The organism is Actinobaculum suis, assembly GCF_900618115.1.
Lineage (GTDB): Bacteria > Actinomycetota > Actinomycetes > Actinomycetales > Actinomycetaceae > Actinobaculum > Actinobaculum suis.
In genome coordinates, this window is sequence record NZ_UYIO01000001.1 from 115344 (window position 1) to 173014 (window position 57671).

Consider the following 57671-nt stretch of genomic DNA (forward strand, 5'->3'; position numbering starts at 1 on the left):
TTGGTGGCCGCGCTCGGCTTGGGCCTGCTTGCCTTCTGGCTAGTGTGGGACGGGCTAGGCAATGACGGTACACCCCCGAAATTTACTTTGCTCGCAGCCGGAGGCGGCCTGTTCGTGCTCATAGTCCATCTGCTTATCCGGTGGATGGTCCCCTATGCAGACCCGGTGTTGTTCCCGATCGCACTGTGCCTGAATGTGCTCGGCTTGGCCATGATTTATCGGGTGGACGCCGCTGCCGAAACTCTCGGTTCGCGTTCGCAACTGATTTTGACCGGCGCGGGCCTAGTGCTCTTCGTGCTCACGGTAATGCTCACCCGTAACTATCGGGTTTTGCGTAATTACAAGTGGACCTCCCTGGCCTGCGGTATTGGCCTATTACTTTTGCCCATGCTTCCCGGCATCGGCAGAACTATTAATGGCGCGCGCCTGTGGATCCACATCGCCGGGTTTTCTTTCCAACCGGCCGAACTTGCCAAAATTTGTTTCGCGATTTTCTTCGCCTCCTACCTGGTAGCCGAACGCGACAATCTTTCCTTGGCCGGCCCGAAATTTTTAGGGATCCGCTTACCTAAACTTCGCCATATTGTGCCAATTTTGGTGGCCTGGGCGATGTGCATGGGCATCCTGGTGTTCCAGCGCGATTTCGGGACTACGCTGCTGTTCTTTGGGCTCTTTGTGGCCATGCTCTGGGTAGCTACGGAACGAGTGAGCTGGTTGGCTATCGGGGCGGTGCTTACGGTAGGCGGCGTCGCCTTCGTGGCTACCACGGTGCCGCACGTACGAGCACGTTTCGCGGTGTGGCTCGACGCCTTCAACCCGGAGATTTACGAAGGCCGGGGCGGTTCCTACCAGCTGGTCCAAGCCTGGTTCGGAATGTCTTCCGGAGGTTTGGTAGGTACCGGTTTAGGGCAAGGCCACCCGAATTTGGTATATGCCGCCCAATCTGATTTCATTTTCGCTTCCTTTGCGGAAGAAATCGGCCTGATAGGCGTAATGGCAATCCTCTCCCTCTACCTGCTTTTTGTAGGGCGGGGTATGCGTACCGCCATCCAATTGCGCGATGGGTTTGGCAAACTTTTGGCCTCCGGGCTTTCCTTCGTGATCGCCATCCAATGTTTCATTGTGATCGGCGGAGTCACGCGGCTCATTCCACTTACCGGCCTGGCCCTCCCCTTCCTCGCGCAAGGCGGATCCGCCCTAATCTCCAATTGGATCGTCGTCGGCCTGTTGCTCCGCCTCTCCGATTCTTCGCGCCGCCCCGCCGAAACCACCAGCCAACCTTCCACGGAAGAACTCGAGGCCATCATCAAAGCCAACGGCCCCGAAACCGGGACGAACAGCGTCGCCTCCGGGTTGGGCTGGGGAAGCTACAGCAATGGTGGGCAAACGGGCCCGCGCGGTAGCGGGTACGACGACGCACAACCCACTGCGCCGCACGCCCAGGGCGAGCAGGAAACCGCGCCGAGCGCCTTGGGTGAGCAGGAAACCGTGCCGAGCGCCCAGGGCGAGCAGGAAACCGCGCCGCGTGGTGGCGGGTACTTGGCGGAGCAGCGTGGCGAGCAGTCAACTATGCCGCGCGGCGACTACCCAACGAAACCGGCCGGGGGCCACCAAGCAGAACCGTGGCGAGGAGTGGTGCAACCGTGAATCGACCGATTCGGCAACTCGTGGCCGTCATTTGCGTTATGTTCCTGGCCTTGGCGGCGTCTACTACGTATATTCAGTTCTTCCAAGCGAAGTCTTTGAATGCGAACCCGTGGAATGTGCGGGCACTGTACAACCAGTACGGCACTAAACGCGGGCCGATTATTGTGGGCGGGGAAGCTATTGCCAGTTCCGAACCGGTGAACGATACGTATTCGTTCCAGCGGGTTTACCACCAAGGTCCGCTCTATTCGAACCTCACCGGATATTTCTCCACCGCTTTTAATTCCATGACGGGCACGGAAGCGGCCATGGATGGAGTACTGGCCGGTTCCGACGATTCCTTGGCGATTCAACGCCTGCAGGAATTGTTTACGGGCGCAGAACCGCAGGGCGGCGGCGTCGAACTTACTATTGACCCGCAGTTGCAGGAAGCCGCGGAAAAGGCGATGGATGGGCAACGCGGCGCCGTGGTGATCGCGGACGCGCATACCGGGGAAATCCTCACCCAATATTCGAGCCCCGGCTACGACCCGAACGTGATGGCCGACCATTCGCGCAGTAATGCCGAAAAGGCTTTCGACCAGCTTTCTAAGGATCCGGAAAAGCCCTTGGTGGACCGCGCAACGGGCGGCGATCAGTACGCGCCGGGCTCCTCTTTCAAACTGCTTACCGCGGTGGCGATGATCGAAAATTTGGGTTTGACCCCGGATTCTTTGGTGGAAGCTCCGCGCGAGTATTCCCCGCCAGGCACCTCGCACGTGATCTACAACCCCGGCCAGTTGGCGTGCGGGGACGGTTCCGGGCAGGTAACTCTCAACCAGGCTTTCGCGCAGTCTTGTAACACGCCTTTCGCCATTGGCGGCGTGCAAGTAGGTGCGGACGCCATGATCAAGCAGGCGGAAAAGTTCGGGTTCAATGCCCCGCTTACCACGCCCCTGCCAGTTTCAGCTTCCCGGTTCCCGCAACCGGAAGACGCCGCCGCGTTGGCCATGGATTCTTTCGGCCAGCGGGACATCCGCGTCACCCCGATGCAGATGACGATGATCGCCATGGCGATCGCGAACGACGGCGAACTTATGCGGCCCCATCTGGTGAAAAGAACCTTGACGGCTGATCTCGAACCGATCTCGGAAACCAAACCGGAATCGATGGGAAGGGCCATGAGTAAAGACACCGCGCATTACATGCAGGTGATGATGTCGGATGAGGTCAAGAACGGTACCGGGCATCGCGCCGCCATCGAAGGGGTGGATGTGCAAGGCAAAACCGGAACCGCGGAGATTGATGCGAACACTCCGCCGCATACGTGGTTCGTGGCTAATGCCAGCATTAATGGTCGCACTTATTCGATCACCGTTTTGGTGGAGAATTCCGGGCATGCTGGATGGTATGGGGATGGGGGTTCGGTAAGTGCACCCATCGCGAAGAAGATTCTGGAAACTAAGCTGAGCTAGGCTCAAGGAAAACGATGCACAGGCAAGGAACAACGGCAACAAGGAAGGTGACGCGACGTGACTGAAATCCCCCGCGTACTCGGAAGCCGATACGAAGTCGGCGACCTTATCGGGCGCGGTGGCATGGCCGAAGTACACCGCGGTTATGACACCCGGCTCTCTCGCACCGTCGCGATTAAAATCTTGCGCGCGGATTTGGCACAAGATGCCACATTCTTGGCGCGGTTCCGGCGCGAAGCGCAATCGGCGGCGGCGCTCAACCATCCCTCGATTGTGTCCGTGTATGACACCGGTGAAGAATCCGTAGTTTCCGCTACCGGCCAGCGCGTTCCTCTGCCATATATCGTTATGGAACTGGTGAAGGGACGCACGGTTGCCTCCCTGCTGGAGGGCGGGGATCCGGTACCGATCGGGGAAGCCGTGCAGATTGTGGTAGGCGTGCTTGCCGCCCTCGAATATTCGCACCGGGAAGGGATCATCCACCGCGATATTAAACCGGGCAATATCATGCTCACCACGGACGGCAAGGTAAAGGTGATGGACTTCGGGATCGCCCGGGCTATTGCCGATTCTGCCGCCACCATGACGCAAACTAACTCGGTGGTAGGTACCGCCCAATATCTTTCCCCAGAGCAAGCCCGCGGCGAAGTGGTGGATGCGCGATCTGACCTGTACTCCACCGGCTGCGTGCTTTATGAACTCTTGACGGGCCGGCCGCCTTTCGTGGGTGATTCCGCAGTGGCCGTGGCCTACCAGCACGTTTCGGAAACCCCGCAACCGGCCTCGCAAATCGCTCCCGATATTCCGGATGCGATTGACCGCGTAATCATGAAGGCTTTGGCCAAGAACCGCGAAGAGCGTTACCAAACGGCCGCCGAATTCCGCAACGATCTGCTCGCGGCGGCACGCGGCGAGGGCGTTTCCGCCCCCGCCGTCGGTTCGTGGGCGGCCGGGGCCGCGGGTGCTGCCGCCGGGCTCGCCGCCGGTGCGGCCACGCAAGCTTATGGTGCCCAGGCCGGGGCTCCTACCCAGGCTTATGGCGCACCCACCCAGGCGTACGGGGCACAAACCGCCCAACAGTACGCGGGCGCCGGCCCCTACGGGGCCGCCGGATACCCCACCAACCAGCAGCTTACGCAAAACACGGCCACCCAGGCCGCGGTGGGAGGTAAAGAGGAAGAAGAATCGCCGGCCAAGAAGAGCCGTTGGGCCATCTGGTTGGCTGTGGTACTTCTCGTGGTTGCTGCCGCGGTGGGTGCCTGGTTGATTTGGGGTAATAAGAGCCCCGAACCCGAGCCGACCCCAACTGCCACCCAAGCCCAGTTGGTATCCGTACCGGATCTGGCAGGCATGACGGAATCTCAAGCCAAGCGAGAAGTGGAAAACGCTGGTCTAGTGTTCAAGCGCGGCACCGATCAGGCTTCCGATTCGATAGCCAAGGGTGAATTTGTTTCCGCCGATCCGGCAGTGGGTGCCCGCGTGGAGGCCGGTTCTACGGTGACGGTGCGTTTCTCCTCCGGGCCTTCGGCAGTGACCGTCCCGGACGTAACGGGCATGACTTTCGAACAGGCACGTTCGGCCTTGGAGAACGCGAATCTTTCTATTGGCGACCAGCAGCAGGTGAATGATCCGAGTACCGCGAAGGATCGGATTGTAGCTACCGTGCCGGCATCCGGAGAACGCGTTTCGCCCAATACGCAGGTCACCGTACATATTTCCACGGGCCTGACCACCGTGCCGGATGTGACGGGAATGAGCCCCGCTTCGGCGCAGCAAGAGCTTTCTGCGGCCGGATTGACGGTTATCAACCAGATCGAACAGCCGGTGCAAGACGAGTCTTTGCATAACGTGGTGGTCGATACTTCGATTGAAGCAGGCCGCGCGGTATCCCAGGGCACGCAGGTGACGATCTACGTGGGTAACTACCGGCAACCCGCGCCAGAGCCCACCCGCGAGCCCGGCGTGCCGCAACAGCCGGGTGAAAACGGCCGGCCCACCGAGCAACCGGAGCCCAGCCCCACCCCCACCCAGGGGCAAAACTAGCGCAGAGCTAGTGCGGAGCTAGCACGGTACTAGCTGGTACGGAACGGGTTAGCACTGAACTAGCTGGTATAGGACCAGCTGGTACGGAACTAGCTAGCACCGAACTGAGTACTAGTAGGTACCGAACTAGCTGGCGCGAAACTAGCTGGCACAGCGAAAAGAAACGGGTCCCCCGCGGCGAAAAAGCACGCGGGGGACCCGTTGTTATTGGTCGCTATTTTGAGTAGCTGGTCTGGGTTGGACCTGACCCCCTGTTGGTGGACATAGGCTAGCCCCGGCGTTCAGCCGGAGAAAGGTAGTCTTCTACCATGTCCCGTAAAACATATTCCGCGCAGTTCAAGAAAGACGCGGTAGCCGCGTACGAGTCCAGCGAGGCTTCAATGGCGCAGGTTGCTTCTGATCTGGGAATTAATCGTAATTCGCTGCAAAACTGGGTAAACCAGTTTGGCACCGGGGTGCGGGCCAGGCGGCGCAAAGAAGCAGAGGCGGCGCGGGTCTTTGTGTATGGTCAAATGTTTTTGAGCCGATTGTGCAGTTGTTTTTGAGCCAGTGGGTGGCTCACTTTTCGTGGGTATGAAAAGGACACTGGCAGGTTCGTGTTCTAGATTCCTGAATGTTGTTTGTTGCGATGTTCAGGAAGGAAAGGAATTTGACCGTACCAGTGTCTGTTCAAAAAGATATCAAAACTCGTCTTGCGCAGGGGCAGAGCCAACGCCGGGTGGCTCGTGAGTTGAATCTGTCGCGTAACACGGTTGCTAAGTATGCGGCAAAGGAAGATTTCTCGCCCAGGCCGAAGATTACAAAGCCACGCTCGAAGATGGAGCCCTATGCCCAGCTCGTGACTAGCTGGTTGGTTCAGGATGAGAAGATGCCACCCAAACAGCGCCACACAATCCAGCGTGTGTGGGAACGTTTGGTGGAAGAAGAAGGATTTACTGGCTCGTATCACAGCGTGATGCGTTGGATACACCGCTATCGGGTAGAGCGTCGCCATTTAGGGCAAGGTTTTAGCGAGTTGGTATGGCAAGCCGGGCAGATGCAGGTTGATTACGGGCAAGCCCGCGCCCTTATTGACGGCACGGAGCAACTTGTTCACGTGTTAGTGGCAACCCTTCCCTATTCCAATGCCAGATTCGCTGTTGCCAGCCCGGCCCAGAACGCTGAATGTGTCTGTGCGGGGCTACGCATGATTTTCGAGCATATCGGCCAGGTCCCAACCCGGTGCGTGTTTGATAACGCGAGTGGGATTGGTGCCAAACACCGTGATGGAACAGTGACGATGACACGTTTATTCGAAGCCTTCGCCACTCATTACGGTATCAAGGTCGCGTTCACTAACCCGTATTCGGGACACGAGAAAGGACACGTGGAAAACGCGGTTGGTTTCCTGCGGCGTAACCTGATGGTTCCCTTGCCACGCGCTCAAAGCCTTGGACAGCTTTCTGCACTGCTCCTCAGCCGGTGCGATAAGCTCTTAGAACGCAATCATTACCGTAAAAACATTCCTATTGGGGAACTGTTTGAAGATGATAAAGCTGCTTGTAGTCACCTTCCCCGGATCGGGTTTGATGCTTGTAGCTGGCAACGCCGCACGGTTGATAAAGTCGGTAATATTCAGGTTGATAACCACATGTATTTGGTAGGATCACAACACGCATTAACTCAGGTTCATGTCGGAATACGTGCTCAAAGCATCGAGATCCTCAACCAAAGCGGACAACGTATTATCGAACACTCGCGCTCTTATAGCACTGATCATGGCACAGTCTTTGACCCGGTCAGCGTGCTACCGAACTTGATCCGCCGGCCGGGAAGTTACCCGCAATCATTACTACGCCCTTTACTCCCGCAAGCCTTAGCCCGCTATCTCGACCATGCCGATAATCCTCGGCGTGCGGCTGTTTTACGGATGATGTACCGAGCATGCCAGATGGCGGACTTCGCTTCCATTGCCTCAAGCGCGGCCGATCTACTTACCCACGAGATAGAGCTAAACCCCGATAATCTCTTCCTCGCTGTCCGTGCCACACTCCAACCACCAACCACGTCAACAAACACGGTCGATCTGACCGCCTATGATGCTTTACTCCCAAGGACTGCCTCATGACAAACGAACTAACTCTTGACCAGATTATGGACCTCACACGGGGCATTCCCCTCACCCGCAACGTCCTGAAAACCGCGCTTGCAACCGCTAGCCCCGAACAGCGCGCGTTTATCGCTGATCTACTCACCGCTGAACACGAGTCCAGAAAACGGGCTAAACAAGACCGGCTCTTACGCCAAGCCAAGTTCCCCGTCCGTAAAACCCTCAACAACTACGACTACTCCATGATCACTTGGCCAACCGGCTGGCAACAAAGCGATCTACTAAGCCTGGACTTCATCACCAATCACCACGACCTCGTCTTCTACGGCGATGTGGGAACCGGGAAAACACACCTTGCAATCGGGCTCGGACACGCTGCCTGCCAGGCCGGGTACACCACCCGGTTCTTCACCGCAGCCTCACTCATCGCTTTCCTCCGCCAAGCCCAGGACAAAGGAACACTCGATGCAGCCATCACCACGATCGGGAAAGCCAAACTAATCATCATCGACGAGTTCGGCTACCTCCCCATCGACATCACCGGAGCCCGCCTCCTATACCAGATCATCGCTAACGCCTACGAAACCCAGTCCATCATCTACACCTCGAACCTTGAGTTTTCCCGCTGGGGAGCAATACTCGGGGACACAAACATGGCCGCCGCTATCATCGACCGCACCGTCCACCACGGACACATCCTCAACTTCGCCGGAACCTCCTGGCGACTAACCCACTCAACCATGAAATAACCCAAAACCACACAAACCAGCCAGTGCACAAACAGCACAAAACACATGCCGAAATGGCTCAAAAACAAGTGCACAAACGGCTCACTTAAACTTGACGAAACACAGGGTCTTATCTGAAGCAGAGAGAATCCGACAACTCGAAAAGGAAAACGCGCTTTTGAAAGAAGAACGCGATATTTTGCGCAAGGCGGCGCAGTATTTCGCGAAGGAGATGGGCTTGTGATCCGCTTCAAGTTCATCGAGGACCACCGTACTGAGTTCTCAGTCAAGCGGATGTGTACCGTACTGAAAGTAAGGCGTTCTTCCTATTACAAGTGGGCCGCAAATGCGACTCGGCGCGAGCAACAGGTATACGCTGACGGGCTGCTAGGGGAGCGAATTCGGATCGCTTTCGAGGCGGAAGGTGGCTTGTATGGTGCTAAACGTATAGCCGCGTTGCTTACTGCGCAGACCCCGGACCAGCCGGTAAATCACAAACGCGTAGCACGGGTGATGAAAGCTCTCGGGTTGGCAGGTTTTACGAAAAAACGTCGTGTTCGCACTACTGTCAGTGATCCACATAAGCGGGTCTTTGATGATCTTCTCGAGCGTGATTTCACCGCGGCCAGGCCTAACGACAAGCTTGTCGGGGACATTACATATCTTCCCCTTGCCGGGCAAAAGAATATGTATCTGGCTACTGTGATTGACTGTTTCTCCCGGAAACTGGTCGGTTTTGCGATTGCAGATCACATGCGTGTTGAACTCGCCCGAGAGGCATTACTGATGGCCGCAGACCAGCGAGGATCCTTGCGTGGAACGATTTTCCATTCTGATCACGGCAGTGTATACACCTCCTCTGTATTTCAAGAAACATGCCGCCAGTTGGGAGTACAACAATCCATGGGAGCTGTAGGCAGTAGTGCCGATAACGCGCTGGCAGAGTCATTTAATGCAACGCTCAAACGAGAAGTTCTCAAAAATGCGAAGGTTTTCCCCAACATGCTCTCCTGCCGCCGGCAGGTCTTTGCGTGGTGTACTCGGTATAACACGAAACGATTGCACACCTGGTGCAATTACCAGGCCCCAGACACCTTCGAAAAACACGCGTCAGCTACACTTGACCTTGCAGCATAAACACCACCCCCATGTCCACTTTCCGGGGGTCGGGCCCGTTGCTATTTATTGCATATCCGGGCTGATCGTGGTGTCGATCGGCCGGATGAGTTCGTTGAGATACGGGAAAAGGTGCTCAAACAGGCCGTAGATGATAGCCGCCAAAATAATGATGACCTCGATGACCTTGAACCAAGTTGGGCCAGGTAGGTGCCGCCAAATCCATCCGTACACGTTCTTACTTTCCCTTCACGAGTTCTTCCGGTTTGCCGTCATGCGGATCTACCCAGTGATCAAACTGCGCGTACACAATCCAGCGCTCATTAGAAACATAGGGCGGGTGGCAAGTGGTGATAGTCATCATCCGTTTCTCGGCCGGCAGTTCCGGATGCCCCGGATTCGGGGATAGAACTTCCGTAGCCGTGGGTTGGACGATATCCGAGCCCACCATCTTGTACACGTAGTAGGCGTCTTCAGTTTGCACGATGATGGAATCACCTTCGCGCATCTTGTCTACATCACGCATTGCCGCCCCGTAGGTTTGCCGGTGCGCGGTGATCGCGTAATTGCCTACTTCGCCCACATACTGGGTTTCCGGGTAATGGCCAAAACTCCCGGTATCAATAATGTTTTCCAGATCCACGCCATATTTGATCGTGTAGGCCCAATCTTTCCCAAATTCTGGGATGTAGATGATGCCTTCAATATCGCCTTCGGTGGTGTAGTGCCGGGCGGGCGGTGGATCGTCGTAGCGCGGGGTACCGATTCGCTCTTGGGCATTCGGATCTCCCCACGCGTGCTGGGCTTGCTCGACCTGTTTCGCTTGGTCTTTATTAGCCCCCAAATCGGTGTAGTAGAGCTGCCAAAAAATAAAGAGTCCCACTAGCACGCCCAGGGTAATAAGAATCTCCCCGATAACGCCCAGAAGCCTACTGAAGAAACTTCCCCGCCGGCGCGGTGTGGTGGGAGCCGGGCCAGCTACTGCTGCCGAGTGAGCGGGGGCACCATAATCGAAACTCGTGTCTTGCTCCCAATCTGCAAAAGCTACCGACGCCGGTTGTGTTTGCGGAGCTGGAGCCCCACGATATTCGCTTCCGCTTTGTGAGGTGTATGCGGGAGCATATTGCGTGGCATACGGATCCGGTTGGCCGGCGTATCCGGTGCCGTAACCACCAGCGTACGGATCGTTTTGGTACGGGTAATTTTGGTACGGATCGTTTTGGTACGGGTTGTTGGTGCCACTTTGGTACGGGCTACCAGCACCGTTTTGGTAGGGACTGCCGGCTGTGCCCTCATACGGGTTGCCGGTTCCGTAAGAATTACCGGTACCGTAAGGGTCACCGGCGTCGTAAGGATTAGCGGAACCTGATTGCGAACCCGTGCCGTACGGATTACCGGCGTCGTAGGGACTACCGGCACCGTAGGGGCCACCGGCGCCTTGCGGGGAGCTAGCGTTGGCTTGCCACGCGTGTCGGCCGCCCAGGGGATCCCCGGAAGCGTTATTTCTTCCCGACATGAGACTCCAATCTGAGATAACTTTGCTCAGGATAGACCTTGTAAATTAGCGGGTGCAGTAATGACGCGCGCATTTCGCCTAAAGCAGCCCATGTAACGCAAAATAACGGCAAAACGGGACTTTGCGGCAGATAACGCCAAAGCGGCGTTTTCCGGCTTAACACGGTGGCGGGGTGCGGTGGTGACGTGCGATAGCGAGGAAGCGGGGTGCGCTTCCGCGGTGGCGGGGCGGTGAGCTCGCGGCATAGCGGTGTGGTGACATGGCGGTGTGGTGACATGGCGTTATGGTGAGGCGGCGGCGTGGTTCTGCGCCGGCGAGGCGGGGTGATGGCGAGGCAGCCGGATAGTTGGCACCATAGCTTGCACCAGAGTATCTCGCGGCTGTGCGCAAAGCCACGAAGGTGGAAGTCTGCATAGAAAGTGTGGAAAACCGCCACTTTAGCTAAGCTAGTCCGAGTAGCTCTAAGGCCAGGATGGGAAAGGGATACGATGGCAAGAACTGACGATCTCGATAGCGAGCTCTCCACACCTGCTACAGAGGCTGTTGATGAGCAAGGTGAGGTGACGGAAACTCGCCGTCGTTCGAAGACTCGCCATCGTCGTACTGTGCGTGCTTCCGAAAAGCGCCGCCCGGGTACCAAAGCGGATCAAGAAAAGCGGGCGCAAGCTGAAAAAGAAGCTGCGAGCGAGCCAAAGGTACCGCGCGGAAAGCGCCGTTCGCCCAGCTGGTGGGCGCCGGTAATGTGCACACTAATGATCGTAGGCCTGATCTTTATTGTGGTGGCCTACGTTTCCGGCCTGGCATTCCCCATTCCCGGGATCGGGCAAGGAAATCTCTTCATTGGTTTCGGTGTGCTCATCGTTGGCTTCCTCATGACCATGGGGTGGCGGTAGTAGATTTTCGCCACCTGCCTTGCGGTAGCGGTTTTCTGTACCGGCCAGGTTCTGAAGCGTCAAGTATTGATCGGTGCCGTGGCACATGCCATAACCTGTACCACTGCACGCCTGCTATCTAAGCGGAGCTGAGCGCATACAAACTCGCTAAACACCCAGGGCCCGGAACAAATATCTGCGTGGCTCACGCGTACTTTCTCGGATAATAAGCAGGTAACCAAAGCACGATCGGTACTCTCATAGAGCGCGACACCAGATTCACGATCCTTCTACTCCGAGTACTACCTCGACGCCGTAGTCGAAGAACTCAACGACCGGCCACGCAAAACACGAAACTGGGAAATCGTCAGAAAAATATTTGAAATCATCAACACTTAACCAGCGTAACCACCACTACGATTTCCCTACCCACGACTTCAATAACCTGATGGCGCTGTATAAACCCTGCCCGCTCATCGCATCTCCGCGTTGGACGTAAATCGCCGGCGGAATGGCAGGTCGGCTAAGCATGATTCGCTCGGGTAGGGTGATTGAATTTCTAGCGGCGTGTCGACTGGACAGAGGGCTCGGTCTGCCTCCTGTAAAAAGCTTGAATCAAACGAGGAATTTAACATGCACGTTATCCATTGACGCTAGGAATCAGGAAGGACTAGGCATGCACCATCGCTTTAGTGTGATTTAGGAGACAGTCACGTTGTTGTCGAAGAAGACATGCTCCGGCGTGGTAGCTGTCATTCTTTTCTTTCTGTTTTCAACGGGAGTACCTGCCTACGCGGCAACTAACGGGAATCCTATAGATCCGAGCATCGAAACAGGGCAGGACTCGTATGTTGGGAATTTAGATGATAGTCCGGTACGGTCTCATGCCCTAGCTGGCAGTAGCCTTCTTGGTGCTGATAGAAAAAGCGCTTTTGCACTGCGGGCAAACACATTTGTTGGAAAAGTTACGGCTCACTGGCCACATAAATCTGGTAGCCAGGCTTCGGGGCATGCGACATGGGAGTTGAAATGGGGTTCGGCTCCAAAGCTGAGAACAACATCAGAACTGTGGAGCCATAGCAACGGAAGTTGGGTCAAACGCGCAACAGCGACCGCAACGGTGTGGCATGTTTGTGACAGCAGAACGGTTAGACATGCCTGATATTCGGGAATTTTTTCGATCGCTTTCTGCCGACCTTGGATATGATCCACAGTTAGATCCAAGTAACGAGTTTTCGTGGGCTTTTCATGATGCTACTTTCGATCACGTACACGGAGATTCCCTAGAAACTACTGTCACACTGTCGGCAACTATCGCACATAAGCATCCTCGGGCCCTTGTCCCGCTTGTTTACTGGGCATGTCAGTCACTGGTTTTTCTTGGGGAGTTTGATCTCCATACCGTATCTCTACGTTTTCCGGAGGGGCAGGGGAAGGTACAACCGAGGCAAGTCTTTCGGCATTTACCATCTCCTCCTGCTTCTAGGCAGTCTCCGTTTACCCTTGAAGTCAATCTACCAACAGTGTATGACGCTCAATTGCTCAGTGAGCGTATCGAACGAATCTCAAAAATGCCGTTTCCAGCATTTAGGATCGAGTCTGTATCGCCCCTACAATGCTCAGCCACTACGTCCAATGAACCAACGGGAAACTGGTGGCAACTCAGCGGGTATATGAATTCGTGGAACTACCTCGAGATCGGTTACCTCTTGTATATTATTCAGATGACGATGCTTGGCGTCACGGAAATTCGGACCTGACCCCCTGTTGGTGGACATAGGCTAGCCCCGGCGTTCAGCCGGAGAAAGGTAGTCTTCTACCATGTCCCGTAAAACATATTCCGCGCAGTTCAAGAAAGACGCGGTAGCCGCGTACGAGTCCAGCGAGGCTTCAATGGCGCAGGTTGCTTCTGATCTGGGAATTAATCGTAATTCGCTGCAAAACTGGGTAAACCAGTTTGGCACCGGGGTGCGGGCCAGGCGGCGCAAAGAAGCAGAGGCGGCGCGGGTCTTATCTGAAGCAGAGAGAATCCGACAACTCGAAAAGGAAAACGCGCTTTTGAAAGAAGAACGCGATATTTTGCGCAAGGCGGCGCAGTATTTCGCGAAGGAGATGGGCTTGTGATCCGCTTCAAGTTCATCGAGGACCACCGTACTGAGTTCTCAGTCAAGCGGATGTGTACCGTACTGAAAGTAAGGCGTTCTTCCTATTACAAGTGGGCCGCAAATGCGGCCCGGCGCGAGCAACAGGTATACGCTGACGGGCTGCTAGGGGAGCGAATTCGGATCGCTTTCGAGGCGGAAGGTGGCTTGTATGGTGCTAAACGTATAGCCGCGTTGCTTACTGCGCAGACCCCGGACCAGCCGGTAAATCACAAACGCGTAGCACGGGTGATGAAAGCTCTCGGGTTGGCAGGTTTTACGAAAAAACGTCGTGTTCGCACTACTGTCAGTGATCCACATAAGCGGGTCTTTGATGATCTTCTCGAGCGTGATTTCACCGCGGCCAGGCCTAACGACAAGCTTGTCGGGGACATTACATATCTTCCCCTTGCCGGGCAAAAGAATATGTATCTGGCTACTGTGATTGACTGTTTCTCCCGGAAACTGGTCGGTTTTGCGATTGCAGATCACATGCGTGTTGAACTCGCCCGAGAGGCATTACTGATGGCCGCAGACCAGCGAGGATCCTTGCGTGGAACGATTTTCCATTCTGATCACGGCAGTGTATACACCTCCTCTGTATTTCAAGAAACATGCCGCCAGTTGGGAGTACAACAATCCATGGGAGCTGTAGGCAGTAGTGCCGATAACGCGCTGGCAGAGTCATTTAATGCAACGCTCAAACGAGAAGTTCTCAAAAATGCGAAGGTTTTCCCCAACATGCTCTCCTGCCGCCGGCAGGTCTTTGCGTGGTGTACTCGGTATAACACGAAACGATTGCACACCTGGTGCAATTACCAGGCCCCAGACACCTTCGAAAAACACGCGTCAGCTACACTTGACCTTGCAGCATAAACACCACCCCCATGTCCACTTTCCGGGGGTCGGGCCCTTCGTCTTATACGCCAGTGAATATTCAGTAAATATATGGAACTACTGGCGCAGTGAGCGCTATCAATTAAACAGACCACAGAGGTGTCAAACTGAGATAACGCCAAAACCGCGTGCATTGATGTTTTTGAATCTGCCAAAAGAAAGCCTATACAGGGAAGTGAGTGAGGTATATGGCGGAAGACGTGCGGCTTGCGGGGAGAACAGTTTTTCATCGGCCCGGCACGGGCCTCGTGAGTAGACCGCGTGGAGTAGGCTGGTCATATCCGCAATCCCCACCATGAGGAGAAGTGATATGTCGAAGAAGAAGCGCGTCGGTATTCTCACTGCCGGTGGTGATTCTCCCGGGCTGAATGCAGCTATCCGCGGCTTCGGGAAAACGGCAATTGGCCGTTACGGTATGGAACTAATCGGGTTCCGTAACGGCATCACGGGCCTGGTACGCAATAATTTCCAAGGCCTAGGTAGCGAAGACCTCGCCGGAATTTTGACCATGGGTGGCACCATGCTTGGCACTTCGCGGGATAAAGTGCACAAGTTTCCCGACGGCGAAGGTGGTACCTTCAACGCAATCCCGCAAATCAAAGAGAACTTTGAAAAAGATGAGCTCGATGCGCTCGTCATGATTGGTGGGGGTGGCACCGCCAAAAACGCGAAGCGTTTAGTTGATGCCGGGCTACCGGTAATTCACCTCCCCAAGACGATCGATAACGACATCATGCATACCGATACCAGCTTCGGGTTTTCCACAGCCCTAGGTATTGCTACGGAAGCGATTGATCGCCTGCATTCCACCGCCCACTCCCACCACCGCATTATCGTGGTGGAAATAATGGGCCACCGCGCCGGCTGGCTAACTCTGGGGGCCGGCATTGCCGGGGGTGCAGATATTATTCTCATCCCGGAAATCCCGTACACGATCGAAAAGTGCGCGGAGTATATCCAACGCCGGGCCGATCACGGCCGGCCTTTCTCCGTTGTTGCCGTGGCGGAAGGCGCCCACAATGTGGAAGTGGCCCGCCGGCTTGCCGCCGCAAACGAACTGGTTACCCACGCGAAGAATGCGGAAGCAAAGCAAGCGGCGAAGGAACATCGGCGCACGATCGAGGCCAATGAACGCGATTCGAGCTTCCGGGTAGCCGAACAGTTGGAAGCCGCTACCGGTTTGGAAGCCCGCGTGACGGTGCTCGGCTACGTGCAGCGCGGCGGTATACCCGATCAGCAAGACCGGCTTTTGGGTACCCTCCTGGGCGGAGCTGGAGCCAATGCAGTGGCGGAAGGTAATTTCGGAGTAATGATTGCTTCCCGCAATGGAGAGGCCGTGCCGGTACCTCTGGCTGAAGTGGCCGGGAAAGATAAGCTCGTCCCCGTGGATCATCCCTGGGTCGAAGCTGCCCGCAATGTTGGCACCAGCCTCGGCGATTAGGGCGTAGGCCCGGCAGCGGCGATAATCTCGCCCGGGCATTATTTATCCACAACTACATATTTGGTGCACTGCTAGTGCGCTACCAAGCCGTCCGGGCAGATCTTGAACGCCCGGGCGGCTTTTTGTGCGTAAACACGCCAAAAAACGGCTTCGGAAGCACGGCCGAGGTAGCTGCAACTATCCACCGAATTCGAACCTGTGTGCGAATTACAGCGATGTAGTTATCCCCAGGTGTGAATAAGGCTGTGGATAATTACATGGATGTAACTCGAACTCGAGTTCGATAACTGTGGAAGGAATTTGCCTATAAAGCCGCCATCTGCGAGAATCCGCCACCTGCGGGAATCAGCTTTCTGCGAGAACCTGCTATTCGGTGGAAATGAACCAGCTATTCGGTGGAAACGCCGCGTGTGGAAACGCCGCGCAAGGAAGATCCCTGCGCGGCGCACGCTTCATATTCTTGTTTTCCTAGCGGTTACAGATCGGTGAAACCGTCGGCAGTAAAACCACCGGCAGTAAAAACACTGCACCGCAGTAAAAACACCGGCAGCAAAGCTATACCGATAGTAACTACCGGTAGCCATACCAAATTAGAGCTGCGTAGATTCCCAACACGAGCAGATATACGGCAATATCGCGGATGGCGCTAGCCCTCCGGCCGCGCTTGAGCGGCCGCAAAGTGGCGGCCATAAGCACCGCTCCCGCAATTAGCCCACCCACGTGGGACTGCCACGAGATATTCATGCCGGGAATGAACCCAACGATCAAATTGATTGCGATCACCACAACCAGCTGGGTGTCCCGCCGGCCGAAACTACGCTGCGCTACAAAGAGCGCCCCGAAAAGCCCGAAGACGGCCCCGGAAGCACCTACCACGCCCGTCCACCAACTCATCTCTCCCGGGGTAGCTACGAGCAACACGAAGATATTGCCAGCAATTGCCGAGAGCAAATATATGCAGGCGAACCGCCAGCGGCCGATCATGCGTTCTAGCCACATGCCCACTAGCCATAGGGCATACATATTGAGCACGAGGTGCCAGAACCCCGAATGGGTGAAGGCCGATGAGAGGAACCGGTAAGGCTCAATTTGCGCAATACCCGGCGCAAAAAGCAAGGCCTGGCTCGCATTGGACCACACCATTTCCATCACGTATACGAGCACATTCGCGGCTATTAACGTAATGGTCAGCCAAGGCCGCCACGTTTTCCGGCGCACGGTTTCTTGCATGCCGAGATTTCCTCTCATCTGTCTTCTGTAGTTGCCCTCAGATTTTGTGGTCTCGGATTATTCACCCGGCGGACCGGTAGGTTGGCTTACCGGCCGGCTCCCAAAATGGTAAGCCGGTAGACCGGTAGGCAGGTGGAATAGTGGGCCGCGCCTTTTCCGAGGCGGATCCTACGCGCGTTACCCGTTTACGATTTCGACGGATTCGATAACTACGTCTTGGAGCGGGCGATCATTGTTACCGGTTGCCACTTCAGCAATCTGGTCTACTACCGCCTGCGAAGCTGCGTCGGTTACCTGGCCGAAAATAGTGTGCTTGCCCTGCAACCACGGGGTCGGAGCCACGGTAATGAAGAACTGGGAGCCATTGGTGCCCCGGCCCATCCGCGTGCCCGCATTTGCCATGGCCAAAACATACGGCTGTTCGAAGGTACGGTTCGGAGAGATTTCGTCGTCGAACGTATAACCGGGCCCACCGGTACCGTTACCGAGGGGATCCCCACCTTGAATCATGAAACCGGAGATCACGCGATGGAAAATCGTACCGTTATAGAGCGGATCGGTAGATTCTTCTCCGGTACGCGGGTTCGTCCACGTCCGGGTTCCTTGCGCGAGTTCCGTAAAGTTCGCGACGGTTTCCGGAGCATCTTCCGGGAATAGTTCAACGGCAATATCGCCGGCACTCGTATGAAAAACTGCGTTCATGGCGTATATCATCGCATACCGACCCCATTCGGTGTGCATCATGTGAATTGGCCGATTGTGAAAGTTGCTCTTGAACGTGAGGTCGAGGACACTAGAACAAAGATTGGTGAAAGAATAGGGAGCGATAGTCCTGCGGGCAATCCGCCGGGCAGAGAAGAGGGGGTCTCACCATGGGGTGTGGTAAATCTCGGGCCGGCAAGAAGGCGGCAAAGGCGCAACAGAAAGCGCAACAGGAAGTGGATCAGATTTTGGATCGGATTGAGGCACTGGGGCGCGAGGCGGAGCGCGTAGCGGAAAAGGCGCAAGTGAAAGGCCACTTGCATGCCAAGCGGCTCGACCGGCACGCACAAAAAGCGGCGGCCGATATTCAAGAATATGCACATGCGGCCAGCACGATCTTGCAAGATTATGCGAAGCAGGGCTATGAGTGGGCGGCTCCGCGTGCCCAAGAATTGGCAGAAAAAGTACGGCCCTACGTGGATACGACGGCGCAGCGCTTGCGTCCCTACGCTACGGCGGCGGCCGCGAAGGCGCGTCCGTATGTGGAGTCGGCGCGAGATGCCAGTACCGATCTGGCGGATAGAGTTAAGACAGATTACATTCCGCGTGCACAACGCGCGTGGCAGGCAGCGGCAGACGCCGCCCGTGAATCGGAGGGTACATTGAGCGAAACGGCAAAATCGGTAGGACGTTCGGCGTCGAAAGAATTGCAGACTCCGGAAAAGGCAGCGAAGAAACGCGGTCGGGGGCGCAAGCTATTCGGTACCGTAGCGCTGGTAGGCGGGCTGGGTGTAGCCGTCTACTACCTGTGGAAGCGTAGCCAGCCGGTAGAAGATCCGTGGGCGGAATCCTACTGGGCCGACGTCGATAACCCGGTTCCTGCCAGCTCCCCCAGCGCGCCGGAAGCTACGGCAACGCCGGCCACCGCGCCTTCCGCCGCGGAAGCTACAGAAGCTACAGAAGCTACAGAAGCTACGGAGGCCGCGCACGGCGAACACGCCGAAGCGGGCGCACCGGCCGCCGAAACCGCAGCAGAAGAAACGCCGGCTGCGGTTACTCCCGAAGCTTCGGAAGGCAACGCGACGGGCGGCAAGCGGGCCGCCGATCGGAAGTAGTTTGGGCGTAGTTCGGGCTAGTTCGGGCATTTCCGGGTAGGTGCGGGCAATAAATACATAAACTGCGGGGACGGTATTCGTAGCGCGTGAGATTTGCGTTTACGAGTACCGCCCCCGGCTGTTTAAAGCTTGCGGCAAGGTGTGGATGGGCCAGGGGCGCTAACGGGCCGTTCGGTAACCTGTCCATCTCACAACTGGGCTGATCCGTAACTGGTCCGATGAACCAGGCGCTAAGCTACTCGCTTCTCGGCGTGAGCTAAAACTGAGCGTGCATATGCAAGTGTAGAAGCTGGTAGCAGGTTGGTTTCTCTGGTTTCTGTTGGAATGCCGGTGCTGGTGCCAGCGGTTACGTGGCCGGTGACGGCGTGGGTGCTGGAGCCAGCGTGGGTGCTGGAGTCAGCGTGGGTGCCGGTGCCAGCAAGCTTATGGGGCCCAGTTAGCTCACGATCATGCCGAACAAATGGCCAATGAGGAAGGTGGCACCCAGCCCCAGGAAGCCGCCAATTACCACGCGCAAGGTGGCGCGTTTCGGATCGGCGTCGCCAATGCGCGCGGAAACGTAACCGGTAATTGCCAACGCAATCAGAGTGGCAATAAAAGCGGCCGGTACCCGCCACGCCACCGGCGGCAAAGCCACCGCGAGCAGAGGAATCAACGCCCCCACCACGAAGGAAAGGAAAGAGGCAATGGCCGCACCCATTGGCGAAACTAGTTCGCCGGGATGAGGTTCGCGGCCGAGCCGGCGCAGGGCCGCTTTCTCCGAATCAAGCTGGGCCGCCACCGAAACGTATTCTCCCAGCGCCATCGAAATCGCGCCGCCCACCAGGCTTGCCATGCCCGCAATAATGATCGCCTGCGGGGAAGAAGAAGCACCGGCCACACCAAGCACCACCGCCGCGGTGGAAACGATACCGTCATTGGCGCCGAGCACGCCCGCGCGCAAACGATTCATTTTTTCGTGCGCGCCGTCCAAGGTTTCCGGTGCGCTAGCAGCCGCTTGCGAAGCTACATCCACCGCTTGCGAAGCTACATCCACCGCTTGCGAAGCCGCATCCGTTACTTGCGGTGCAGCGGTTTCTGGTGCGCTAGCCGGCGCGCTTTCCGGTGCCAGTGCGGTTTGCGGGGCAGTTGCGGCCACGCTTTCCGCCGTCAAAGTTCCCGCCACGGTTTGTGGGGCTCCTGCCGTAGCTACCGCTGGCACCGGTATTTCCACCTTGGTGCGTTGCGGGCCCGGCAGCTGACTACAAGTTGTACATTTCCACGCCAATTGTTCGCTCATACGCCCAGTGTTGCCGCTTTTCTGGAAAGATTCCAGGTAGGAAAGGCTCCACTAACCCGCGGTATGACGCGGAAAGGTCAGGCTCACCGAACTTATTTGTGCTTGTTGTGGCCCCGCTTTTTCTTCTCCGCTTTCCGGATGTGTTCATAGGGTAGAGCGCTACCCACCTGCATGGCAAGTTGCGCGAAAAAGTGTTCCTGCCGTTCTAAAGATTCAATCCACAGCCGCTGCGCCGAACGCGTGGCGCACTGATAATTCCGTTCCCGCGCGATCCGCCGGCGGTAACGTTCCACAAAGTCGAGTTGCGCGGGCAGTTTCAACTGCGCGAAATTGTGGTAATTGAGGGTGTCGTAAATCCGGTACACGGAGTAGCGGTCAATATTATCGCAATCCCCTACGGAACGCGCTAGCACGCTGGGTTCCTGGGGGTAATCGACGACGCCGTTCTCATAATCGGGTGAATCAGCCGGGTAATTCCACCTGCCATCCGTGTGCATCGCAATCCCCTGGCAGATTTCCTCCACATCCGCGGCGGCCATTCCCAAGCTTTGCAGGAAGGGCCGCACAATTTTCGCGCCTTCCCGCCCGTGATCTACCGGCCGGGTGGAATCAAACTTGCCAATATCGTGGAGCAGGCACGCAATTTCCAACTTATCGGGATCTAGCCCCTCATTTTCGGCCACGGCCCGCCCAATGGCGGCCACGCGTAAACAATGAAAATACCGGTAGCGCTGTGCCGGCTTAGAAACATCCGCATTTTTCAGATGGGAACGCAAAAAGACCAAAGACGGCGCAAGATAAGGATTGGTACTCACGGTTTTATCTTTGCACGCCGCGGCTCGAAGTAAAAATAGCGACGCCGTGCAAAGCCCCGCCGCTAGCGGAAGGCGGCGTGGAAAACAGGGGGGAGCACGCGAGTACGGGATCTCAATTGAGGGCCCGTATGCTTTGCGGTAATGGTTTGACCCGCGTGCTCCTTAATCCGTCATCTTACTGTAGTGCCAGTTAAAATAGCCGGATTTTTCTCCCCAGTTTTTGCGGCCGCTTTTGCGGCCGCGGTGCTTTACAGTTGCTGGGAGTAAGCGCCCTGCCAAACAGTCGTAAACGGAGTGTTGGCTTCAACCCGGGAACGGATCCCGGCCGTCACCATATCTTTCGCTACCTGCACCGCATTGCGAATCTCGGACCCCTTGGCCAGTTCCGCGGTAATAGCCGCGGCCAGCGTGCAACCAGCTCCGGAAACGCGCTCTTCCCCAATCTTGGGAACCGAGTAGATTTCCGCATTGGAACCATCCCAGAGCACATCTACGGCGTCTTCGCCCGGAAAATCGATACCGCCCTTGACTACCACATACTTGGGGCCCAAATCGGAAATCCGCTTCGCCGCTTCTACGAGGTCATCCACGGTCTCGAGAGAATCGAGGCCGGAAAGGGTGCGGGCCTCGAAGTTGTTCGGCGTCGTAACTGTAGCGAGCGGCAAAATCTTTTCCCGCAAGGCATTATCGGTATCGAGCGCTTGGCCGGGTTCTTGCCCCTTGCAAATCAATACCGGATCAACCACGATGTTGTCCCACTCTTGGCTGCGCAGACCTTCCTCCACCGCGTCGATGGTGGCGGGATGGCCGAGCATAGCCACTTTCGTGGTGCGAATATCGTGCGTGGCAAGCGCCGCCCGCATTTGATCGCGAATAATATCTGCCGGGATTGGTACGAACTTGTGGTTCCAGTCGTTATCGGGATCGAAGGAGACAATGCAGGTTAAAGCCCCAGCCCCGTACACGCCGAGCTGTTGGAAAGTTTTCAAATCAACCTGAAAGCCGGCTCCCCCAGTCGCTTCCGACCCCGCAATCGTGTATGCGAAATTCATGATCCTCCAAATAACGTATCGCGATTTTTCGGGCATCGCGCACCCACTCGCACAGATGGTGCGAGTTGGAGTCAATCGTAACGCGAAGGTGCGGGTAATAGCGCGGCTGTCTTAGGAGAGGTGCACTGTTCCGGCCGGTGAGGCGGCAAAAATCTGGCGGGGGTAGGCAGGATAGGCGGATTGCGCCCCGGTGGTGGCCCTGGTAGCGCCGCGGGTGGCGGCCCTGGTAGCAACTGGGTAGAGGCCAAGTATAAGCAGGTAGCGCCGCAGATAGTGGCAGAATGGCAGCGCAGTCGCGGCAGGATAATGACCTTCGGTAGAACCGGACGAACATGAGGCAACTCCTTATTTACCTCCCATAAAACCCCAGGTACCTTAGGACTTAAGTCACTGTTGAACGTTTGAGCAAAGGAGCGACAAACATGGCTAAGGTACTAATGGTATTGTTCCCGGATCCAGAAGACGGGATGCCTACCCAATATGCACGTGACTCCATTCCCGAAATCACGGGATACGCAGGCGGACAAACTGCCCCCACCCCTTCGGCAATTGATTTCCAGCCTGGCGAGCTGCTCGGATCGGTATCCGGCAACCTCGGCCTCAAAAAATGGCTGGAATCGGAAGGCCATGAAGTGGTGGTCACTTCCGATAAGGAAGGCCCGGATTCGGTGTTCCAGAAGGAACTGCCGGACGCCGATATCGTGATCTCGCAGCCGTTCTGGCCGGCCTACCTCACCCGCGATCTGATCGCGAAGGCCAAGAACCTAAAGCTTGTAGTCACCGCCGGTGTGGGTTCCGATCACACGGATCTTGCCGCGGCTAACGAGGCCGGCATTACCGTGGCGGAAGTTACCTACTCGAACTCGATTTCCGTTGCGGAACACACGGTAATGATGGTGCTCGCACTGGTGCGTGACTACATCCATCAGCACGATATTTCGCGCAATGGCGGCTGGAATATTGCCGACGCCGTTGCCCGGTCCTACGACCTGGAAGGCATGGATGTAGGCGTCTTCGCGGCCGGCCGTATTGGCCGCGCGGTGCTCGAGCGCCTCGCCCCGTTCGGCGTCAAACTCAGCTACAACGACCGCTACCGCCTCCCTGCCGAATACGAGGAAAAGTACCACCTCACCTACTACCCCACGGTGCAGGAACTGGTGAAGAACGTAGACGTACTAACGATCCACTCGCCGCTTACGGATGAGACGCGTGGTTTGTTCAACGACGAACTTCTCAGCACCATGCGGCGCGGTGCCTACATTGTGAACCCGGCCCGCGGCGCGATCGCGGATAGGGACGCAATTGTGCGGGCGCTGGAATCTGGCCAGCTTGCCGGCTACGCGGGTGACGTCTGGTTCCCGCAGCCAGCACCGGCCGACCACCCGTGGCGGACCATGCCCCACAATGGTATGACCACCCATACCTCCGGCGCTTCCCTTTCGGCGCAGACCCGGTATGCGGCTGGTACGCGCGAAATCCTTGAAGATTTCTTCGCCGGCAAGAAGATCCGCGATGAGTACCTCATTGTGGAAGGTGGCCATTACGCCGGTACCGGGGCTAAGTCTTACGCTTCCAAGAAATAGTCAATCGACTATCAAAACCTAAAAATTGACCTGTAATTTAGTGGGCGCGCTCGGCATATATGCGATGGTAATGATGACTCCGGGCGCGCCCACCTTCCGTCTAAACTTAGGGAACATCGGTGCCCAGTGAGGCCGGAAGGAGGTAAGGAGCGCCCAGATGCAGTTATCGCAGCTCGAATATTTTGTTGCCCTAGCCCGGGAAAAGAATTTTGGCCGGGCCGCCGAACAGTCTTTCATCTCCCCTTCCGCCTTTTCGGAGGCGATCAAAAAGCTCGAAAACGAACTGGGGGTACGTCTCGTAGATCGCGGCAAACAAACCAGTGAGCTAACTGCCGATGGTCGGCTCCTGCTACCTTTTGCCGAAAAAATCTTGAACCTGGTAGATGAACTCCGCGAAATGGCCCAACCCGATGCGCACGAATCGCGGATACGGGTGCGGCTGGGCGTGATTCCGTGGGCCGGGGCGCTTTCTACCCAACCGGCTTCCCGAATTACGCGCGCCTACCCGCGGGTGCGGGTAGAAATTGCCATGGGCACTACCGATTGGCTGCTCAACGCTCTCCACCATCGCGAGTTAGATGCCGCTATCGTCTTGCCCGAACATGATGACTACACCGGTTTGCGTACCGCTCCCCTGCACGAAGATCGGTTGGTGGTGATCGCCAGCCCGGCCTGTTTTGCCGGAGCAGGATTGGAAAGCACTGCCTGCGAGGCCGGGCGCATTACGGAAGCAAATCCGGTAGGACTCACTTTGCCGGCCATTACCGGGAAAGATCTGGGCCGGCTTCCCCTTTGTTTACTCAATACCCAAATGGCGGCCCGCGCCAAACTCGACGCCGCCCTAGCCGAACGCGGCCTTGTGGTGCGCCCGCGGATCGAAGCGGATTCGCTTTACACCCAGTTCGCCATGGTGGAAGCAAATAATTGGGCCGCCGTGGAGCCTGCCTCTGCGGTACGGAACCACTACCGCCGGTACGGTTTAGAAGTGCGCTCCCTTATCGAACCCGCGGTTACCTTGCACCCGGTTCTCGCCTGGTGCGATGAAGAACCACTCACCCGTGCCGTGCAGGTAGCGCTTTCCGTATTCAGCTAAGGCGCACGTTGCGCGACGGCGGGGCCGCGCGCTACCGACGTCGGCCGCGTTACGTAGCCTGCTGCTCCACGCGCGGTGAAACCTTTGCCGCGTTACGCAAACCGCTACTCCAGTCGGCTACTCCCCGCGGCGCTTCATGGTATCCGGGTGCATGCCGGTGCGCCCGTCTTCGAACTGGTCGAGGTCGTTAATTTCCGTGACGTCCTCTTGTAGCAGTTTTACGTCTAGCGCGCGCAGGTTTTCTTCCAGGTGTGCCACCGAGGAAGCCTTCGGGAAAATAATCCGATAATTTGCCAGGTGCCAGGCCAAAACCAGTTGTACCGGCGTGCAACCTTTTCGGGCGGCCAGGTTTTGCAGGAGCAGATCGTCTACCACCTTGCCTTTCGCGATCGGTGCCCAGGCCTGCACGCGAATCCCCGCATCCGCGCAATACTGCGCTACTTCCGTGTTTTGGAAATAGGGATGCAATTCGATTTGGTTCACCGCCGGCACCGTTTCGGTGTTATTGCGTAGCGCCTGCAAATGGTGGATTTCGAAATTGGAAACCCCGATGGCTTTGGCTCGGCCGGAGGCCTGCAATTCTTCGAAGGTTTTCCAGGTATCGATGTAGTCGCCGGTGAGCATCGGCCAGTGGATCAGGAAAAGATCCACGTAATCGGTTTGTAGTTTGCGCAAGGATTCTTCGAAGGTGCGCCGCACATCGGCGGGCGCATGGTTCATATTGTCTAGCTTGGTGGTGAGGAAAATATCTTCCCGCGCAATCCCCGATTTTTTGATGCCGCGGCCTACCGCTTCTTCATTGTGGTACATCTGCGCGGTGTCGATGTGCCGATAGCCCATTTGCAGGGCTTCGTTGACGGCAAACTCCGCCGTCGTATCATCCATTTTGTAGGTACCGAGCCCAAAAGCGGGGATCGTAGTGCCTGAATTGAGAGGAAAAACCGGAATCGTACTCATGGCACTATTCTTTCAGGTTTCCGGGTAGCCTGGCGTTATGACGACGGTTTCTTCGCACATTACCGGGCATACGGTTTATGAACACTGGATACAAGTTCCGCTTGATTACTTTGGCGCCCTGAACGGTTTGCCGCATAACGCGGAACTAGATTACGTACCGAAGACGATTAACGTATTTGCGCGCGAGATCGTACGCGCAGGTTGTGAGGACAAACCCCGCCTGGTCTACTTGGAAGGCGGCCCCGGGTTTGCGGCCCCGCGCCCACGCGTGTTTTCTGGGTGGATGGACGAGGTGCTCAAGAACTATCGCCTCGTACTTCTCGATGAGCGTGGCACCGGCAACTCCTTCCCGCTTGATGCTCGCACTTTGAGCGTGATGGGGAACGCGGAAGGTCAGGCGGAAGTGCTTACCTGCTTCCGCCAGGATTCGATCGTGCGCGACGCCGAAGCCATGCGCACCTATTTGCAAGACGATGAACCGTGGTCCGTACTCGGGCAAAGTTTTGGGGGCTTTACCGCCGTCTGTTATCTTTCTCAGGCTCCCAGCGGTTTGCGCGAGGTTTTCCTGACCGGTGGTTTGCCTTCCATCCAGGAAGGTCCCGATGAGGTGTACCGGCGTACCTACCGGCGCCTTTCCGAACGCAACCGGCAGTTCTTTACCCGCTATCCGCAAGACGAAGAAACCGCGTGGTACCTTGCTACCCACCTGGCGGATGTGGAAGAAACTTTGCCGAGCGGGGAACGGCTCACCCCGGCCCGGTTCCGGCAGCTCGGTTTGAAGCTCGGTTATTCCTGGGGTTTGGAACACCTGCACTACCTGCTGGAAGATCCTATTTTTACGTTCCGTGGGGAGCGCCGTTTGCGGCCCGAATTCCTGCAACGGGTGGGCGCGGCGCTTAGTTCAGCAACGGCACCGCTCTACGCGATTTTGCAAGAAGCGATTTACGGGCAAAGCGAGAAAGGTGCGCTGGCATATAGCGCCCACCGGATTCGCTCCGAATTCCCAGAGTTCCAACTGCCGGCCCGGGAAGCGGGCGGATCTGGCGAACACGATTTACGGAAGGCCGGCTACGGTTTCCGCTTTACCGGGGAAATGGTGTACCCCTGGCAGTTCCAAGAAGATCCGGCTTTGCGGGCCGCGGCCGGCGCGGTAGAACAGCTCGCTTTCCGCACCAGTTGGCGCGATCTGTACAACCGCGAACAGCTAGCCGAAAACCAGGTGCCGGTAGCGGCCTACGTGTTCTATGACGATATGTACGTGCCTTTCGAGCTGTCCATGCGCACAGCCCGAGAAATTAACGGTTTGCAACCCATTGTTACGAATACCTACCAGCACGATGCCCTGGGCGTGGCCGGACCGGAGGTAATCCGCAACCTGCTTCGCGCTATTCGGTAATGCCGACGCCGCCGGTCTCCCGGTTCATGCGCACGGCATAGGCCCGAGTTGCGGCGAGGTCTACATTGCTGAGCAAGTGTTCGCGGGCGGCCGGATCGTCTTCGGCGCGCAGGCGCGGAACAATAGTTTTATTGTTCTTCACGCCCACTTTTTCGGAATAGAAATCGCGCAAGATATCCATATCGGCTTCGATATCTCCGGAAACATACATGTGCTTCCACCAGCCGTAGGTTTTATTCTCTTTATCCACATAGCCGAGGACGAGCGGAATGCGAGTTTCCAAGGCGATCCGGTAAAAACCCGACTTCAGGTACGGCACATTTTTGCGGGTGCCTTCCGGCGCTAATACCAAGGTGAACTGGGGATCGGCTTCCGCTTCTTCCACAATGGATCCCACTAGCCCATTGGGGTGGCTACGATCTACCGGAATCCCGCCGGCCCAGCGGATAATACTGCCCAGTACGGGCTTATCGAGCAAAGACTTTTTGATCAGGAACTTCATGTTGCGGCCCTCATGCCAGAAAATCATGACATTGAACCAGCCATCCCACATGGAAGAATGCGGCATCCCAATCCCGATGACTTTTTCGGGAAGAGGTTCATGCGCAAAATGCCAGCGGGAAAAAGCCCGATAAAGCCGGGCCACACCTCGTTTGAACCGCATGACGTCCTTTCTGCCGATAAACCGGTAGTAGCGGATTTTTCCAATTTTTCTAGTAGTAGAAATTACCCCACCGCGCAATAGTTTTGTGGCGACGCGGAAGTATTGCGGCGCCGCCGGTGCCCTGTGGCGATGCCGGTGCTTGGCGGCGACGCCGTAGCTTCGGACTCCAGTGTAGCTTTGCGCGCACGCGACGCCGCTGCTTTCCCTACATAAAGAACTGGAAGGTGGGGGAATTGGGTTCGAGCTTTTCGATCTGCAGTCCCGATTTGGCGATCCGGTCCATGAGGGAATCAATATCACTGGCCTGGGCAATATCAATACCTACCAGGGCCGGGCCGGTTTCCCGATTGTTCTTCTTGGTGTATTCGAACTGGATAATATCTTCGCCGTCGGCCAGCACTTTATCTAGGAAGCGCCGCAAAGCGCCCGGTTCTTGCGCGAAGGTAACCAGGAAGTAGTGGCGCAAGCCCTCGTACACCATGGAACGCTCGATAATATCGGCGTACCGGGAGACGTCATTATTACCGCCGGAGACGATGCAAATTACCGGGCCTTCTGGCAGTTCGTCCAGCTCGGGGGTGAAGCGGCGGGCGGCGGCGGAAGCCAGGGCGCCGGAAGGTTCGGCAATAATCCCTTCCACCTGGTAGAGGTCGAGCATTTCGGTGCAGATCGCGCCTTCCGGGGCGTGCACCAAATGGTCTACCGTGCGCCGGGAAACTTGGTAGGTAATATCCCCAACCCGGCCCACCGCGGTACCGTCCGCGAACGTATCAATATTGGGTAGCGAGACCGGTTTGCCCGCATCCCAAGCTGCCTGCATAGACATAGCACCATCTGATTCAGCGCCGATCACCCGCACATTCGGGTGGAAAGACTGGAGCCACGTGCCGATGCCGGCCAGCAGGCCGCCGCCACCCACGGGGACGATCACGGCTACCGGTTCGGCGTCGTATTCTTGCACGCACTGCTCAAAGGCCTCTTTTATTACGGTGCCCTGGCCGCAAATCGTGCGTGGATCATCGAAGGGGTGCACGAAAGTAGCGCCGGTATCATGCGCGGCAGTGAGCGCGGCGGCGGCTGCCTCATCGAAAGTGGCACCGCCAATAATCTGTTCGGCCCAGCCGCCCCCAATATCGGCAATCCGGTCCCGCTTTTGCCGCGGGGTGGTGGAAGGCAGGTAAATCTTGCCGCGGATCTTTAGCTTATTGCAGGAAAAGGCCACGCCCTGCGCATGGTTACCGGCCGAAGCGCAAATAACACCGGCTTCCCGTTCTTCCGGCCCGAGCGAAGAAATGAAATTGTAGGCCCCGCGCACTTTATAGCTCCGCCCCACCTGCAGATCTTCACGCTTGAGCAGAATCTGCCGGCCACGAATCTCCGAGAGGCGCTCCGAAAGTTGCAGTGGGGTGCGGCGCACAATGCCGCCAAGTGTTTGGGACGCAACTACTACGTCCGCTCCGGAAGGAAGATTAGCCATGAACCTATGCTAGTTCCTTCGTGTGCCCCGGCTTCCCGCTTTTTTCTTGGTATCCGTCACGCATTCGGCGCAAAAATGCGACGCCGAATCTGCCTGGCGCGGCGCTACTCGCCGGCCGCGGGGCTGCTCGCCGGCCGTGGCAATGCTGGTGGGGGAGTACTAGCCGGCTCCGGCCCTTACCCGCTTCCCGCTACTCGCCACCACTTTTCCGCCGTACTGCGCGCGGAAAACATATGATGAGAGCATGAGTGAGATGGATCGCGATTGCCTCAATTTTGAGTATGAACGTAAGTTCTATGTGCGCGAATTGCCGCCGGAAGTAGCTGCGCACGGCGCCGCACAGGCCATCGTGCAAGCCTATCTCTTTGCGCAAGATGGCTACGCGGTGCGGATTCGCGTGCGCTTTTCGGGAGCGGAATTAGAAATGCCGCAATTTCGGGAAGAAGTGCACTACGCGGGCGGCTATGAACGCGCCGCGCTTGCGCATTTGCTCGCGCGCGGGGTGGAAACCCAGGCCACGGTGGCCGTGAAATCTCCCGTAGTTTCTGCGGAAAGATACGAAATGGAAGAGGAGATTGATTTGGATGTAGCCGTCCAAATCTTGCGCCGCTCTACCAATATCGTGCTGAAAAATCGCTACGCGCTTTGGTACGACGAAGACGGGTGGCTCTTCGATGTTTTTGGCGGGCAAAACGCGGGATTGATTGTGGCCGAATGTGAACGCATGAGCCCGGTCGTCAATTTACGAATACCTGAATTCTGTATCACCGAAGTTTCAAATGATTTACGTTTCACTAACGATTACCTTTCTAAACTGCCTTGGAGTCAGTGGGGACCCCTTTGGTTAGAGGAGTTATCCCTGCGTGGGCCGCATTTTCTTGACCTGCAGGACCCGTCGGAAAATAGTGGAAGTTGAAACTAAGTGGACGTGTGAGCAATTTGCCCTTGAATAGCTTGTGATTTCCGGAAGTCGGAAGTACACTTTCACGCAGGCGCTTTTTTGTTCCCAAAAATGCGCCGATAGCCGGTGTTACCTGCGGGTATGCACACAACGGTAGGTTGATCTAACTCCCTGAGGTGAGCGGGTGAGGGTGATCCCTATCGTCGAGGGGCGGTGCGATATGGATTTTCGAGAGTCCGGATCGAGCCGCCCCTCCTTTACTTTTAACAGCCCATATATTTACTGGTTGATTACGCGCAGGATTTGCGGCGTTTTCTCCATCGACGCGGTAAGTCGGAGTTCGCGGTAAGTCGGAGTTCGCGGTAAGTAGGAGTTCGCGGCCCGCGGGGTGCGGCCCGCCCCCGGGGTACGAATTCCTACCCCCGGGGTACGAAAACGGGCGGAGGTTCGGTAGGGTACCGGAAGAATATAGGCGCGGTGGCCGGCATTGCACACTGCCGCGAAAGTGGTTGCGGGATATGCCCCGCCCCTGCCCGGAGTACGGCGTCGTACCCGTAAGGCCAGGGAATGCGGGCAGTGGCGCCCGTACTTGTACCGGCCGCGCATAAGGAAAGGTCACCATGGGAAAATCCCAGGAGAGCATCTCTTTTAAAGAAAAATTCGCGTACGGGATGGGGGATGCGGCCACCGCCTTTTCAGCGGTGAGCGTCGCCAGTTTCTCCATGTTTTATTTCACGGACTACGTGGGAGTTTCGGCAACGGCGCTGGGTACCGTCTTGATTTTCACCCGGGTTTTCGACGCCATTACAAATATCATCATGGGCTACGTGGTTGATCAAACCCGCACGAAAGAAGGGAAAGCCCGCCCGTGGGTGAAATGGGCAATTTTGCCGATGTTTGCCGCCCTCGTAGCAGTGTTTGCGATCCCCACCGGGATGAGTAGTACGGCCACGATCGTGTGGATCACCATCGTCATCAATATTTACTACCTGGTGTATACGATCTCGAATATTCCGTATGGCACGCTCGGCACCCTAATTTCGCGCGACCCGCAAGTGCGTAGCGAACTCACCTTGCTGCGCATGATCGGCTACCACGGCGTCTCGATATTGCTTTCCTTTATTACCGTGGGCCTGGTGGCCTACCTGGGTGGGGGCAGCAATCGCGGGTGGATTTACACGATGGTTATTTATGGCGCCATCATGTCCATCATTTTCTACTTTACGTACAGTTGCACCCGCGAACGGGTGCGTTCCACTTCCGAAATGCGGCACGACGCCGAACGCGCGGCCGCCACAGAGTCTGGCGCTGCAAACTCCACCCCGCCCAACGGCGGGCCGGAGGCCGGAACCGGTACCGGCCCCGCAAAGTCTGCCGGCGCCACTGGCACCGCTCCCGCAAAACCTGCTTCCGCCAAACGTCTGGGTATTTTTGCTTCGATCGGCCTGCTCTTCCGCAATAAATACTGGATTTTGATTTTCCTGATTATGATCCTCACCTGGATTCTGGTGAATCTGTTTGGCGGCGTGAACGTGTATTATGCGCGCCATATTTTGGGCGATGCGAATTACGTGGGGGTGCTCAATGCGGCCTTTACCGGCGCGCAGATTGTGGGTTTCTTCCTGGTAAGTATCCCGATTCGGCGTTTTGGCCGGCGGCGCACGATCGTCTTCGGCTTGGGCATGATTATTGTGGGTTCGTTGCTGGTGCTCACCGGCCCGCAAAATATTTACGTGCTCGCCGTGGCTAGCATTATTCGCGGCCTTGGTTTTTCCCCGCTCATGGGTACCGCTTACGCCATGCTCGCGGACGTTATAGATTACGGGGAGTGGAAAAACGGGGTGCGGAACGAAGGCATTAGCTATTCGGGTGGCACATTTTCGACGACGGTTGGCTCCGGCCTTGCCTCTTCCGGAATTGTGTGGATTATGGGCGCGGCTGGCTATATTTCCGCCAAGGATGCGGTGCAACCGGCTAGCGTACTCGAATCCATCCAATTCCTTTTCTCATGGGCGCCCGTCATTATTGCCGCGCTACTCCTGGTGCTTTTCTACTTCTACGATCTTGATACTTTCTACCCCGAAATTGCGCGCGATCTGGAGCAGGGAATCACTTTGAAAGACCGCGAAAAAGCCGCCGCACGCCAAGCACACCACGTGAGCGGCGTCGAACCTGCACACCCGGACCACCACCAGAATAACCCCGAAAGCCCGGCCGGCAGCACCCAAACCAGCACTAAATACCGCACGGAAAAGGGCGGCCAAAACCGCACCAACTACAGCACTGAAAGTGAGGCAGGAAATGCGGTGGGGTGATTTACAGCGAGATTTGCCGGCCTGGTATGAGGAAGCGAAGCTCGGGATTTTTGTGCACTGGGGTGCTTATTCGGTTGCCGGCTGGGCAGAACCGACCGCGCAACTGGGCGAAATCCCGGAAGACGAAGGTTGGTACGCCCACAACCCGTACGCCGAATGGTATTTCAATACGATTCGCATTCCGGGAAGCCCGGCCCAGCAACATCACCGCGAGGTTTGGGGCGGCTGTGACTATGACGATCTGCTCGATTTTTGGCAGGCAGAAAAGTTCGACGCCGCGGCACTCATGCGGCTTTTCGCGCAGGCCGGGGCGAGTTACGTTGTGCTCACCACGAAGCATCATGATGGGATTACTTTGTGGCAGGCCCCCGGAACGCGCGGGCGCAACACGGTGCAACGCGGCCCGCACCGCGACCTCGTGGGCGAGTACGCGCAGGCCGCGCGGCGCCAGGGGCTGAAATTTGGTGCCTACTATTCAGGCGGTTTGGATTGGTGGTATCGGCCCGGCCCGCCGCATCTTACGGCTGCTTCCGTGCATGATATTCATCGCCCGCGCGACGCCGACTATGCGGCTTACGCGCTTGCCCACTTGCGAGATTTGGTGCGGCGTTATCAGCCCGATGTGCTGTGGAATGACATCAACTGGCCCGATGCTGGTAAGGAGCTCAATACCAATATTTCCTTGGGTAATTTCTTCGCCGAAGAGTATTACGCCACCTGCCCGGAAGGGGTGGTCAACGACCGTTGGCGAGTACCGCACTGTGATTTTTTGACCTCTGAATATCAGGCCGATCGGGGTAACGAGGGGGAGCGGCCGTGGGAAAACTGCCGCGGCCTGGGTCTTTCCTTCGGCTATAACCAGATGGAAGGGGAGAGCGAGGCACTGAGCGTAGAAGAGGCGATCTACACGGTAGTGGATGCGGCGGCGCGCGGCGGGCGGGTACTGCTGGGCGTGAGCCCCAAGGCCGATGGTCAACTCCCGGCCTGGCAGGTCCGCATTTTGGAAGGTATTGGCACGTGGATGCGGGAAGGCAGGCAGATCCTGCGCACGATTAACCGGCCCGGCATAACACCAGTGCAAGTAGAAGGCGCGAAACTAGAAGATGCGGCCACAAATGGCACCGCGCCAAACAGCGCGGCTACAAGTAATTCGGCCACAGACAGCGCGGCTACAAACGGCGCGGCAACAAATGAAGTTGCGCGGGTGATTACCGCGGCAACGGGCGGCACGGGCGGGCGCGAATACGCTTTCGTGTTCCGGCCCGAAGCTCAACCGGCCGCAGGCAGCCGCACGGAACCCGGCAATGCCACAACAGGTGGGCACTCCGCAGGCAGCCGCGCGGAAGATATAACCCTCGTCGCACCGGCAGGTAAGGTGCTGCGCTGGTGTGCGGGGCCCGGGCTTCCAGGCACGGGTTTTCGCGCCGGCGCAGGTATTCGAACACAGGTACCACCCGCGCAGTCCGGGCAGCCTGCGGATTTCGCATATTCCGCACCGCCCACGCCGCCCGCGCAATTCCTGCCGGCCGGCCAGCGCGTGCCCGTGCATTTTGCGGCGGGAAGCGTTGGCCCGGTGGTCTTCGAAATCTGCGAGGCCTAAACCGGCCCGCGCCGCGGCGGCCAGTTTGCGCCCGATCGCGGTGTCTGCTTTGCGTCCGATCGCGCTGCCTGGTTGGCGCTGGATCGTGGCATCTAGTTTTCGCCACGCCCGGAATCATCGTGCACACTTTTGTGGCGCTTGAGCGCGCGGCGCCCGGGAAGGAGTGAAATTCCCTATCCCGCGCAGGGTTTTGGACGAACGGATAGAATAAACGCTTGTAATCAGTGCGCGCCCGCGCGCACTTTCAGTTTCGTGGTCTAAGGAGGAGTAGGAACGATGAACGCATCAGCACCCGCGCAAGACTCAAGGAAATTGCGTTTTTCGTTTCTGGGGCCGCGCGGCACTTTCTGCCATGCGGCGCTCAACCAGGTAGCCACGGATGAAACCGCGACCTTGCTCCCGGCCGCAGATGTGCCCGGAGCGCTACGCATGATCCGGGAAGGGAAAGCCGACTACGGCGTCGTCCCCATCGAGAACTCGGTGGAAGGAGGCGTGAACGCTACCATCGACACCCTCACTCACGGCAAACCCCTGGAAATTATTGCGGAAATGGTGGTGCCGATCGCTTTCGCGCTGGCGGTGCGGCCGGGCACGCAACTTGCGGATATTCGCCGGGTGGGAACGCACGGGCACGCCTGGGCGCAAACCCGGAACTGGATGGCGGAGCATTTGCCGGAAGCCGTACACGTGCCGACGACGTCTACCGCCGCCGCTGCCCGCGATCTGGGCGCCGCAACTGGCCATGCCGCAGATTTTGACGCGGCGATTTGTGCGGTGCCGACGGTAGCCGAATACGGGCTGGAATCCCTCTCGAACGATATTGCGGACAATAAGAATGCCGTCACGCGTTTTATTCTGGTGGGCCAGCCCGGGGAAATTCCGGCGCCTACCGGGGCGGATAAAACCACTTTGATGGTGCAATTGCCCACCAATGAGGCCGGGGCTTTGTTGCGGATGCTCGAACAGTTTTCGGCGCGCGGCGTGAACCTTTCCCGCATCGAATCGCGGCCCATCGGAGATTCTCTGGGCCGGTACGCTTTCTCGATCGACGCCGAAGCCCACGTGCATGAAGAACGCATGCAGGCCGTAATGGTCGGTTTGCATCGGGTGTGCCCGAAGGTAACCTTCCTCGGTTCTTACCCGGCGGCACATGGCCGCCAGTTCCGCTTGCGGCCGGGCACTTCCGACGCCGATTTTCTTACCGCCCGCGCCTGGGTGGGGGAGATCCTAGATCGCGTATCGCCAAATAAAACCGCTGAATAGAGCCGAATAAAGCCGCCGAATAAAATCGCCGAAAAGAGCGGAATAGAGCGGAATAGAGCGGAATAGAGCGGAATAGAGCCGAATAAGAGAACAAGATTGCCGCGCACAAGATGCGCCGCGTTACCGTTCTGTTTCCGTTACAGCTATTGTTTTCGCACGCGCGGCGAGCTGTGCCGCATAGCCGGCGCGCTGCGTAAGACTGTGCCCAGTTTTGTTGGCTATAGGCAGTAGGCTGGTCCCTATGCGAAAGCGATGGGGACGGATACCTGCGGTCATAGCCCTGCTCATAAGCGTCTTGGTGGCACTGCCACTGGCCGCAATAGCTCTACCGTTGGCGGTGCCAGCCGCGGCGCAAACCACCGCGCCGGCCGGCCCGCCCGCGACTCTTGGAGCCAGCACCACCGCTAAGCAAGCCCCGGCCGCGCCTGCTGCGCTGACTGGCACGCAAACAGCGCCAACGGCACAAACGGTACCAACGGCACAAACGGCGCCAACGGCACAAACGGTACCGACGGCACAAACGGGAGCCGCGCCGGTGGTGATTATTGGGGCGAGCGGTTTGGAATGGGAACAGCTCACGGAGGAAAACGCGCCGCACCTGCTCGATTTCCAAACCACCGCGCGGGCCGCAAACGTGGTGGTACGCGGCGCCTCCCGCACGCCTTGCCCGGCCGAAGGCTGGCTCACTTTGGGTGCCGGCGCCCGCGCCAAAATTGACGGCCCCTGCACGGCACTTTCCGCCCCGGAAGCTAACGGCACCATTCCCAGGTGGGCAGAACTTACCAGTGCCCATATTGGTAACGACGCCGTACCTCTGGCCCGCTTGGGAGCCGTGGCCCAAGTTGCAGATCCGGAAGCAACCCTAGCGGCTGGCCCCGGGGCGGCACTGGCCCTGGCCCGCGAAGGCGTCTTTTCGGGCACCTACCTGGATATTGATTCCACCCCCGCAAGCAGTGCCCTGGCTTCCCAAGTGGCGAGCGTTTTGCCAGGCAAGGCGCTCGCGGTCTTCGACCTCGGCGTAGTAAACCCGCCCGCCGCGCCGGCGAGCACCGCAGCAGAAGCAGACACCGCGCCGGCGGGCAATGCCAATGCGGACGCGGAAAAAACAGCTTTGGCAGGGCGAGATCTAGCGGAGATCGATCGCCGGTTCAGCGAGGTTTTGCAGGCCGTGGAAACCGCGGCCCCGCAGGCACAGATTATCGTTACCGGGGTGGGGCAATCCCAAACCGCGGAGGCCCGGCTTGGCTATTTCGCCATGCGCGGCCCTGGCTCTGCCGCGATGTCCGACCCTGCCGCGGTATCTGGCTCTGCCGGTACCACCAGTTCTGCCACTAATTCCGGTGCTGGATCCGGCACTGACGCTGCCGCCGATTCCGCTACCGCTGCTACCGCTGCTGCCGCCGATTCCGCTACCGCTACTGGCCCGGGTTTGGCCTATTCGAAAGCCACGCGAACTTACGGTTTGGTGCAACTCACCGATATTGCGCCCACGCTAGCCACCCAGGCAGCTACCGCTAATACTTCCGGTGCGGCCCCGGCCGAGCCACTGTTGAGCGTTGGCAAAGCCACTGATAAATATGATGCGCGGACTACGGTCTACATCGAAGCCCGTAAAGCCCACGTTTCCCAAAAAGTTGCACCTGCGGCCCGGCTGATCCTCGTGGTGCTTACCGTGGCCGTAACCGTGCTCGGTCTGGCACGTATTATTTTGCGCCGTCCCGGTGACGGCTCCACTGGCTTTGCACAAATCATCTGCTGGGTGGCGGCTATTCCGGCCGGCAGCTTGCTCGTGAATTTATTGCCCTGGTGGTATTTCAACAACCCCCAACTGAGCCTGCTGGTTTGTATTGCGCTGTGCGCGGCGATAATCGCCGTCTTCGCCTTGTGGACCCCGCAAAAGCTACGCAGCCGCATCATTTCCGCTGGATATGGCAAAAACCTGATCGGCGCGCAAAGCGACTACGCACCCCGGGGAGCGAAAAACCCGCACCGCCGCACGCCCGGCCCGGTAGCCGGCCTGCTTTCCGGGCGCCGGCAGCGAAGCGTGAAAGGTCGAGTTACCGCACCCGAAGGCGTGCTCCTAAATGTGGATAGGCGAGCCGTATACCGCGGCGAAACCATTACCGCCGGCGGCGAAATAGACGAAACTGGCGAAAACAGAACCGGCGAAAGCAGAACTAGCGAAACCAGAACCGGTAAAACTGGTCCGGCAACCAGCCAGGCTGCCAGCCAGTCCACCAGCACCGGCGAAACCAGCCCAGCTACCGGCAAACCCTCCGCCTCGCCCACTGCTTCCCGCTCGGCGGCAGAAGCACGGGCCGAGGCTGCGGCGGCCGCGTCTGCCCGGGCTGCCCAGCTTGCCACCCGGCTTACCGCGCGGGTGAGTTCGTGGGTTACCGCGCCGCTGGTACGCGTGGCCGCCATAACCTTTATCTTGATCGCGGCCGACCTCTTACAACGCTGGCTTTTCCAGCCCAGCAGTAGCTTGATGGTTTCCTCGGTATTTGGGATGCACCCGGCCCTGGGCGCCCGCTATTACGGTCTGCCAAATACCATGTTTGCTCTGCTTACCGTGGGCGGCCTGGCTATTGCCGCGTGGCTGGCACGGTTGTTTGTGCGGCGGGGGGAGCGCCGGCGCGCGGTGGGCGCCGTCGTCGTCATGTGGGCGGTAACGATCTGCCTAGACGCCCTGCCTTTCCTGGGCGCTGACTTCGGGGGCGCTCCAGCTATTACGCTCGGTTTTGCGGCTCTTGCCATCGGCTACGCGGCTGGGAAACGTTTCGGCTGGCTCGCCGCCGGTGGCGCGATCGTAGCCGGCGGGCTAATTTCGGCCGGAATTGCCGTGCTCGATCGCCTTCTCGGCGCCTCCACGCACCTGGGTGCTTTCGCCGCCACCGCCAGCCACGGCGGCCTCGAAAGAGTAGTTGCCCGCAAACTGCAAGCCATGTTTTACGGGCTCGACCCGCGCGCCGGCGCCGTACTCCTCGCGGTCATCGCCGCCGCCATAGTGCTCGCCGCCTGGCTTATTTCGCGCGGCAAAATCCGTTGGCCCCGCCATCCGCTACTTGCCGCTTTCTCCCTGGCCTGGCGCGATACCCCGCTCGGCCGCGCGGTACTCACCGCTAGCGTGCTCGCCCTCCTCCTGGGGAGCCTCATGAACGATTCCGGGTTCTCCATTGCCGGTTTCGGGGCTTGCTTGCTGCTGCCGCTCTGGGTGCTCATGGTCGAACGTTACGTGGTAGCCGTAAGCGTTGCCGACGCCGACGCCGATGCCGAGGCCAAGGCCAGCTCGGAGGCCAACGCTAAGGCCGGCTCAGAGGCCAGTGCAACGGCCGCTAAGCAACCAGGAAAGTAGCGCTTAGCCAACCGGGGCGCCGGCCCGCACGGGTTTGAAGGCTGGCGATTCACGAATCTTTTTGGTGGCGGGAAGCGAGATCTGGTGGAGCCGGCGCGCCCACACGGCCAGGGAAACATCCCGGTATTGGGCGGCTCGATGCATAATCCCGGCCAGATCGTTGCCGGTGGCCCGGTGTTGCAAATCGCAAGGAATTTCTTGCAGGGTGTAGCCGGAAGTGAGCAGGTCGATCGTCATTCCGACCTCTACGCCCCAGCCTTTGGCGAGCGGCCGGGCGGCGTCGAAAGCTGCGGCGGTGAGGCAACGCTGCCCGGAAAGTGGGGCCACGGGTTTCCACCCGGTAGCCCGCTGGATAGCTTGGCGGCCCAGGTTGACCACGAAACCGCGCCCGCCGGCCCCTTCCTGAGGTGGCAGGGCGGCAATCGTACAATCCACTTCGCCGCGCACTACCGGCTCAATCAGGGGAGTGGTAGCGACGGCAGAATCACCCAAATCGGCGTCGAGAAAAAGCAGCAGGCGCGGCGGGGCGCCTTCCCGGTCCCGCATCCGCACCACCGAGGCTCCCGTTTCCATCGCGGAAGCTTTCCCCCGGTTCACCGAATGGCGCACCACGGTGGCACCGGAAGCACGCGCAATGGCCTGCGTGTCGTCTTCGGAACCGTCGTCGACAACCACCACCAGGTCTACGCGCGGTAGGGCATGGGCTGCCCGTACCGTGCGCCCAATGCGGGCAGCTTCATCTTTGGCGGCAATAACCACAGCAACGCGTTGAGTACCTTCGTCCACGGCATAACCATATAACCATTTCTTGGGGAAATGCTTACCCCATAAAACGGCAATTTCGCGATTTTAGCCACGCGTACCCGCCGCATCACCCCATTCGTGCCGGGTAAATGGCGAATTTATGCGGGTTGTAAATCAATTGTGCGCGCGTTTTAAGGTTTATTTGCGCAAAACAGTGGATTTGCTTAAGTCTTTACCGCAGGGTGACTTGCCGGGAAGTGATTCCGGCTCGTGCGCGCTTTTCTTCGGCCGTGAGCGGTTCGGTACTGGCAATCGCTGCTTCCAGTTTGGGCGCGAACTCGGCCAGTGGGCCAGCCAGCTCGTCGGCTTCCGTGCCGCGTACCAGCTGCCATACCGGCACGCACAGGCCTTGCGCGCGGAAGGTGCCGGCCAGCCGTACGCCTTCTTCCCATTTTTCTTCGCCGCGCCCGCGCAAACGCGCCAAGCCGTCCAAAACCTGGGCGCGCGGTTCGGGGCGGATCCACCGCAAGAACTCGTTATTCATCCGGCACCAATAAGCGTTTTCTATGCCTTCCACCCGCGCGGAAGGAATCATATTCGCTTCAATATTGTGCATGGCTTCCGCAATTTCGGGCCGCTTCGCTTCTTCCGCGGTGAACCAGAAATCTACCTCGTTATGCAGTTCCAAAGTTCCGAAACTGGCGATCATATCCTGCAAGCGCGGGCTATCTGGTTCGGGCAGTTCCGAATCGTTGAATGACTCCCCGGCGGCGAGGTCTGCCCCGGCAATAATGCGGTGGGCGATATCCAAGGAAGCATCCCCGGAAGCCGTCAGAGTTTGTACAGCCACCAAGAGCTTGCCGTCTTGCCGGCGATAGGCGGCCGCCATCCCGGGAAGCAGGGTAGAGATCAACACTTCTTGTTCCCCATACTCCGCGGTGGTGGTAGCCGGCAAAGTAGCCAGCGGCAATACTTCCCGCATTGCCACCAAATCCAGTTCTGCATCCAGATCGGCAAAAGCGCGCTCCACGAAGGGAATCTGTACCCGCTTCTGCTTCGGCCGGTCTGCGCGATTACGCCGCCTGCTCTTCTTCGCCATAAAAACTCATCCTCGTTTATTCGGTGGTACTTGCTGTTCGCTGGTACTGGGTTCCGGTAGTACTTGCTGTTTGCAGTGCCCGGTTCCGGTGGTACTGGCTGTTCGCCAGCAACTGGGCTCCGATGGTACTGCGCGGTAGGAAGCTCCGAGATACCGGTGTGGCTACTCGGGTGCGAGTACCGGGGGTGGGTATGGAATTGCCTGTAGGAAACACGCAGGGCCCGGGCAGCTGTGCCAACCGGGCCAAGCGTACATGCAAATATTAGTGCCGGATCTAGCGGCCCCGAAAGGCCCGCGCACTCTGTTCTGGGGAAGCCTCCGTTATGGGGAGGCTCCGTGCCGGGGCAACTTCCCGATGTTTTAGTCGATGACGCCGTACAGACGATCGCCCGCATCGCCCAGGCCGGGCACGATGTAGCCGTGTTCGTTCAGACCTTCGTCAATCGAGGCCACCACGATCTTCAAATTCGCGTGGTGCCCCACCTTTTCTTCCACTTCTGCCAGACCTTCGGGGGTGGCCAGCAGGCACACGCAGGTAACGTCTTGCGCGCCGCGTTCTAGCAGATAGCGCACCGATTCCACGATCGTGTGGCCGGTGGCAAGCATCGGGTCGAGCACGAAGCACTGGCGGCCGGAAAGGTCATCTGGGAGGCGGTTCGCGTAGGTAACGGCTTCCAGAGTTTCTTCATCGCGGCGCAGGCCCAAGAACCCAACTTCCGCGGTGGGGAGGAGCTTCGTCATCCCTTCGAGCATTCCCAAGCCGGCCCGCAAAATCGGAACCACAATCGGTGCCGGGGTAGCCAGCTTGACGCCGGAAGTTACCTTGATCGGAGTTTCTACTTCAACTTCCTTGATCCGCACTTCCCGCGTGGCCTCATAGGCCAGCAAAGTGACTAGTTCTTCCACCAATTGGCGGAAAATCGGGGAAGGAGTGTTCTTATCACGCAAAACTGCGAGCTTATGGGCCACTAGCGGGTGGTTGATCTCAAGCGTTTCCATACCTTCAGACTACAACGGCGGAGCGGAATACGGCGGTAACGTGGGATGATTATCGCGTGTGGGAACGTGAAGAAGAGTACATGCGGGAGGCTTTAGCGCTAGCGGAACGTGCGGCTAGCGCCGGTGACGTACCGGTAGGGGCGCTTATCGTTATCGACGACGCCGTGGTAGCGCGCGGCTTTAATACGCGCGAAGCCCTTCACAACCCGGTGGGACACGCGGAAATCAACGCGCTTCAAGCGGCCGGGCAAGCGCTGCGCACCTGGCGCCTAGAAAATGCGGACCTGTATGTAACGCTCGAACCGTGCACGATGTGTGCCGGGGCGATCGTGAACGCGCGGGTGCGGCGGCTTGTCTTCGGGGCGTGGGATGCTAAGGCCGGCGCGGCAGGTTCCGTGCGCGACGTCGTCCGCGATCCGCGGCTCAACCACCGCACCGAAGTGGTGGGCGGGATTCTGGAAGCGGAAGCATCCCGCCAATTAGCGGACTTCTTTGCGGGCCGGCTGCGCGGCGCCAGCGGCAGCTCAGAATTGCCGGCTCAGAATCCGGGGATACCGGCAGCTCAGAATTGCCTGGGTGATATATAACGCATCAATTAGGTGAACCGGGGGTAAATCCGGTACCTTTATTGACGGTGGCGTGTCCGAGCGGCCGAAGGTGCATCACTCGAAATGATGTGAGGTTCATAGCCTCCGCGGGTTCAAATCCCGCCGCCACCGCCACTTAAACCTCGAGATATCATCTGAAGAAGAGATACCTCGAGGTTTTTCGTATACCCGATTCTCAGGCCGGGCATTTCTTGCAAAGAAGCCGGAATGCAAGGCATAGGAGAAGAAGAGTGCGCGGGTGCTAGGCGCATCCATCCCAGGTAGCGGAATGCAGCGCAGAGTAAAACGTCGGAATGCAGCGCAGAGGAGGAAGCAGAAGCAAATGGTCAGAGTAGTGGTGAACTACCACGGCGTTATGGCGGAGCTGGCCGGAATTCGCGATGAAATCATTGAACTGCCGGCCCGGCTTTCTTTGGCACAGCTGCGCGCTGAATTACGGCCCGGTAATACGGAAGTTTTCAGCCGGGCCCTAGAAAGTGCCACGGTTTCAGTAGATGGGGAAACCGTCACCGAAAACGAAGAGATCCAGCTCTCCGATTTTTCGGTTATTGACGTGCGGAACTTCCCGCGGCGCCGGCCCCGCGCTTAGCTGTGGGTGGCTTTGCGGCGCAGCTCGGCTTGCAGGCGGCGGTTTTCCCGTTCGGCGTCGGACTCGAAAATGCGCGGACGCTGGCCAGAACGCAAGGTAACCACCCACCACAGAGCTTCGATACAGGCCGCGCCAATAATGCCCGCTACAGCACCTACCCCCATGGCGGCAGCGTTCGAGGAATCGAGGAGGAAGATCTCTTGGGTGAAATCCCAGGAGAAAATAATGCCGTAACCGATCGCGGGCAACAAAATGAGGAGCGTCTTCCACCAGTTGTAGGGCCGGGCCACCACTACCAACACCCAGGAAGAAGCAATAATCATCGCCAGCAGGGTGGCGGTGGAAACTTGGGTGGCGAGCGGGCCGTCAATGCCCCGGTTTCCGCCCAGTATGAGGTACGTGGCGAAGGTTACGATGCCGACGATTATTCCTACCGGGAAACCGAAAGACATCACTCGTTTCACGAAGCCGTCTTGGGCTTTGTTGTTGTTAGGCGGCAGGGAGAGCACGAAGGCGGGAATGCCGATCGTGAACCAGCCGGTGATCGTGACGTGAATCGGTTGGAAGGGGTATTGCAAACCCCAAATGAGTACCAGTATGGCCAATAGTGCCGAATAGGTGGTTTTGGTGAGGAAGAGCCGGGCCACCCGCTCAATATTTCCCACCACGCGGCGGCCTTCCGCCAATACGTAGGGCAGGGAAGAGAATTTATCGTTCAGAAGCACGATTTTGGCGACGCTACGGGTGGCGGAAGTGCCCGAACCCATGCCGATGCCCAGATCGGAATCTTTCATGGCCAGTACGTCGTTCACGCCGTCGCCCGTCATGGCCACGCGGTGGCCGGCGCCCTGCATAGCTTTCACCATGCCGCGTTTTTGTTCCGGTGTTACCCGGCCAAACACCTGGTTTTCGTTGATAACGGAATCGAAATCGGCTTCCGGAATCTGCCGGGCATCTACCGGTTCGCCGAGGTCTACCCCAAGGTTACGGGTTACAGCACCCACGGCCTGGGCATTATCTCCGGAAATAACTTTTACTTCCACACCCTGCGATTCGAAGAACTTCAAGGTGTCGCCAGCATCGGGGCGAATCTTTTGGCCCAGCAAAATGAAAGCCAGCGGTGTTACCACGCCGGGAGATTCAGCTGCCGTAACCGGTTGCGTAGCTTGGCCGAGCAACAGTACGCGCTGCCCGGTAGCAGAAATATCAGCCACCCTTTGTTTGGCAGCTCCGGCTTCGGGTGCCAAATCGAGAAGCACATCGGGCGCGCCCAGTACGTAATTCCCGGCCGGTGCGAAGCTCACGCCAGACCATTTCTTAGCGGAAGTGAAAGGCTGCTGGCCGAGCACCTGCCAGGTTTCTGCTGGCGTGCCCACCCCCTCGATAATCGCTTCCATGGAGGAGTTCGGGGAAGTATCTGCCGCACCGAGCTGGGCGAGGATTTCTCGCACTTGCTTTTCTGCCGCTGCGGGCGAAGTTTCAACAGATGCGGGCGGAGTTTCAGCAGATGCGGGCGGAGTTTCAGCAGATGCGGGCGGAGTTTCAGCAGATGCGGGCGGAGTTTCGCCAGGTTTGGCAAGCACTGGAGTTCCCGAGTTTTCGGTACCGGCCGCTGCCGGTGCGGGCGGGATCAGTTCCACACCTTCGAAGGTCAGCTTATTTTCGGTGAGCGTGCCGGTTTTATCGGCCGCCACGGTATCTACGCGGGCCAGGCCTTCAATCGCGGGTAGCTCATTGACGAGCACCCGCAAACGGCCCAGCCGGATCACTCCCAAAGCAAAAGCGGTGGAAGTAATAAGTACCAGCCCTTCCGGGATCATCGGTACCAGGGCGCCGGTTACGGAAAGAATAATTTCTCGCCAGTCGCCGCTGCCGGCCCGCACCTGCCCCACAATGGTCAAAATCCCTACCGGAATAAGTATCCACGTGATTGCCTTCAGGATGGAATTAATTCCGGATTGGAGTTGCGAATCTACTAGCGAGAAACGTGAAGCTTCGCTGGTGAGCTTAGCGGCATAGGCGTCCGCGCCGATCCGTGTGGCTCGGTAGGTGCCCGAACCAGAAGCCACAAAAGAGCCAGACATTACCGGCATGCCGGGGGCTTTATGGATGGGATCAGATTCCCCCGTGAGCAAGGATTCATCAATTTCCAGGTAGGAAGATTCGGTGACCTCGCCGTCGACCACGATCTGATCACCGGGGCGTACCTCGATAATGTCCCCGAGCACGATGCTTTCCGGGGAGACTTCACGGCTGCTGCCTTCGCGCCGGATCCGCGGGCGCGCCTCGCCCACCACGGCCAGTTTGTCGAGCGTGTGTTTGGCGCGTAGCTCTTGCACAATCCCGATGATCGAGTTGAAGAAAATGAGCAGGCCAAAAGCGCCATTGATCCACGAACCGGTAAGCATTACGAGCACGAAAAGCACGCCCAGCATGAAATTGATCCGCGTGAAAACATTGTCGCGAATAATTTCCCAAGTGCTGCGCCCGGAACGAGCGGGGAGGGCGTTGTAACGGCCGGCAGCGTGAAGTTCCGTCGCTTGTTTTTCAGTTAACCCGAACGCGGGGTCGGCGCGGGGTACGTCCTCATTATTGAGGGTCGGATCCTCGAACGTCATGCTCGTGAGTCTAATCGCGGCCCCGCACCGGCGAAACGCCTTTAGCAGCGAGAAAAGGCACAGCTAGCGGCAAGGAAATCTACAGCATCAATCCAGCAGGATTTCAGCTGTGCGGGCCAGGATTGGCCCCGCATCGCCATCTATCCGCAAGTCTGCATAATTATCAGCTTGCGTGGGGCCCATGTTGACGATCGCGCACTGCGCCCCGTTTTGGAGCGCTTCTCCGAGCACCATCATTCCGGTGCCTACCATGAGTGAGGTGCCGACGACGAGCGCCAGATCGGCCGCGCCCGCCCAGGCAAAGCTTTGATGCATGGCCTGTTGCGGTAAGGATTCGCCGAAGAAAACGATCGCCGGCTTGATAACCCCGCCGCAACGCGGGCAGGGAGCTACTTGGAAAGTGGAAGCCTGCGCAGCCTCCCGGTTCGCGCCGGCCAAAATAGCGGCATGTGCCGGGTCTGGATCTTCCGGCCAGCCCGGGTTGAGCTGCTTGAGCCAGCCATCCACTTCTTCGCGCGCATAACTGGCCCCGCATTGCAGGCAGTCTGCGCGCAAGAAGCTGCCGTGTAATTCGGCCACCTTGGTGGAACCGGCTTTTTGGTGCAGATCGTCCACATTTTGGGTGGCGATGCCATTAATGAGCCCGGCTTTTTCTAGCCGCGCGATCGCTATATGCCCAGCATTTGGGGAAATATTGGCAACGGCCCGCCAGGTTTCTTGGTTGCGCTGCCACACCCAGCGTTGCCACACCGGATCGCGCGCAAAATCATCAAAATAAACGCTTGGTTCTTGCGTGGAACCCTTTCCGCGATAATCAGGAAGTCCGGAATCGGTGGAAATACCGGCTCCCGTAATCGCCACGGTAGTTTTTCCGCGCATTAACTCCGCAAGTTCAGCTGCGGCTGTTTCAACATCCGTGTTCATACTTTTCACTCTAACCTCCCCACCTGAATAAAGTGGCGCAGATAAAACTCCCCGCGTAGCAAAAGGCCTGCAAGTTTAGTGGTAAATGATGCGATAATAGGAGAGTACGCCTATCGGGCACGGTGTGCGGCCAGATGGGTGAAACAACAACCCAGTCAAAGGAGATCACAGTGGCAGTTGCAACACGTGAACAGTACGACGAGATGCTGGATCGCGCAAAGGAAAATGGTTTTGCGTACCCGGCAATTAATGTGACATCCTCGCAGACGGCAACGGCGGCTCTGCGTGGTTTGGCCGAAGCAGAATCGGATGGCATCCTCCAGGTTTCGGTGGGCGGTGCCGAGTACTGGTCCGGATCCACGGTGAAGGACCGCGTGGCCGGTTCTATTGCCTTCACGGAATACGTGCGGGCAGTGGCTAAGAACTACGACATAACGGTGGCTCTCCACACCGATCACTGCGCCAAGCAGAATATTGATTCTTGGGTGCGGCCCCTCCTCGAGCTGGAAGCCGAACAGCACAAGGCTGGCAAGGAAACCTACTTCAATTCCCACATGTGGGACGGTTCTTCGGTATCGCTGAAGGAAAACCTGGAGATCGCGAAGGAACTCCTGGAGCTTTCCGTAAAGGCCAACACGATTCTGGAAATCGAAGTTGGCGTTGTGGGCGGTGAAGAAGATGGCATCGTCGGCAAAATTGACGAAAAGCTATACACCACTCCGGAAGATGGTTTGAAGACGATAGAAGCTCTGGGTACGGGTGAACACGGCCGTTACATCACGGCCCTCACCTTCGGTAACGTGCACGGCGTTTACAAGCCGGGGCACGTGAAGTTGCGTCCGGAGCTCCTGGAGGAGATCCAGGAAGAAGTGGGTAAGAAGATCGGGAAGGAACGTCCCTTCGATCTCGTGTTCCACGGCGGTTCTGGTTCTTCGCCTGAAGAAATCGCTACCGCGGTGAAGGCCGGCGTAATCAAGATGAATATTGATACCGATACGCAGTACGCCTTCACCCGTCCGATCGCGGACTGGATGTACAAGAATTACGACGGCGTACTCAAGGTCGACGGCGAAGTAGGCGTAAAGAAGACCTACGATCCGCGCTCTTGGGGCAAGGCCGCCGAAGCCGGAATGGCCGAACGCGTAGTCGAAGCTGCCAAGCAGCTCGGCTCCGCTGGCAACAAGATGAAGTAATCTTAGGCAAAACCTAAGCATCCGGGGTGCCCTGACAGTGGGTCAGGGCACCCCGTTTTTCGGTTTTATGCCGGCGCTGTTTGTGGCGGCCGGTGTGGCTTGTGATGCCCGTGCCGCTTGGGGCTGCCGGTGTGGCTTGTGACACCCGTGCTGTTTGCCCCGGTTCGCGCCGTTTCAGTTGCGCTCCGCCCCACCCAAAGCCTTCCAAAGCCTTTGCCGCGGCATGCGAATTTTGCCGTGGCCATTCTGTCAAAGCCGCCTGTCAAAGCCGCGCGGTGAGTACGATTTACACATGACCGAGGAACCTGCAGAGACGCCGGCAAAGACGCCGGCAAAGACGCCGGCAAAAGCCAGTGAGGAAACGGTAGCCAACGCGGCGAAAACGCCGCCGGTACCTACGCAACCCAGACTCACGCCGCCTGCACCCCCGCAGCCGGGGCTTGCACAGCCGGGGCTTGCACAACCGCAGGTCTCGCAGCCAGCACTTGCACAGTCGCGGGTCCCACAGCCGGTACCGCAACGGCGTCGTTCTCCCGTGGTTGCCACGGTTGCGGTGATTGTGCTGGTTTTATTTGGCCTTTTCACCGTGTTTTCCACCTGGTTTTTGGGGCAGACCGGCCTGGAGTGGAATCCCTACGTGCGGGTATTTTTGAGCCTGTGCATGTTGGTGTGTCTTCTTATCAGCCTTGCCGCGCTTATCACGCTCGTGGTTTCGAGCCTTGGCGAAAACGGACACCACCCCGTTTTGCAGGCAAGCGCCGCGCTACTCGGCACCCTCAGTTTCGGATTGGTGTTGCTAGGCGGATCTTTTCTCACCCTGGTTTCCGGTTGCGACTCGCCGGTTGCGAGCGGTGGTAACTACTATTTTCGATGCGGTTTTCTTGAGACCTACTATCAGCGTGCGGTGGGGCCGTTTTTTATGGAGAAAGACGGCGTCTATACGCTCCCTGCAGATGCGGAAGAAAATCAGGGATTAGATCCTTTCACGCCTGGCCCACCCACCGCGCTGCCTTCCGAAAACGCTCATTATGACCTGCCTGAAAGCAAGTCAGATCCGAATGAGAAATACGCTTATGCCGAACCGGTGGGCTGGGCCGAAGTGGGAGAGTTGCGGTACGTCGTCATACAAGAGGATACGGCGAGCGGTATTGGAGCTTATGGTCTGTACCGGGAAGATAAAGAGAACGGGGAACGCACGCGCGTGGCAGATATGCCGAACGGCGGTTTTTACGAACTTTTCTTTGCTACCCCGGAGATTGGCTACGCTTCGTATGACCCGAAATATGGCCGCGCCGGAAACGCGGGCGAGGCCGGAAACGCGGGCGAGGCCGGAAACACTGGCGAGGCCGGAAACACTGGCGAGGCCGGAAACACGGGCAGTCCGGAAACGGGTTTGTATATCACGCAAGATGGCGGGCAAACCTGGCAGGAGTTGGCCTTGCCGTATCCGAAAGATTGGCCTTTAGAAGGAAAATATTTAGAGACGGGCGAGGTTACCGGGGAAATAGGGCAAGGCGGCCAAGTGGTCTTGGTGATGAATTATCCGTATTGGACAGTTCGCGGGGACGGGCTGAAATTTACCTCCGCTGACGGCGTGACCGGGTGGAGCCGGCAGTAAGTGGTAGTAAGTGGTAGCCAGCAGCCGTGGCCGGAGGCAAACCAGTGCCAGTCGCCGTGGCCGGCCGCAAGCCGGTACTAAGCCTGCAGTAGCCGGAGGCGGAACACTCTTTCCGGGCTGGGTAACTTCCCGGAAAGGGTAATGCTTTGTGCATACCTGCAGGTGCATTAGAATTTTGCCAACCGGCACCGCCTTAGCACCTCGGAAGTGCTTGCCGCGGCAAGCTGGCGGAGGGGAGGGCAGATTTGTGGCGAAGGTGAGCGAAGAAGTAAAGAAACAAGGTTTGAGGGAGTTTCACCTCGGGCAGCAAGAGTTTTCCGCCGGCAGGTTAGAAACTGCACTGCCGCACTACCTGGCGGCCCTCGATCTTTTTGATGGGGATCCGGACTTATATTTGGAACGGGCCGTGACCGCAGGGCAGGCGGGGATTGCTTGTAAGGGGCTAAATCGGATGGCGCAGGCCGTGGACTATTTTGGCCGGGCCATCGCGATCTTCCAGAAATATCCGGAAAATGCGGATGCGATGATTAGCCTGGGAAACTGTTTCTGGCACATCGGGGAAATCGACGAAGAAGCCGGTGATTTCGATGGTGCCCGCGTTGCCTACAACCAGGCTTATGCCGCCTACCGGAGCGCACCCAATACTCAAGAACGGCAAGTGGAAGTGCTTGGCAAGTTACGCACCTTGGAGCTTTCATGAGCGATCTTTTGCGGAAAGATTGGCAAGAAGGGACCGTTGACCGGCACACGTGGACGGCAGATCCTACCCTGGGCGCCGCCCGCGAGCTGCTACGCGCTGGCTTTGCGGCGCTGGAGCGCGGCAATAGGCAAGAAGCGCGGCTCAAATATGACCAGGCGGTGAGTAGCGCGGCCGGTGCAGACCTCGCCGAAATCGCGGATGCGGAGGCTGTAACTTTCGCCGGTATCATGTTGCGCGACGCCGGAGATATGGCCGAAGCGCGCCGCTATCTCGAAAAAGCGGTAGCGGCCAGTGGGATCAGCGGAGAAAGTGCCACTAGCAGCACGGCTGCTCTCACGGAGCGGGCCGCTACTCTCTGCGAGACTTTGAGCGGAGTTTACGGAAATCTGGGCGAGTTCGCGGCGGCGGCTACGGCCGCGGAAGATGCTTTGCGGATTGTGCGTGAACTGGGTATGGGCATGGGCCGGGAAGCTAATGCTCTCTACAATATTGGGATGGCAAAATCCCTGGCCGGCGACCATGCAGGCGCTGCCGAAGCGCTGACAGAAGGCTTAGGGGTGGCGAAAGCCCTCGATGGCGATTTCGGGTGGGAAACAATCCAGCAAGCACTGGCCAGCACTTTGATTGATGCGGGCCGTCCGGAAGAAGCTCTCACCTATTTGCGGGATCTGGAAGATATTCACGTAGCCATGCCGGATCTGGCTGTTTCCGCGGTGAAATGTGCTTTTGAGGAAGCGCGGGCGCTGGTAGCGCTCGGCAAGTTGGAAGAAGCAGCGGCCAGTTTCGAAAAAGCGGGCCGCTTAGGGGTGCGTACCGAAGGGGCAGCAGATATCGCCGCACTAGCCTTCCACCACCAAGCAGTTTCCTTGGCCCAAGCGGGTAAAACGATGGAGGCTGCGATTCCTATGGGGAGGGCTGCCGATACTTATGAGGCAATTGGGGCGCAAGCAGCCGCCGCACACTGCGTGGGCCTGATTGGTGATCTGTTCGCGGAAGCCGGCCAGCCCATTGAAGCTGCCGGTTATTTCCGGGAAGCAGTGGAACGGTTGGAAAAGATTCTCCATGAAACCGAGACCGCCGCGGCCTCGCCCGCGCCCGGGCCGGTGCTCCCAGATTACGGAGCAAAAGAGCAGGCAGAGCAGGATTATACGACGCCGGAAGCACGGGCCGCTATGGAAGCGGACCTGCAAGAATTCAAGGCCAAACTTGTTTCCGTCAGCCCCTAAATGCGGCTCCGGCGAGGCGGTAAGTTTCGGCTATCCGGGGTGGGTAAGTTCGCCTAGCCGCGGTGAAGCGGACGGCTCTACCGCGTTGGTGAGACAGGGTTCTGACGCTGTTGAGCCTGGTAGTAGCGAGGCGGTTACCGCTGGACAATAAGGTGGCTTTGGCTGCGCGAATGCGCAACCAAAGCCACCTTTATATTTACCTGTTATTTGTTATTTGCCGCTATGGAAAATCTCGTCGGTCAGCTCGCGCGTTTTTCGGACGTTTTCTTTGATCGTGGCTTGTGATGGTCCGGGTTCCCACGTCTTGAGCAACAGCAGCTCACCGGTTGCCACAATGATCGCGCCTGCTGTTACGAACCATGCTCCCGGCCCACCCAGTGCACCCAGTACGCAAAGTAAGCCAAGTACGCCAAGTACGTTAAGCGCGCCAAACACGCTGAGCACGCCAATAAAGACGAAGGTATAAGAAAGGCGGGGCCGGAAAACCGGCCCCGCCTTGTTGACGCTAGTAGCGCCTAGCCGCCACGCTAGTTAGATCTTTTCGGGAGAGACCTTCCAGATGTCCGTAGCGTATTCGCTGATTGTACGGTCGGAAGAGAAACGGCCCGAACGGCAAATGTTGATCCAGCACTTGCGCGCCCATTCCAGTTCGTCTTGGTAATCGGCGGCCATGCGGTCGCGGACTTCCCGGTAGGAAGCAAAATCGCCGAGCACATAGTATTGGTCGGCTTCTTCCCAGCTGGATCCATCGAGCAAAGAAGCCAGCAGATCGTGGAACATGCCAGTTCCGCCGTCGTCGAGCGTGCCATCCACCAGGGAATCGAGCACCCGCTTCAAACCGGGAACCGTTTCGTACTTCTCCCGTGGATCGTAGGTGCGCTTCAGTTCTGGGAGTTCTTCTTCCCGCGCCCCGAAAATGTAGGCATTTTCTTCACCTACGGCGTCTACGATTTCTACGGTTGCCCCGTCCATGGTTCCCAAAGTGAGGGCGCCGTTCATCATGAACTTCATGTTCCCGGTACCGGAAGCTTCCTTGCCGGCCGTGGAAATCTGTTCGGAAACATCCGTGGCCGGAATAATGTGTTCCGCGGGGGAAACATTGTAATTCGGCACGAACACTACCTTCATGCGGCCCTGCATTTGCGGATCAGAGTTCACCAGCCGCGCAACCTCATTGATGAACTTGATAATCGCCTTGGCGCGCTTGTAACCAGGTGCTGCCTTCGCTCCGAAAATGAAGACGCGCGGCGTTACCTGCAAGCTCGGATCGTCCTTGAGGCGGTAGTACAGATCCAGGATGTACAGCGCATTGAGCAGCTGGCGCTTGTATTCATGCAAACGCTTAATCATGGAATCGTACATGGCGTCTACCGGCACTTCGATGCCATCCCGGTTGTACAACCAGCGGGCAAACACTTCCTTGTTGGCACGCTTGATCTCCAGCAGGCGGCGGTAGATTTCCTCATTGCCGCGCTCTTCGATCGTGGCCAGCTTATCCAGATCGCTTACCCACGAATCGTTCCCGAGCACCTCGGTGAGCAATGCGGCTAGCTGCGGGTTGCAGTTATTGAGCCAGCGCCGCGGGGTAACCCCGTTCGTCTTGTTATTGAACTTTTCGGGCCAAATATCGTGCCAATCGTGCAGGGTATCGCGCACCAAAATATCCGAGTGGATCTGCGCCACGCCGTTAATGGAGAAGGAAGCGTAGCAGGCGATCCACGCCATGTGTACGCGCCCGCCATGGATCGGCGCCATATATTCGATCTTGCCCTGGTCATAGCCTGCTTCTGCCAGTTCGGCGCGGAAGCGACGGTCAATTTCTTCGCAAATCTCAAAGATTCGCGGGAACACCTGCTGGAAGATAGATACTTCCCACTGTTCCAGAGCTTCCGCCAAAACCGTGTGGTTGGTGTAGGCGAAGGTCTTTTGTACCACGGCCCACGCCTCTTCCCAGCTCATGCCGTGATCATCGAGCAGTAGGCGCATGAGTTCCGGAATTGCCAACACCGGGTGGGTGTCATTGAGCTGAATAGTGTTGTAATCCCCGAAGCCGCGCAGGTCTTCCCCGTGGGTTTCGATATAACGCTCGATCAATTCCTGCAGGGAGGCAGAAACGAAGAAGTATTGCTGGCGTACGCGCAGCACCTTGCCTTCGTAGGTGGAATCGTTCGGGTAGAGCACCCGGCACAGATCGTTCACCCGTTCGCGTTCCACAATCGCATCCGTGAAACGCTGCGAATTGAAGGCGTCGTAATCGAACTCTTCGAGCGGTTCGGCCTTCCACAGGCGCAAAGTATTCACGTTATCGGTGCCGTAGCCGGTAATCGGCATGTCATAAGGCACGGCGTTAACCGTCAAATCCGCAAAGCTCACCAGCCGTGCTTCGGCCTCACGGCGGATCACGAAGGGGTAACCGGTTTCCATCCAAGCGTCCGGTTCTTCTTCCTGGAAACCGTTCTCGAAGGTCTGCTTGAACAGGCCGTAGCGGTAGAGGATCCCGTACCCGGTAACCGGCAGGTTCAAGGTAGCCGTGGAATCGAGGAAGCAGGCGGCCAGGCGGCCCAAACCGCCATTGCCCAGTGCCGCATCCGGTTCTTCATCGAGCACATCGGTGAGATTGAGCCCGTATTCGGCGAGCGCTGCGGAAGCTTCTTCCACCAACCCGAGATTCACCAGGTTATTCAGTAGGGCCCGGCCCATCAAGAATTCTGCGGAAAAATACGAAGCGCGCGGCCCTTGCCGATACCGTTCGCGGGTTTTTTCCCAGTTATCGGCAAGTTTCGAGACCACGAGTTCGGAAAGGCCATACCAAAAATCGTGCGGGGCCGATCCGGCTGCTGAAACACCCGAAACCGATTGGGTGAACGCGCCTAGAGGTTGCGTAAGTTTAGCTGACATGTTTCTCCTCTTAAAATGGGGGAACATTATGCTCCGCGAGCCAGCTTAGCGGTTTTCTGCCGGCGGGCGGCCGGTACTGAGACCTACGAGCCTTCCATGCGAGCAGGTTCACGAAAAATAGGGGCGACGACGCCGCACATAGCGGCGAGTCCGCTATGTGATAAGAGGCGTGCCGGATGGCGAGATTGTGGGAAGAAAATCCGGTCTTTCGGTATGCTTTGACGGTAAAGTGGAACGCCTGATATGGGGTGTACCCTTTACGGCGAGGTTGAGGGAAACACCAAAGGAGAATCATCATGCCCGCAGTGGTCATTTTGGGCGTTCAATGGGGCGATGAAGGCAAGGGTAAGGCTACTGACCAGTTGGGTCAGCAAGCCGATTACGTAGTGAAATTCAACGGCGGTAATAATGCCGGGCATACGGTTACCGTCGATGGGGAGAGTTTCGCCCTGCACCTGCTTCCCTCCGGGATTCTTAACCCGCACTGCGTGTCTGTGATTGGCAACGGCGTCGTCGTCGATCCGCAGGCACTAGCCGCCGAAATGGGGGCGCTGGAAGAGCGCGGGGTAGACACCTCTAACTTGCGAGTTTCCGCGAACGCACACGTTATTACCTCCTACACGAAACGTTTCGATGGGATTAATGAAACCGCGCTCGGCGAGCGGCGCTTGGGCACCACGAAACGCGGGATTGGGCCCACGTACGCAGATAAGGCCAACCGGGTGGGTATTCGGGTGCAGGATCTATTCCACGAAAACCGTTTGCGCGAACGCGTGCAGGCAGCTGTTTCGCAAAAGAATATGGTGCTTTCCTGCATCCCCGGGGAAAAGCTGATTGATAGCGAAGCGGTGGTGCAAGAACTTTTGGGGTATGCGGAGATGCTGCGGCCGATGGTCGTGGACGCTTCGAAGTTGCTCAATGAGGCGCTGGATGCGGGTAAGACGGTGATTTTTGAGGGCGGGCAATCCACCCTGCTCGATATTGACCACGGAAACTATCCTTTCGTTACTTCCTCGAACGCAACGGCCGGCGGCGCTTGCACGGGGTCGGGGGTCGGGCCTACCCGGATTGATCGCGTGGTAGGAATCGCAAAGGCTTATGCCACGCGGGTTGGCCAGGGGCCGTTCCCCACCGAGCAGCACGGCGAATGGGGTGACTGGTTGCGTGAACGCGGGGGCGAGTTTGGTGTAACTACCGGGCGGCCGCGGCGTACCGGCTGGTTCGATGCTCCCATTGCCCGCTATGCCACGCGGGTGAACGGGCTGACGGATATGGTGCTCACCAAGCTGGACGTTTTGACCGGTTTGGAACGTATTCCGGTGTGCGTGGCTTACGAAATTAATGGTCAGCGGGTGGAAGAATTCCCGGTGGATACCTGGGATTTCGAAGAGGCTAAGCCGATTTATGAATACCATCCGGGCTGGGAGGAAGACATTTCCGGCGTGCGTGATTTTGCTAACCTGCCCGCCACCGCGCAACACTATGTGCGCTGGTTGGAGGAAATGAGTGAGTGCCGGTTCTCGCTGATTGGTGTGGGCCCGGATCGCGAGCAAACAATCGTGCTCCACGATTTGCTTTCCTAGAGTTTGCCGCGATTTCCTGCGGATACGCGGGGTTGCTTGTGGTGGCACACGCAGGTGCTACCACCGGCAACCTCGCGTATTTTGATGTGGGAGGTGTACAGTGCGACAGATTGTCGCACACTTTGTTCCACAGCCATAACTAACGCAAAAAAAATACTTACAGTTGTGGATAATGTTCATTTACCGTTTGACGGTCCCAGGTGGTGTTAGTACCTTCTTGTGTGGGCTCCGCGGGTGAGCGGAGAGAAGTGCACGAAGAAGCTCGTGCACCGAATAGGAAGGGATTAGATGAATACCTATGAGGAATCCACGCGTCGGGTGCGGATCCTCCGGGCCGTGCTGGCGCTGTTTGCTGCCGCGGCCTTGCTACTAATGTGCCTGCCGGTACAGGCACGGGCCGATGGCCTGCAAACGGGTGGGCAAAATTCGGGCGAGACCGCCGGTAACAGCCAGGCGGCCACCGCGCAAACCGCGCGCATCATCGGTTCTGAGAAACAGTATATGAATTTCTACTACCTGGACGAGGAAGGTAAATCGGGCCGGAAGACCACGGTTTTGTTCAGTGTAGAAATTGGGGGCAAGACTTACCGTGCCTACTGCTTGGAAAGCACGGTGACTACCCGTTTTGGGGAAGCTAGGGTTGGCACCTGGGAAGAATTCCCGGGTACCAATAACTTCAAGGACGATCCGCAAGTACGGGAAAAAGTAGCGTGGATTGTAGCCAATTCTTATCCGACGGTTCCGCTGGACCAGCTCGCAGAACGTATTGGTCAACCCGGCTTGACGGAAGCTGAGGCGGTTGCCGCAACTCAGGCCGCGATTTGGACGTACACGGATGGCTACTCGGCCCGCGGTTTCTCGCAGTCGGGGAATAAGCAGGGTCCGGATGCACAAGCAGGGGTGCGGCCCATGGCACTCTTGCAGTACCTCACCGGTACGGCAAATACGGGACTTTCCGAACAGCGCGTACGCGCCCCGCAGTTCCAGATCGAGGCGGGAGATGCTAGCGCGGCCGAAGCAAATCTGATCGGCCCGCTATCTGTAACCACCGACCAAACCGTTGCCCTCGAATATGCGGGGGAGGGTTCGATCGTCAACCGTGACGGCACGCCTTATGATCTGCGCCAGGTAGAAAATGGGGCCCAGCTGTATATCAAACCGGAAGGTTCCACGAGCGGAAGCGGTACCTTTACCGCGAAGGTTTCGGGGTACGACGTCGCCGGCAAACTTGTGATTATCCCGAAGGATGCCCGGCCGGAAGATCACGGGCAGACGATTATTTTGATGGAATCGCAGCCGGCAACCCGGGCGGTGCAGGCGCCGTTCAACTGGGAGAAGACGGCAGCTCCGCCCGTGCCGGGTAACGGCGAGGAAGTTACGTCCCGCGGGCAAATTCCGCCGGCCGAAGATAACGGGGAAACGGCAACTCCTCCGGTAACGACGCCGAGCACCACGGATACGGAAACCCCGGGCGCGGAGGATAAGGGCACGGAAGCACCGGGCGCCGAAAAGCCGGGCACCGAAAAGCCTGCGGCCGAAAAGCCAGCCGCGGAAAAGGCGGCTGGCGAAAAACCGGGCGCGGAAAAGCCGGCCGCGCAGACGCCAGCGAAGAAACTGATCCAGACCGGGCCGCAAACGCTCACCTTTATCGCGGGAGCAATCGTATTGCTATGCATGGGTGCGAGCGTCATGCTGTGGCGCCGCGAAAAGAAGTAGGCCTACGCGGGCTGAAGCTGGGCCGAAAGCAGGCCGCGGGGCTGAAGGTAGGTCTATGTTGCCGCAGCTGGGCCGGAAGGCAGGCCACGGGGCTAAAGGTAGGTCTACGCGGCTGCGGCGGCAGCTGAAATAGGAACGGCTGTGCAAGTGGCTGGCGGGGAAAAGTATTCCACGCCGGCCACTTCTTTTTGCCAGTAATCGTTAAGCTGCTTTGCGGGGAATCATTGGGCGTGAATTTGTGCGGCCGAATTGCGGCCGGGCGTACCCATTAATCCACCATGTGAACCGTGGTAGCTTTAGATAGTGACACAGCTCGGAAACGAAACGAGCAATATCCTCCGATTCGCTGGAGTGCTAAAAATACCCCGCGAAGGGAATGTATAAAGCATTCCGGCTCGGAATGCTGATACGTCGC

44 protein-coding genes, 1 tRNA gene and 1 pseudogene (1 of these 46 only partly in view) are annotated in these 57671 nt (G+C 57.9%); 28 read left to right on the top strand and 18 right to left on the bottom strand.

Going from position 1 to position 57671, the window contains the following annotated elements; all coding sequences use genetic code 11:
* The 7 genes and pseudogenes from H8274_RS00500 to H8274_RS00530 all read left to right on the top strand — a co-directional run.
* Positions 1–1647 carry the 3' portion of an FtsW/RodA/SpoVE family cell cycle protein gene (locus H8274_RS00500; protein ID WP_244924483.1) on the top strand. 57 nt of this gene lie to the left of the window's left edge, so 1647 of the gene's 1704 nt are visible here — the last part of the coding sequence; its start codon lies beyond the left edge, outside the window; its stop codon occupies positions 1645–1647.
* A complete protein-coding gene (locus tag H8274_RS00505; RefSeq protein WP_049619698.1) occupies positions 1644–3101 on the top strand; it encodes a penicillin-binding transpeptidase domain-containing protein in 1458 nt (485 codons plus the stop codon). The genes H8274_RS00500 and H8274_RS00505 overlap by 4 nt, the downstream gene beginning before the upstream one ends.
* A 57-nt stretch (positions 3102–3158) precedes the next feature.
* Positions 3159–5144, top strand: coding sequence for a Stk1 family PASTA domain-containing Ser/Thr kinase (gene pknB, locus H8274_RS00510; RefSeq protein ID WP_049619699.1), 1986 nt, complete (start codon positions 3159–3161; stop codon positions 5142–5144).
* A 308-nt stretch (positions 5145–5452) separates the two neighbouring features.
* Positions 5453–5689, top strand: coding sequence for a transposase (locus tag H8274_RS09830; protein ID WP_185933545.1), 237 nt, complete (start codon positions 5453–5455; stop codon positions 5687–5689).
* Positions 5690–5772: 83 nt separating this feature from the next.
* Complete coding sequence (istA, locus tag H8274_RS00520) at positions 5773–7251, top strand: IS21 family transposase (RefSeq protein WP_244924596.1); 1479 nt, start codon at positions 5773–5775, stop codon at positions 7249–7251.
* Positions 7248–7982: an IS21-like element helper ATPase IstB gene (istB, locus tag H8274_RS00525; RefSeq protein WP_049619701.1), complete on the top strand. Its 735-nt coding sequence runs from the start codon at positions 7248–7250 to the stop codon at positions 7980–7982. The genes istA and istB overlap by 4 nt, the downstream gene beginning before the upstream one ends.
* Positions 7983–8091: 109 nt before the next feature.
* Positions 8092–9098: pseudogene (locus tag H8274_RS00530) on the top strand (IS3 family transposase); the annotation flags it as partial.
* A gap of 45 nt (positions 9099–9143) precedes the next feature.
* Here H8274_RS00530 and H8274_RS00535 read toward each other — a convergent pair.
* Complete coding sequence (locus tag H8274_RS00535; RefSeq protein ID WP_176700763.1) at positions 9144–9311, bottom strand: hypothetical protein; 168 nt, start codon at positions 9309–9311, stop codon at positions 9144–9146.
* Between the two features lie 4 nt (positions 9312–9315).
* Positions 9316–10593 (bottom strand): class E sortase, encoded by a 1278-nt coding sequence (locus H8274_RS09835; protein WP_276330067.1) that lies wholly within the window; start codon positions 10591–10593, stop codon positions 9316–9318.
* 488 nt (positions 10594–11081) lie between these two features.
* Here H8274_RS09835 and H8274_RS00545 point away from each other — a divergent pair, with 488 nt between their 5' ends.
* The 3 genes from H8274_RS00545 (at position 11082) to H8274_RS00555 (ending at position 15944) form a co-directional block, all read left to right on the top strand.
* Positions 11082–11486 (top strand): cell division protein CrgA, encoded by a 405-nt coding sequence (locus tag H8274_RS00545; protein WP_185933548.1) that lies wholly within the window; start codon positions 11082–11084, stop codon positions 11484–11486.
* Positions 11487–13286: 1800 nt separating this feature from the next.
* Positions 13287–14482 (top strand): IS3 family transposase gene (locus tag H8274_RS00550; protein ID WP_185933549.1). Its coding sequence is split into 2 segments (ribosomal slippage): positions 13287–13569 and positions 13569–14482, totalling 1197 coding nucleotides; the frame shifts between segments, so codons are not numbered across the junction.
* Between the two features lie 331 nt (positions 14483–14813).
* Positions 14814–15944, top strand: a complete 1131-nt coding sequence (locus tag H8274_RS00555; protein ID WP_049619702.1) for a 6-phosphofructokinase — start codon at positions 14814–14816, stop codon at positions 15942–15944.
* A 570-nt stretch (positions 15945–16514) separates the two neighbouring features.
* Here the strand turns inward: H8274_RS00555 and H8274_RS00560 are convergent.
* Together H8274_RS00560 and H8274_RS00565 are read right to left on the bottom strand one after the other, a co-directional pair.
* Positions 16515–17192 (bottom strand): rhomboid family intramembrane serine protease, encoded by a 678-nt coding sequence (locus tag H8274_RS00560; RefSeq protein ID WP_049619704.1) that lies wholly within the window; start codon positions 17190–17192, stop codon positions 16515–16517.
* A 159-nt stretch (positions 17193–17351) separates the two neighbouring features.
* Positions 17352–17876 carry a peptidylprolyl isomerase gene (locus tag H8274_RS00565; RefSeq protein WP_185933550.1) on the bottom strand — a complete coding sequence of 175 codons (525 nt, stop codon included), beginning with the start codon at positions 17874–17876 and terminating at the stop codon, positions 17352–17354.
* Between the two features lie 170 nt (positions 17877–18046).
* On the opposite strand from H8274_RS00565, the gene H8274_RS00570 reads away from it, so the two are divergent.
* Complete coding sequence (locus H8274_RS00570; RefSeq protein ID WP_185933551.1) at positions 18047–18991, top strand: hypothetical protein; 945 nt, start codon at positions 18047–18049, stop codon at positions 18989–18991.
* 436 nt (positions 18992–19427) lie between these two features.
* Here H8274_RS00570 and H8274_RS09645 read toward each other — a convergent pair whose 3' ends face one another.
* The 3 genes from H8274_RS09645 to thiD all read right to left on the bottom strand — a co-directional run bounded on the left by H8274_RS09645 (position 19428) and on the right by thiD (position 22137).
* Entirely contained in the window at positions 19428–20270 is an 843-nt protein-coding gene (locus tag H8274_RS09645) for a VIT1/CCC1 transporter family protein (RefSeq protein WP_185933552.1), read from the bottom strand.
* A 92-nt stretch (positions 20271–20362) separates the two neighbouring features.
* Positions 20363–21085, bottom strand: a complete 723-nt coding sequence (locus tag H8274_RS00580) for an HD domain-containing protein (protein ID WP_185933553.1) — start codon at positions 21083–21085, stop codon at positions 20363–20365.
* A 248-nt stretch (positions 21086–21333) separates the two neighbouring features.
* Complete coding sequence (gene thiD, locus H8274_RS00585) at positions 21334–22137, bottom strand: bifunctional hydroxymethylpyrimidine kinase/phosphomethylpyrimidine kinase (protein ID WP_197077818.1); 804 nt, start codon at positions 22135–22137, stop codon at positions 21334–21336.
* A 422-nt stretch (positions 22138–22559) separates the two neighbouring features.
* On the opposite strand from thiD, the gene H8274_RS00590 reads away from it, so the two are divergent.
* Positions 22560–23720, top strand: coding sequence for an NAD-dependent formate dehydrogenase (locus H8274_RS00590; protein ID WP_049619707.1), 1161 nt, complete (start codon positions 22560–22562; stop codon positions 23718–23720).
* A 157-nt stretch (positions 23721–23877) separates the two neighbouring features.
* A complete protein-coding gene (locus H8274_RS00595) occupies positions 23878–24813 on the top strand; it encodes a LysR family transcriptional regulator (protein WP_185933554.1) in 936 nt (311 codons plus the stop codon).
* A gap of 117 nt (positions 24814–24930) precedes the next feature.
* Here the strand turns inward: H8274_RS00595 and H8274_RS00600 are convergent, their stop codons facing one another.
* Entirely contained in the window at positions 24931–25770 is an 840-nt protein-coding gene (locus H8274_RS00600; RefSeq protein ID WP_049619709.1) for an aldo/keto reductase, read from the bottom strand.
* Between the two features lie 37 nt (positions 25771–25807).
* Between H8274_RS00600 and H8274_RS00605 the strand changes: the two genes are divergently transcribed.
* A complete protein-coding gene (locus H8274_RS00605) occupies positions 25808–27166 on the top strand; it encodes an alpha/beta fold hydrolase (RefSeq protein ID WP_049619710.1) in 1359 nt (452 codons plus the stop codon).
* Here H8274_RS00605 and H8274_RS00610 read toward each other — a convergent pair.
* Positions 27156–27830: a 1-acyl-sn-glycerol-3-phosphate acyltransferase gene (locus tag H8274_RS00610; protein WP_049619711.1), complete on the bottom strand. Its 675-nt coding sequence runs from the start codon at positions 27828–27830 to the stop codon at positions 27156–27158. The genes H8274_RS00605 and H8274_RS00610 overlap by 11 nt on opposite strands.
* 205 nt (positions 27831–28035) lie before the next feature.
* A complete protein-coding gene (ilvA, locus tag H8274_RS00615) occupies positions 28036–29307 on the bottom strand; it encodes a threonine ammonia-lyase IlvA (RefSeq protein WP_049619712.1) in 1272 nt (423 codons plus the stop codon).
* Positions 29308–29551: 244 nt separating this feature from the next.
* On the opposite strand from ilvA, the gene H8274_RS00620 reads away from it, so the two are divergent.
* A complete protein-coding gene (locus H8274_RS00620; RefSeq protein WP_065414729.1) occupies positions 29552–30223 on the top strand; it encodes a CYTH domain-containing protein in 672 nt (223 codons plus the stop codon).
* 264 nt (positions 30224–30487) lie between these two features.
* Here H8274_RS00620 and H8274_RS00625 read toward each other — a convergent pair whose 3' ends face one another.
* Complete coding sequence (locus tag H8274_RS00625) at positions 30488–30814, bottom strand: hypothetical protein (RefSeq protein ID WP_185933555.1); 327 nt, start codon at positions 30812–30814, stop codon at positions 30488–30490.
* 14 nt (positions 30815–30828) lie between these two features.
* On the opposite strand from H8274_RS00625, the gene H8274_RS00630 reads away from it, so the two are divergent.
* The 4 genes from H8274_RS00630 to H8274_RS00645 all read left to right on the top strand — a co-directional run bounded on the left by H8274_RS00630 (position 30829) and on the right by H8274_RS00645 (position 38741).
* Positions 30829–32523 carry an MFS transporter gene (locus tag H8274_RS00630; RefSeq protein WP_185933556.1) on the top strand — a complete coding sequence of 565 codons (1695 nt, stop codon included), beginning with the start codon at positions 30829–30831 and terminating at the stop codon, positions 32521–32523.
* Positions 32510–34123: an alpha-L-fucosidase gene (locus H8274_RS00635; RefSeq protein WP_185933557.1), complete on the top strand. Its 1614-nt coding sequence runs from the start codon at positions 32510–32512 to the stop codon at positions 34121–34123. Before H8274_RS00630 ends, H8274_RS00635 begins: the two co-directional genes overlap by 14 nt.
* Positions 34124–34399: 276 nt before the next feature.
* Positions 34400–35386, top strand: coding sequence for a prephenate dehydratase (gene pheA, locus H8274_RS00640; RefSeq protein ID WP_049619716.1), 987 nt, complete (start codon positions 34400–34402; stop codon positions 35384–35386).
* Positions 35387–35627: 241 nt separating this feature from the next.
* Positions 35628–38741 carry a hypothetical protein gene (locus tag H8274_RS00645; protein ID WP_185933558.1) on the top strand — a complete coding sequence of 1038 codons (3114 nt, stop codon included), beginning with the start codon at positions 35628–35630 and terminating at the stop codon, positions 38739–38741.
* Between the two features lie 3 nt (positions 38742–38744).
* Here the strand turns inward: H8274_RS00645 and H8274_RS00650 are convergent, their stop codons facing one another.
* From H8274_RS00650 to upp, 3 genes are all read right to left on the bottom strand, one after another.
* The gene (locus tag H8274_RS00650) at positions 38745–39527 is read right to left on the bottom strand and encodes a glycosyltransferase (protein WP_049619718.1); all 783 of its coding nucleotides are present in this window, start codon (positions 39525–39527) and stop codon (positions 38745–38747) included.
* Positions 39528–39717: 190 nt separating this feature from the next.
* Positions 39718–40584 carry a DUF5926 family protein gene (locus tag H8274_RS00655; RefSeq protein ID WP_065414736.1) on the bottom strand — a complete coding sequence of 289 codons (867 nt, stop codon included), beginning with the start codon at positions 40582–40584 and terminating at the stop codon, positions 39718–39720.
* A 360-nt stretch (positions 40585–40944) separates the two neighbouring features.
* Complete coding sequence (gene upp, locus H8274_RS00660) at positions 40945–41583, bottom strand: uracil phosphoribosyltransferase (protein ID WP_049619720.1); 639 nt, start codon at positions 41581–41583, stop codon at positions 40945–40947.
* A gap of 56 nt (positions 41584–41639) precedes the next feature.
* Here upp and tadA point away from each other — a divergent pair, with 56 nt between their 5' ends.
* The 3 genes from tadA (at position 41640) to H8274_RS00675 (ending at position 42780) form a co-directional block, all read left to right on the top strand.
* Positions 41640–42170: a tRNA adenosine(34) deaminase TadA gene (gene tadA, locus H8274_RS00665; protein WP_185933559.1), complete on the top strand. Its 531-nt coding sequence runs from the start codon at positions 41640–41642 to the stop codon at positions 42168–42170.
* 46 nt (positions 42171–42216) lie between these two features.
* A tRNA-Ser gene (locus H8274_RS00670) sits at positions 42217–42305 on the top strand.
* A 208-nt stretch (positions 42306–42513) separates the two neighbouring features.
* Positions 42514–42780, top strand: coding sequence for a ubiquitin family protein (locus tag H8274_RS00675; RefSeq protein ID WP_049619722.1), 267 nt, complete (start codon positions 42514–42516; stop codon positions 42778–42780).
* Here H8274_RS00675 and H8274_RS00680 read toward each other — a convergent pair.
* Positions 42777–45398, bottom strand: coding sequence for an HAD-IC family P-type ATPase (locus H8274_RS00680; RefSeq protein ID WP_185933560.1), 2622 nt, complete (start codon positions 45396–45398; stop codon positions 42777–42779). The genes H8274_RS00675 and H8274_RS00680 overlap by 4 nt on opposite strands.
* 87 nt (positions 45399–45485) lie before the next feature.
* Positions 45486–46322, bottom strand: a complete 837-nt coding sequence (locus H8274_RS00685) for a Sir2 family NAD-dependent protein deacetylase (protein ID WP_065414739.1) — start codon at positions 46320–46322, stop codon at positions 45486–45488.
* 170 nt (positions 46323–46492) lie between these two features.
* On the opposite strand from H8274_RS00685, the gene fbaA reads away from it, so the two are divergent.
* The 4 genes from fbaA (at position 46493) to H8274_RS00705 (ending at position 51059) form a co-directional block, all read left to right on the top strand.
* A complete protein-coding gene (gene fbaA, locus H8274_RS00690) occupies positions 46493–47515 on the top strand; it encodes a class II fructose-bisphosphate aldolase (RefSeq protein WP_049619767.1) in 1023 nt (340 codons plus the stop codon).
* Positions 47516–47807: 292 nt separating this feature from the next.
* Complete coding sequence (locus tag H8274_RS00695; RefSeq protein WP_185933561.1) at positions 47808–49133, top strand: hypothetical protein; 1326 nt, start codon at positions 47808–47810, stop codon at positions 49131–49133.
* Positions 49134–49380: 247 nt separating this feature from the next.
* Positions 49381–49833, top strand: coding sequence for a tetratricopeptide repeat protein (locus H8274_RS00700; RefSeq protein WP_049619726.1), 453 nt, complete (start codon positions 49381–49383; stop codon positions 49831–49833).
* Positions 49830–51059, top strand: a complete 1230-nt coding sequence (locus tag H8274_RS00705; RefSeq protein WP_185933562.1) for a hypothetical protein — start codon at positions 49830–49832, stop codon at positions 51057–51059. The genes H8274_RS00700 and H8274_RS00705 overlap by 4 nt, the downstream gene beginning before the upstream one ends.
* Positions 51060–51269: 210 nt before the next feature.
* Here the strand turns inward: H8274_RS00705 and H8274_RS00710 are convergent, their stop codons facing one another.
* Both H8274_RS00710 and H8274_RS00715 read right to left on the bottom strand, forming a co-directional pair.
* Entirely contained in the window at positions 51270–51503 is a 234-nt protein-coding gene (locus tag H8274_RS00710) for a hypothetical protein (protein WP_185933563.1), read from the bottom strand.
* Positions 51504–51590: 87 nt separating this feature from the next.
* Positions 51591–53957: a glycogen/starch/alpha-glucan phosphorylase gene (locus tag H8274_RS00715; protein ID WP_185933564.1), complete on the bottom strand. Its 2367-nt coding sequence runs from the start codon at positions 53955–53957 to the stop codon at positions 51591–51593.
* A gap of 296 nt (positions 53958–54253) precedes the next feature.
* On the opposite strand from H8274_RS00715, the gene H8274_RS00720 reads away from it, so the two are divergent.
* Together H8274_RS00720 and H8274_RS00725 are read left to right on the top strand one after the other, a co-directional pair.
* On the top strand, positions 54254–55540 hold the full coding sequence (locus tag H8274_RS00720) for an adenylosuccinate synthase (protein WP_065414743.1): 1287 nt from the start codon (positions 54254–54256) through the stop codon (positions 55538–55540).
* A gap of 288 nt (positions 55541–55828) precedes the next feature.
* Positions 55829–57256: a thioester domain-containing protein gene (locus H8274_RS00725; protein WP_185933565.1), complete on the top strand. Its 1428-nt coding sequence runs from the start codon at positions 55829–55831 to the stop codon at positions 57254–57256.
* Positions 57257–57671 lie beyond the last annotated feature (415 nt).

Bases quoted from the DNA above. Each gene is read 5' to 3' on its own strand.
- H8274_RS09830 (WP_185933545.1), top strand. From the start codon at position 5,453: ATGTCCCGTAAAACATATTCCGCGCAGTTCAAGAAAGACGCGGTAGCC.
- istA (WP_244924596.1), top strand. From the start codon at position 5,773: ATGTTCAGGAAGGAAAGGAATTTGACCGTACCAGTGTCTGTTCAAAAA.
- istB (WP_049619701.1), top strand. From the start codon at position 7,248: ATGACAAACGAACTAACTCTTGACCAGATTATGGACCTCACACGGGGC.
- H8274_RS09835 (WP_276330067.1), bottom strand. From the start codon at position 10,593: ATGTCGGGAAGAAATAACGCTTCCGGGGATCCCCTGGGCGGCCGACAC.
- H8274_RS00545 (WP_185933548.1), top strand. From the start codon at position 11,082: ATGGCAAGAACTGACGATCTCGATAGCGAGCTCTCCACACCTGCTACA.
- H8274_RS00555 (WP_049619702.1), top strand. From the start codon at position 14,814: ATGTCGAAGAAGAAGCGCGTCGGTATTCTCACTGCCGGTGGTGATTCT.
- H8274_RS00560 (WP_049619704.1), bottom strand. From the start codon at position 17,192: ATGAGAGGAAATCTCGGCATGCAAGAAACCGTGCGCCGGAAAACGTGG.
- H8274_RS00565 (WP_185933550.1), bottom strand. From the start codon at position 17,876: ATGAACGCAGTTTTTCATACGAGTGCCGGCGATATTGCCGTTGAACTA.
- H8274_RS00570 (WP_185933551.1), top strand. From the start codon at position 18,047: ATGGGGTGTGGTAAATCTCGGGCCGGCAAGAAGGCGGCAAAGGCGCAA.
- H8274_RS09645 (WP_185933552.1), bottom strand. From the start codon at position 20,270: ATGAGCGAACAATTGGCGTGGAAATGTACAACTTGTAGTCAGCTGCCG.
- thiD (WP_197077818.1), bottom strand. From the start codon at position 22,137: ATGAATTTCGCATACACGATTGCGGGGTCGGAAGCGACTGGGGGAGCC.
- H8274_RS00590 (WP_049619707.1), top strand. From the start codon at position 22,560: ATGGCTAAGGTACTAATGGTATTGTTCCCGGATCCAGAAGACGGGATG.
- H8274_RS00595 (WP_185933554.1), top strand. From the start codon at position 23,878: ATGCAGTTATCGCAGCTCGAATATTTTGTTGCCCTAGCCCGGGAAAAG.
- H8274_RS00600 (WP_049619709.1), bottom strand. From the start codon at position 25,770: ATGAGTACGATTCCGGTTTTTCCTCTCAATTCAGGCACTACGATCCCC.
- H8274_RS00605 (WP_049619710.1), top strand. From the start codon at position 25,808: ATGACGACGGTTTCTTCGCACATTACCGGGCATACGGTTTATGAACAC.
- H8274_RS00610 (WP_049619711.1), bottom strand. From the start codon at position 27,830: ATGCGGTTCAAACGAGGTGTGGCCCGGCTTTATCGGGCTTTTTCCCGC.
- ilvA (WP_049619712.1), bottom strand. From the start codon at position 29,307: ATGGCTAATCTTCCTTCCGGAGCGGACGTAGTAGTTGCGTCCCAAACA.
- H8274_RS00620 (WP_065414729.1), top strand. From the start codon at position 29,552: ATGAGTGAGATGGATCGCGATTGCCTCAATTTTGAGTATGAACGTAAG.
- H8274_RS00625 (WP_185933555.1), bottom strand. From the start codon at position 30,814: ATGCGCGGCCGGTACAAGTACGGGCGCCACTGCCCGCATTCCCTGGCC.
- H8274_RS00630 (WP_185933556.1), top strand. From the start codon at position 30,829: ATGGGAAAATCCCAGGAGAGCATCTCTTTTAAAGAAAAATTCGCGTAC.
- H8274_RS00635 (WP_185933557.1), top strand. From the start codon at position 32,510: ATGCGGTGGGGTGATTTACAGCGAGATTTGCCGGCCTGGTATGAGGAA.
- pheA (WP_049619716.1), top strand. From the start codon at position 34,400: ATGAACGCATCAGCACCCGCGCAAGACTCAAGGAAATTGCGTTTTTCG.
- H8274_RS00645 (WP_185933558.1), top strand. From the start codon at position 35,628: ATGCGAAAGCGATGGGGACGGATACCTGCGGTCATAGCCCTGCTCATA.
- H8274_RS00655 (WP_065414736.1), bottom strand. From the start codon at position 40,584: ATGGCGAAGAAGAGCAGGCGGCGTAATCGCGCAGACCGGCCGAAGCAG.
- upp (WP_049619720.1), bottom strand. From the start codon at position 41,583: ATGGAAACGCTTGAGATCAACCACCCGCTAGTGGCCCATAAGCTCGCA.
- H8274_RS00675 (WP_049619722.1), top strand. From the start codon at position 42,514: ATGGTCAGAGTAGTGGTGAACTACCACGGCGTTATGGCGGAGCTGGCC.
- H8274_RS00680 (WP_185933560.1), bottom strand. From the start codon at position 45,398: ATGACGTTCGAGGATCCGACCCTCAATAATGAGGACGTACCCCGCGCC.
- H8274_RS00685 (WP_065414739.1), bottom strand. From the start codon at position 46,322: ATGAACACGGATGTTGAAACAGCCGCAGCTGAACTTGCGGAGTTAATG.
- H8274_RS00695 (WP_185933561.1), top strand. From the start codon at position 47,808: ATGACCGAGGAACCTGCAGAGACGCCGGCAAAGACGCCGGCAAAGACG.
- H8274_RS00705 (WP_185933562.1), top strand. From the start codon at position 49,830: ATGAGCGATCTTTTGCGGAAAGATTGGCAAGAAGGGACCGTTGACCGG.
- H8274_RS00715 (WP_185933564.1), bottom strand. From the start codon at position 53,957: ATGTCAGCTAAACTTACGCAACCTCTAGGCGCGTTCACCCAATCGGTT.
- H8274_RS00720 (WP_065414743.1), top strand. From the start codon at position 54,254: ATGCCCGCAGTGGTCATTTTGGGCGTTCAATGGGGCGATGAAGGCAAG.
- H8274_RS00725 (WP_185933565.1), top strand. From the start codon at position 55,829: ATGAATACCTATGAGGAATCCACGCGTCGGGTGCGGATCCTCCGGGCC.